At 70.2% G+C, this 56,536-nt stretch carries 52 protein-coding genes, 1 rRNA gene and 1 pseudogene (1 of these 54 cut by a window edge); 31 read left to right on the plus strand and 23 right to left on the minus strand.

All coding sequences use genetic code 11. The features are described 5' to 3' along the window. Together rrf and lysX are read left to right on the plus strand one after the other, a co-directional pair. A 5S ribosomal RNA gene (gene rrf, locus HJ588_RS11870) occupies nt 1-115 on the plus strand; the annotation flags it as partial. A 123-nt stretch (nt 116-238) separates the two neighbouring features. After that, nucleotides 239-3,700, plus strand: a complete 3,462-nt coding sequence (lysX, locus tag HJ588_RS11875; protein ID WP_171155829.1) for a bifunctional lysylphosphatidylglycerol synthetase/lysine--tRNA ligase LysX — start codon at nt 239-241, stop codon at nt 3,698-3,700. On the opposite strand, the gene HJ588_RS11880 is transcribed toward lysX, so the two are convergent. Then, nucleotides 3,701-4,189 (minus strand): phosphoribosyltransferase, encoded by a 489-nt coding sequence (locus HJ588_RS11880; RefSeq protein ID WP_171155831.1) that lies wholly within the window; start codon nt 4,187-4,189, stop codon nt 3,701-3,703. 61 nt (nt 4,190-4,250) lie between these two features. Here HJ588_RS11880 and HJ588_RS19035 point away from each other — a divergent pair, with 61 nt between their 5' ends. After that, nucleotides 4,251-4,757: a P-loop nucleotide/nucleoside kinase family protein gene (locus tag HJ588_RS19035; RefSeq protein WP_212755879.1), complete on the plus strand. Its 507-nt coding sequence runs from the start codon at nt 4,251-4,253 to the stop codon at nt 4,755-4,757. Continuing rightward, nucleotides 4,754-5,656: an amidohydrolase family protein gene (locus HJ588_RS11885; RefSeq protein WP_343036696.1), complete on the plus strand. Its 903-nt coding sequence runs from the start codon at nt 4,754-4,756 to the stop codon at nt 5,654-5,656. The genes HJ588_RS19035 and HJ588_RS11885 overlap by 4 nt, the downstream gene beginning before the upstream one ends. Here HJ588_RS11885 and HJ588_RS11890 read toward each other — a convergent pair. The 3 genes from HJ588_RS11890 to HJ588_RS11900 form a co-directional block, all read right to left on the minus strand. After that, the gene (locus HJ588_RS11890) at nt 5,637-7,622 is read right to left on the minus strand and encodes a thioredoxin domain-containing protein (RefSeq protein WP_171155833.1); all 1,986 of its coding nucleotides are present in this window, start codon (nt 7,620-7,622) and stop codon (nt 5,637-5,639) included. The two genes, HJ588_RS11885 and HJ588_RS11890, sit on opposite strands and share 20 nt — an antisense overlap. A gap of 79 nt (nt 7,623-7,701) precedes the next feature. Further along, nucleotides 7,702-8,688 (minus strand): hypothetical protein, encoded by a 987-nt coding sequence (locus HJ588_RS19780; protein ID WP_171155835.1) that lies wholly within the window; start codon nt 8,686-8,688, stop codon nt 7,702-7,704. Nucleotides 8,689-8,769: 81 nt separating this feature from the next. Further along, nucleotides 8,770-9,984 (minus strand): MFS transporter, encoded by a 1,215-nt coding sequence (locus HJ588_RS11900; RefSeq protein ID WP_171155837.1) that lies wholly within the window; start codon nt 9,982-9,984, stop codon nt 8,770-8,772. A gap of 166 nt (nt 9,985-10,150) precedes the next feature. Here HJ588_RS11900 and HJ588_RS11905 point away from each other — a divergent pair, with 166 nt between their 5' ends. The 3 genes from HJ588_RS11905 (at nt 10,151) to HJ588_RS11915 (ending at nt 11,919) form a co-directional block, all read left to right on the plus strand. Beyond that, nucleotides 10,151-10,603, plus strand: a complete 453-nt coding sequence (locus HJ588_RS11905) for a MarR family winged helix-turn-helix transcriptional regulator (protein WP_171155839.1) — start codon at nt 10,151-10,153, stop codon at nt 10,601-10,603. 106 nt (nt 10,604-10,709) lie between these two features. Continuing rightward, nucleotides 10,710-11,321, plus strand: a complete 612-nt coding sequence (locus HJ588_RS11910; protein WP_171155841.1) for a ClpP family protease — start codon at nt 10,710-10,712, stop codon at nt 11,319-11,321. A gap of 1 nt (nt 11,322) precedes the next feature. Beyond that, on the plus strand, nt 11,323-11,919 hold the full coding sequence (locus HJ588_RS11915) for a ClpP family protease (RefSeq protein WP_171155843.1): 597 nt from the start codon (nt 11,323-11,325) through the stop codon (nt 11,917-11,919). On the opposite strand, the gene HJ588_RS11920 is transcribed toward HJ588_RS11915, so the two are convergent. Both HJ588_RS11920 and HJ588_RS11925 read right to left on the minus strand, forming a co-directional pair. Then, nucleotides 11,916-12,230 (minus strand): helix-turn-helix domain-containing protein, encoded by a 315-nt coding sequence (locus tag HJ588_RS11920; protein WP_171155846.1) that lies wholly within the window; start codon nt 12,228-12,230, stop codon nt 11,916-11,918. The genes HJ588_RS11915 and HJ588_RS11920 overlap by 4 nt on opposite strands. 272 nt (nt 12,231-12,502) lie before the next feature. Beyond that, on the minus strand, nt 12,503-13,774 hold the full coding sequence (locus HJ588_RS11925; protein WP_343036697.1) for an MFS transporter: 1,272 nt from the start codon (nt 13,772-13,774) through the stop codon (nt 12,503-12,505). A gap of 93 nt (nt 13,775-13,867) precedes the next feature. Between HJ588_RS11925 and HJ588_RS11930 the strand changes: the two genes are divergently transcribed. Further along, nucleotides 13,868-14,950, plus strand: coding sequence for a LacI family DNA-binding transcriptional regulator (locus HJ588_RS11930; protein ID WP_212755882.1), 1,083 nt, complete (start codon nt 13,868-13,870; stop codon nt 14,948-14,950). Nucleotides 14,951-15,043: 93 nt separating this feature from the next. On the opposite strand, the gene HJ588_RS11935 is transcribed toward HJ588_RS11930, so the two are convergent. The 4 genes from HJ588_RS11935 to HJ588_RS11950 form a co-directional block, all read right to left on the minus strand. Next, complete coding sequence (locus tag HJ588_RS11935; RefSeq protein ID WP_171155848.1) at nt 15,044-16,018, minus strand: alpha/beta hydrolase; 975 nt, start codon at nt 16,016-16,018, stop codon at nt 15,044-15,046. Nucleotides 16,019-16,121: 103 nt separating this feature from the next. Then, nucleotides 16,122-19,532 carry an error-prone DNA polymerase gene (locus HJ588_RS11940; protein ID WP_171155850.1) on the minus strand — a complete coding sequence of 1,137 codons (3,411 nt, stop codon included), beginning with the start codon at nt 19,530-19,532 and terminating at the stop codon, nt 16,122-16,124. Nucleotides 19,533-19,547: 15 nt separating this feature from the next. Then, the gene (locus tag HJ588_RS11945; RefSeq protein ID WP_171155852.1) at nt 19,548-21,134 is read right to left on the minus strand and encodes a DNA polymerase Y family protein; all 1,587 of its coding nucleotides are present in this window, start codon (nt 21,132-21,134) and stop codon (nt 19,548-19,550) included. After that, nucleotides 21,131-21,739 carry a hypothetical protein gene (locus HJ588_RS11950; protein WP_171155854.1) on the minus strand — a complete coding sequence of 203 codons (609 nt, stop codon included), beginning with the start codon at nt 21,737-21,739 and terminating at the stop codon, nt 21,131-21,133. The genes HJ588_RS11945 and HJ588_RS11950 overlap by 4 nt, the downstream gene beginning before the upstream one ends. Before the next feature lie 44 nt (nt 21,740-21,783). Here HJ588_RS11950 and HJ588_RS11955 point away from each other — a divergent pair, with 44 nt between their 5' ends. Continuing rightward, a complete protein-coding gene (locus HJ588_RS11955) occupies nt 21,784-22,593 on the plus strand; it encodes an alpha/beta fold hydrolase (protein WP_171155856.1) in 810 nt (269 codons plus the stop codon). Between the two features lie 59 nt (nt 22,594-22,652). Here HJ588_RS11955 and HJ588_RS11960 read toward each other — a convergent pair whose 3' ends face one another. Then, a complete protein-coding gene (locus tag HJ588_RS11960; RefSeq protein WP_171155858.1) occupies nt 22,653-23,171 on the minus strand; it encodes a ferritin in 519 nt (172 codons plus the stop codon). A 563-nt stretch (nt 23,172-23,734) separates the two neighbouring features. Between HJ588_RS11960 and HJ588_RS19460 the strand changes: the two genes are divergently transcribed. Beyond that, a complete protein-coding gene (locus HJ588_RS19460; RefSeq protein WP_343036754.1) occupies nt 23,735-24,838 on the plus strand; it encodes an HNH endonuclease signature motif containing protein in 1,104 nt (367 codons plus the stop codon). A gap of 40 nt (nt 24,839-24,878) precedes the next feature. Here the strand turns inward: HJ588_RS19460 and HJ588_RS11970 are convergent, their stop codons facing one another. The 3 genes from HJ588_RS11970 to msrA form a co-directional block, all read right to left on the minus strand. Further along, nucleotides 24,879-25,178: a GNAT family N-acetyltransferase gene (locus HJ588_RS11970; protein WP_343036698.1), complete on the minus strand. Its 300-nt coding sequence runs from the start codon at nt 25,176-25,178 to the stop codon at nt 24,879-24,881. A 36-nt stretch (nt 25,179-25,214) separates the two neighbouring features. Further along, the gene (locus HJ588_RS11975) at nt 25,215-26,180 is read right to left on the minus strand and encodes a zinc-binding dehydrogenase (RefSeq protein WP_171155864.1); all 966 of its coding nucleotides are present in this window, start codon (nt 26,178-26,180) and stop codon (nt 25,215-25,217) included. Between the two features lie 98 nt (nt 26,181-26,278). Then, complete coding sequence (msrA, locus tag HJ588_RS11980; RefSeq protein WP_171155866.1) at nt 26,279-26,983, minus strand: peptide-methionine (S)-S-oxide reductase MsrA; 705 nt, start codon at nt 26,981-26,983, stop codon at nt 26,279-26,281. A 245-nt stretch (nt 26,984-27,228) separates the two neighbouring features. Here msrA and HJ588_RS20195 point away from each other — a divergent pair. The 3 genes and pseudogenes from HJ588_RS20195 to HJ588_RS11990 form a co-directional block, all read left to right on the plus strand. Then, a pseudogene (locus HJ588_RS20195) lies at nt 27,229-27,441 on the plus strand (GNAT family N-acetyltransferase); the annotation flags it as partial. A gap of 247 nt (nt 27,442-27,688) precedes the next feature. Continuing rightward, nucleotides 27,689-27,958, plus strand: a complete 270-nt coding sequence (locus HJ588_RS19470; protein WP_246242413.1) for a hypothetical protein — start codon at nt 27,689-27,691, stop codon at nt 27,956-27,958. 139 nt (nt 27,959-28,097) lie between these two features. Beyond that, the gene (locus HJ588_RS11990; protein ID WP_212755885.1) at nt 28,098-28,886 is read left to right on the plus strand and encodes a hypothetical protein; all 789 of its coding nucleotides are present in this window, start codon (nt 28,098-28,100) and stop codon (nt 28,884-28,886) included. Between the two features lie 27 nt (nt 28,887-28,913). Here HJ588_RS11990 and HJ588_RS11995 read toward each other — a convergent pair whose 3' ends face one another. After that, nucleotides 28,914-30,104, minus strand: a complete 1,191-nt coding sequence (locus tag HJ588_RS11995) for a hypothetical protein (RefSeq protein ID WP_171155870.1) — start codon at nt 30,102-30,104, stop codon at nt 28,914-28,916. Between the two features lie 194 nt (nt 30,105-30,298). Between HJ588_RS11995 and HJ588_RS12000 the strand changes: the two genes are divergently transcribed. From HJ588_RS12000 to HJ588_RS12025, 6 genes are all read left to right on the plus strand, one after another. Next, complete coding sequence (locus tag HJ588_RS12000; protein ID WP_171155873.1) at nt 30,299-33,343, plus strand: glycine--tRNA ligase; 3,045 nt, start codon at nt 30,299-30,301, stop codon at nt 33,341-33,343. Nucleotides 33,344-33,364: 21 nt separating this feature from the next. Beyond that, nucleotides 33,365-34,324: a hypothetical protein gene (locus tag HJ588_RS12005; protein ID WP_171155875.1), complete on the plus strand. Its 960-nt coding sequence runs from the start codon at nt 33,365-33,367 to the stop codon at nt 34,322-34,324. Between the two features lie 10 nt (nt 34,325-34,334). Next, entirely contained in the window at nt 34,335-35,498 is a 1,164-nt protein-coding gene (locus HJ588_RS12010; protein WP_171155877.1) for a cystathionine gamma-synthase, read from the plus strand. A 12-nt stretch (nt 35,499-35,510) separates the two neighbouring features. Continuing rightward, on the plus strand, nt 35,511-35,813 hold the full coding sequence (locus HJ588_RS12015; protein WP_171155879.1) for a hypothetical protein: 303 nt from the start codon (nt 35,511-35,513) through the stop codon (nt 35,811-35,813). 155 nt (nt 35,814-35,968) lie between these two features. Continuing rightward, nucleotides 35,969-37,006 (plus strand): ATP-binding cassette domain-containing protein, encoded by a 1,038-nt coding sequence (locus HJ588_RS12020; protein ID WP_171155881.1) that lies wholly within the window; start codon nt 35,969-35,971, stop codon nt 37,004-37,006. Further along, on the plus strand, nt 37,003-37,875 hold the full coding sequence (locus HJ588_RS12025; protein ID WP_171155884.1) for an ABC transporter permease: 873 nt from the start codon (nt 37,003-37,005) through the stop codon (nt 37,873-37,875). The genes HJ588_RS12020 and HJ588_RS12025 overlap by 4 nt, the downstream gene beginning before the upstream one ends. Before the next feature lie 84 nt (nt 37,876-37,959). On the opposite strand, the gene greA is transcribed toward HJ588_RS12025, so the two are convergent. Further along, nucleotides 37,960-38,454, minus strand: a complete 495-nt coding sequence (greA, locus tag HJ588_RS12030; protein WP_171155886.1) for a transcription elongation factor GreA — start codon at nt 38,452-38,454, stop codon at nt 37,960-37,962. A 146-nt stretch (nt 38,455-38,600) separates the two neighbouring features. Beyond that, on the minus strand, nt 38,601-38,963 hold the full coding sequence (locus tag HJ588_RS12035; protein WP_171155888.1) for a DUF4307 domain-containing protein: 363 nt from the start codon (nt 38,961-38,963) through the stop codon (nt 38,601-38,603). 92 nt (nt 38,964-39,055) lie between these two features. On the opposite strand from HJ588_RS12035, the gene mca reads away from it, so the two are divergent. Further along, complete coding sequence (gene mca, locus HJ588_RS12040) at nt 39,056-40,012, plus strand: mycothiol conjugate amidase Mca (protein WP_343036699.1); 957 nt, start codon at nt 39,056-39,058, stop codon at nt 40,010-40,012. Next, nucleotides 40,005-40,265 (plus strand): hypothetical protein, encoded by a 261-nt coding sequence (locus HJ588_RS12045; protein WP_171155820.1) that lies wholly within the window; start codon nt 40,005-40,007, stop codon nt 40,263-40,265. The genes mca and HJ588_RS12045 overlap by 8 nt, the downstream gene beginning before the upstream one ends. A gap of 13 nt (nt 40,266-40,278) precedes the next feature. On the opposite strand, the gene trhA is transcribed toward HJ588_RS12045, so the two are convergent. Further along, nucleotides 40,279-40,986 (minus strand): PAQR family membrane homeostasis protein TrhA, encoded by a 708-nt coding sequence (gene trhA, locus HJ588_RS12050; protein ID WP_171155891.1) that lies wholly within the window; start codon nt 40,984-40,986, stop codon nt 40,279-40,281. 115 nt (nt 40,987-41,101) lie between these two features. Between trhA and HJ588_RS12055 the strand changes: the two genes are divergently transcribed. Beyond that, the gene (locus HJ588_RS12055) at nt 41,102-41,863 is read left to right on the plus strand and encodes an isoprenyl transferase (protein ID WP_171155893.1); all 762 of its coding nucleotides are present in this window, start codon (nt 41,102-41,104) and stop codon (nt 41,861-41,863) included. Between the two features lie 5 nt (nt 41,864-41,868). Here the strand turns inward: HJ588_RS12055 and HJ588_RS12060 are convergent, their stop codons facing one another. From HJ588_RS12060 to HJ588_RS12065, 3 genes are all read right to left on the minus strand, one after another. Beyond that, entirely contained in the window at nt 41,869-42,750 is an 882-nt protein-coding gene (locus HJ588_RS12060) for a formate/nitrite transporter family protein (protein WP_171155895.1), read from the minus strand. A gap of 144 nt (nt 42,751-42,894) precedes the next feature. Next, on the minus strand, nt 42,895-43,017 hold the full coding sequence (locus HJ588_RS19785) for a hypothetical protein (RefSeq protein WP_281358897.1): 123 nt from the start codon (nt 43,015-43,017) through the stop codon (nt 42,895-42,897). Nucleotides 43,018-43,050: 33 nt separating this feature from the next. Beyond that, a complete protein-coding gene (locus HJ588_RS12065; RefSeq protein ID WP_343036700.1) occupies nt 43,051-44,181 on the minus strand; it encodes a S66 peptidase family protein in 1,131 nt (376 codons plus the stop codon). 481 nt (nt 44,182-44,662) lie between these two features. Here HJ588_RS12065 and phoH2 point away from each other — a divergent pair, with 481 nt between their 5' ends. The 3 genes from phoH2 (at nt 44,663) to HJ588_RS12080 (ending at nt 48,596) form a co-directional block, all read left to right on the plus strand. Then, nucleotides 44,663-45,895 carry an RNA 5'-3' helicase PhoH2 gene (gene phoH2 / locus HJ588_RS12070; protein ID WP_246242479.1) on the plus strand — a complete coding sequence of 411 codons (1,233 nt, stop codon included), beginning with the start codon at nt 44,663-44,665 and terminating at the stop codon, nt 45,893-45,895. A gap of 321 nt (nt 45,896-46,216) precedes the next feature. Continuing rightward, nucleotides 46,217-47,101, plus strand: coding sequence for an aggregation-promoting factor C-terminal-like domain-containing protein (locus HJ588_RS19040; protein ID WP_212755891.1), 885 nt, complete (start codon nt 46,217-46,219; stop codon nt 47,099-47,101). Between the two features lie 97 nt (nt 47,102-47,198). Further along, nucleotides 47,199-48,596: a GntT/GntP/DsdX family permease gene (locus HJ588_RS12080; RefSeq protein WP_171155899.1), complete on the plus strand. Its 1,398-nt coding sequence runs from the start codon at nt 47,199-47,201 to the stop codon at nt 48,594-48,596. Between the two features lie 89 nt (nt 48,597-48,685). On the opposite strand, the gene HJ588_RS12085 is transcribed toward HJ588_RS12080, so the two are convergent. Beyond that, on the minus strand, nt 48,686-49,006 hold the full coding sequence (locus HJ588_RS12085) for a putative quinol monooxygenase (protein WP_171155901.1): 321 nt from the start codon (nt 49,004-49,006) through the stop codon (nt 48,686-48,688). A gap of 134 nt (nt 49,007-49,140) precedes the next feature. On the opposite strand from HJ588_RS12085, the gene HJ588_RS12090 reads away from it, so the two are divergent. Next, nucleotides 49,141-49,593, plus strand: coding sequence for a hypothetical protein (locus tag HJ588_RS12090; RefSeq protein ID WP_171155903.1), 453 nt, complete (start codon nt 49,141-49,143; stop codon nt 49,591-49,593). 4 nt (nt 49,594-49,597) lie between these two features. Here HJ588_RS12090 and coaA read toward each other — a convergent pair whose 3' ends face one another. Further along, the gene (gene coaA, locus HJ588_RS12095) at nt 49,598-50,560 is read right to left on the minus strand and encodes a type I pantothenate kinase (RefSeq protein WP_171155905.1); all 963 of its coding nucleotides are present in this window, start codon (nt 50,558-50,560) and stop codon (nt 49,598-49,600) included. 80 nt (nt 50,561-50,640) lie between these two features. Here coaA and glmS point away from each other — a divergent pair, with 80 nt between their 5' ends. The 5 genes in view from glmS to HJ588_RS12120 are tightly spaced (at most 10 nt apart) and all read left to right on the plus strand, a layout consistent with a single transcriptional unit that may run on beyond the window. Continuing rightward, nucleotides 50,641-52,494, plus strand: a complete 1,854-nt coding sequence (gene glmS / locus HJ588_RS12100; RefSeq protein ID WP_171155907.1) for a glutamine--fructose-6-phosphate transaminase (isomerizing) — start codon at nt 50,641-50,643, stop codon at nt 52,492-52,494. 10 nt (nt 52,495-52,504) lie between these two features. Then, the gene (locus HJ588_RS12105; protein WP_171155909.1) at nt 52,505-52,870 is read left to right on the plus strand and encodes a holo-ACP synthase; all 366 of its coding nucleotides are present in this window, start codon (nt 52,505-52,507) and stop codon (nt 52,868-52,870) included. Then, on the plus strand, nt 52,867-54,360 hold the full coding sequence (locus HJ588_RS12110) for an NAD(P)H-hydrate epimerase (RefSeq protein WP_171155911.1): 1,494 nt from the start codon (nt 52,867-52,869) through the stop codon (nt 54,358-54,360). Before HJ588_RS12105 ends, HJ588_RS12110 begins: the two co-directional genes overlap by 4 nt. A gap of 5 nt (nt 54,361-54,365) precedes the next feature. Next, nucleotides 54,366-55,550: an alanine racemase gene (alr, locus tag HJ588_RS12115; protein ID WP_171155914.1), complete on the plus strand. Its 1,185-nt coding sequence runs from the start codon at nt 54,366-54,368 to the stop codon at nt 55,548-55,550. Beyond that, nucleotides 55,547-56,536: the 5' portion of an alpha/beta fold hydrolase gene (locus HJ588_RS12120; RefSeq protein ID WP_171155916.1), read on the plus strand. The gene runs 102 nt beyond the window's last position; only the first 990 of its 1,092 coding nucleotides appear in the window; it begins with the start codon at nt 55,547-55,549; the stop codon falls past the right edge of the window. Before alr ends, HJ588_RS12120 begins: the two co-directional genes overlap by 4 nt.

Consider the following 56,536-nt stretch of genomic DNA (forward strand, 5'->3'; position numbering starts at 1 on the left):
GGCGGTTATAGCGAAGTGGGAAACGCCCGGTCACATCCCGAACCCGGAAGCTAAGCCCTTCAGCGCCGATGGTACTGCACTCGGTAGGGTGTGGGAGAGTAGGACACCGCCGAACATACATTTGAAGCAAAGGCCCGCCTGATTGCATCAGGCGGGCCTTTGTCATGTTCAGCCTCTTGTCATCGCACCCCCAGCGAGTGCGCGTATGAGATGGTTACCCTCCAGGTGACGCCGCGTCATGGAGGCCGCGGTCCATGATCCGGGGGAGAAGGCTGCATTGGACAAGGGAACGTTGCCGAAGCTACCGCAGCTGTTCAAGGGCACCATCAACGCGTATGGCGGCCCGCGTCGCGACCGGGTGCCGGTGCCGTGGCGAGAGCAGGTCGCCCGGTGGATCGGCCGCGTCTACCTGTTCGCCGCGATCTGGTCGCTGATCAGCGTCCCGCTGCGACACAACATCGTCGTGGAGATCGTCGCCGACCTGCTCGGCCTGGTGAACGTCCCGTCTGAGCCGAGCCTCTTCATCGTCTGCCTGCTGTTCGTGCTCGCCGGCGCGGTGCGACGCAGGCTCCGCGCCGGCTTCACCATGGTCGTGATCCTCATGGGGATCAGCGTCCTGGTCAGCCTGGCCGTGATGCTGAGCGCGATCTTCCGCCAGGAATGGCTGCAGGACACCCAGTTGCGCGGTTTCGAACGCGACTACTACTCCTTCATCACCAGCGTCCCGGTCACCGCGGTCTTCTTCGCGATCGGCTTGGCAGTCCTCGTCGTCGTGGCGCGCTCGCGCAGTGCGTTCCCGGCGCGTCTCGCCGAAGGCAGCCGCCTGGCCGCGGTGCTGGTGCTGGTGGCCGGCCTCGCCACGTCGTTCGCCATCACCTTCGCACTCGCGGCCACCGCGCCGAAGGAACTCGTCGGCACCCGGGAGATCGGCCGCTTCGCGCTCCGCTCGACCTTCGGCATCGCGAGCGACTCCACCAGCCCCGGCATGCACGGTCACGTCGGCTACGCCTGGATCTACGGGCTCGCCGGCATCATGTCGACCATTGCGCTGCTGCTTGCCAGCCTGGTCTTCCTGCGGTCCGGGCGTGGACGACAGTTCCAGAGCGCCGACGAGGAGCTCGCCGTACGCCGGCTGATCCTGCTGCACGGCGAGAACGACTCGCTCGGTTACTTCGCGACCCGCCGCGACAAGAGCGTCGTCTTCTCCCCGGACGGCGCCGCGGCCGTGACCTATCGCAACGAGGGCAGCGTCAGCGTCGCCAGCGCCGACCCGATCGGGCGGGCGAGCTCGTGGCAGCCGGCGATCCAGGCGTGGCTGCAGCAATGCCGCGAACACGGTCTCTACGCCGCGGTGCTGTCCAGCTCCGAGCGCGGGACCCGGGAGTATGTCGAGGCCGGCCTCAAGGCGTTCGCCCTCGGCGACGAGGCGATCATCGACACCGAGTCGTTCTCGCTGCGCGGTCGCACCATGCGCCCGGTGCGCCAGGCGGTGACGCGCGTGAGCCGCGCCGGCTACAGCACGCGCGTGCGGCGACACAGCGAGCTGTCACCGCAGGAGCTGCAGGAGATCTCGCAGCTGGCCGAGCAGTGGCGCGGGGAGGAGACCGAGCGCGGCTTCTCCATGGCGCTCAACCGGCTGGGCGACCCGGCCGACGGGCGCTGCGTGATCATCACCGCGCACGACGCGACCGGCGCCATACGCGGGTTCCTGTCGTTCGTGCCGTGGGGGGTGCGTGGCATCTCCCTGGACCTGATGCGTCGGGACCGGGACGCCGAGAACGGCCTCAACGAATACATGGTGGCCCAGCTGATCGAGGCGGGCGCCGAGCACGGCATCCGGCGAATCTCGTTGAACTTCGCGGTCTTCCGCGAGGTGTTCAGCAGCGCCGACCAGGTCGGCGCCGGGCCGATCACCCGCATCAACGACGCCGCACTGTCCTTCGCGTCCCGCTTCTTCCAGCTCGAGACGCTCTACCGCTCCAACGACAAGTACAAGCCGACGTGGGTGCCGCGGCTGCTGTGCTACGACCCCGCGCTGACCGTGCCTCGCGCCGGTCTGGCCATGGGCATCGCCGAGGGCTTCGTGCCGATGATCGGGCCGCGGATGCTGACCGGACCGCGCCCGTCCGACGTGCAGCCGCCGCGCCCGGAGCCCTGGTTCGTCGAGCGCGTCATCGAGCAGGAGGACGCGCTGCTGCTGCCCGCGCCGCCGGCGATTCACCTGTCCGAGCAGCAGAAGGTGCGACGCGGCAAGCTCGACCTGCTCGACGAGGCCGGCGTCGACGCCTACCCGGTGCAGGTTCCGCGCTCGGACCGGGTGCGCGACATCGTGCCGGCATACGCCGACCTCGCCCCCGACACGGTGACCGACGACGTCGTGTCGGTGACCGGCCGGGTGCGCGCGCTGCGGGACCTCGGCGGGGTCTGTTTCGCGGTCCTCGACGACGACGGGTCGATGATGCAGGTGATGGTCACCACCGCCGACTCGCCGGACGCCGCCCGGTGCCTCTGGCGCAAGGCGGTCGACCTCGGTGACCTGGTGAGCGTCACCGGTCCGGTCGCGACCTCGCGCAACGGCGAACTCTCGGTGCTGATGACCAGTTGGCAGATGGCGGCCAAGTGCCTTCGGCCGGTGCCCGACCTGCACGCGCACCTCAGTGACGACGTGCGCGCGCGCAACCGGTCGCTCGAGCTGCTCGTCGACGCGCACGCCCGCGGCATGCTGGCGCAGCGGTCCACCGCGGTCCGCACGATGCGGGATGCCTTCGTGGAGCACGGCTTCATGGAGGTCGAGACCCCGATGCTCCAGCCGATTCACGGTGGCGCGGCCGCCCGACCGTTCACCACCCACATCAACGCCTACAACATGGAGCTCTATCTGCGCATCGCACCCGAGCTCTACCTGAAACGGTTGGTGGTCGGCGGTTTTCAGCGGGTGTTCGAGCTCAACCGCAACTTCCGCAACGAAGGTGCCGACGCGACGCACAACCCAGAGTTCACCTCCTTGGAGGCTTACGCGGCCTACGGCGACTACAACACGATGCGCGTGCTCACCCGCGAGGTCTTCCTGCGCGTCGCCACCGCCATACATGGTCGACCGATTGCGTTGCGCCCCAACGGTGCTGGTGGGTATGACGAGGTCGACCTCTCACCGGAGTGGCCCGTGGTCACCGTGCACGACGCGGTGTCGAAGGCCGCGGGCGTGCAGCTCACCTCGTCGTCCAGCCGCGAGGAGGTGGCGCGGGTCTGCCGGCAGCACGACGTCGCCGTGCGACCGGAGCACTCGGCGGGCAAGTTGGTGATGGAGCTCTACGAGGCCTTGGTGGAGAAGCAGACGACGTTCCCGACGTTCTACTGCGACTTCCCGGTCGAGGTGTCGCCGCTCGCCCGGCGTCACCGCACCGACCCACGACTGGCCGAGCAGTGGGACCTTGTCGCGTTCGGCGCCGAAATGGGCACTGCTTACAGCGAACTCACCGACCCGGTTGATCAGCGACAGCGCTTCACCGAACAGTCGATGGCGGCCGCGGCAGGGGACGTCGAGGCGATGCAACTGGACGAGGCGTTCCTCTCGGCCCTGGAATACGCGATGCCACCGACCGGCGGCCTCGGCTTCGGCGTCGACCGGCTGGTGATGATGCTGACCGGACAGAACATCAAGGCGACGCTGGCATTCCCGTTCGTGCGCCCGCAGGGCTGATCACTCCGCGGGCGCCCCGAACGACGCGATCTGCGGCTTGCTCGACCACGGGAAGTCGATCCAGTCGTCGGTGCGCTTCCAGACGTAGTCGGACTTCACGATCGAGCGCGACTTCTCGTAGATCACCGCACACCGGGTCTCCTTGACGTGGCTGTGGCAGAAGTCGCGCACCAGGTCGAGAGTCCCGCCGGTGTCGGCCACGTCGTCGATGACCAGCACGGTCGCCCCCGACAGATCGACCGGCTGGGGGACCGGCGGCAGCATCACCGGCATCGGCAGGCGCTCGTCGACTCCCGTGTAGAACTCGACATTCATCACGTGCACGTTCTTGATGCCGAGTGCGTAGCTGATCGCCCCGGCGGGGATCAGACCGCCGCGCGCGATCGACATGATCAGGTCCGGCTGGTAGCCGTCGTCCGCGATTGCCTGCGCCAACTCGCGGCTGGCGTCGCCGAACATCTCCCAGGTGAGCACTTCCCGCTGCGTCATGCGGTCATTCTGGCCCAGCACGCCGGGGCACGGTGGACGGCAGGGTGGATAAGGTGCAGGAGTGCCGCAACTCGTCCTGCTCAACGGTCCGCCGGCCGTGGGCAAGTCGACCCTGGCGAGGCTGCGGGCCGACCGCGCACCGATGACGCTGAGTCTGGACCCCGACGAGTTGCGCGGCCTGCTCGGCGCCTCCGTGCGGCATACGCAGGACGGCATGCGCGCGGTGCGGGAGCTGGCCGTCGCGATGGCCGGCACCCACCTGCGCGCCGGGCACGACGTCTGGCTGCCGCAGCTGGTGCTCGACGAGAGCTTCCTCGACCGTCTGGCGCAGGTCGCCGAGGCCGCCGGCGCCGACTTCCGGGAGCTTCTGCTGATCGACAGCCTGCAGCACATCAGTCGCCGGGTCGCCGCGCGCCATCGGGATTTCGAGCCTACGGAGGATGAATTGTCCTGGTATCACACAGAATTCGTGCATCGGATCGGGCAACGTCCCGGAGTGCTGGTGCTGCAGTGCCAGGAGGGTGCCGCCGAGATCACCTATCGCGCGATCGATCAGGCGCTCACGTGACGACGCCCACGACGCCCGGCCCGCAGTCCGACGCCGAGATCCCCGCCTACCTCACGGCCTTGGGCGTGCCGGGCCTCGCCGACATCCACGTGCACTTCCTGCCCGAGCCGATGCTGGTCAAGGTGTGGCACTACTTCGACGAGGCCACCGAGCACTACGGCGCCCAGTGGCCGATCACCTACCGCTTCGACGAACCGACCCGGTTGGCGGTGCTGCGCGACCTCGGGGTGCGTGGGGTGCCGTCGCTCACCTATCCGCACAAGCCGGGGATGGCGCGCTGGCTCAACGACTGGTGCACGGACTTCGCCGCACGGGTCCCGGACGCGGTGCACAGTGCGACGCTCTATCCCGAGCCGGGCGTGGGTGACTACGTGCGGGAAGCCCTCGACGCGGGAGTGCGGCTCTTCAAGATGCACGTCCAGGTCGGTGCCTACCGCCCCGACGACGAGCTGCTCGACCCGGCCTGGGAGGCACTGGCCGCAGCAGGAGTGCCCGTCGTCATACACGCCGGATCTGCGCCGATCCCAGGGGAGTTCACCGGGTCCGAGCGTGTCGCGCGCGTGCTCGAGCGGCATCCGTCGCTGGCGCTGGTCATCGCCCACGCGGGCATGCCGGAATATCACGCGTTTGCGGACCTGGTCGAGCGCTTCGACAACGTGCACCTGGACACCACGATGGTGGCGACCGACTTCACCGAGCGCTTCGCGCCGCTGCCGGAGGGGTATGTCGAACGTCTCGGGCGGTTGCGCGACCGGGTGGTGCTGGGCTCGGACTACCCGAACATCCCCTATCCCTATGCGCACCAGCTCGATGCGCTCGCTCGGCTTGAGCTGGGGGACGACTGGATGCGAACAGTCCTGTGGGACAACGGCGCTCGGCTCATGCGTCTGAGCGGGTGAGCGCGGCGGCCAACTCCTCGGACGAGGTGACCGGCCGGTCGCAGACGAACCCGCGGCACACGTACGCGGCCGGATCGCCGTCGACGAGCGGACGCTCGGCGAGCAGCGGCTGCCCCGGGGCATCGGGTGGGCCGGCGACGACGACGGCGCCCGAGGCGGGTGTGCGCCACGCGGTGCGCCGCAGGCCGCGCGGGCCAGGGGTGTCGCCGACGACGGCCACCTGGAGCGGGCCGGACAGCGCTGCCTCCGCGACCGCCAGTGCCCAGCCGGCGAATCGCGGTGCGGCCGTGGTGACTTCGCCCATGGAGGCGACCGCTCGCTCGGCATGCTCGCGAGCAGAGGTGTCCCCGGTGAGGGCGCTGTAGGTGAGGAGGGCACCGGCCAGACTCGAGGTGCCCGACGGCTCGGCATTGTCACCCGCACCGCGGGGCGTGAGGAAAAGCTGCTCGCCGTCGGCGGCCGTGTCGCGGAATCCGCCATCGGGGGAGGCGAATTGGGCTTCGGCTGTCTGCAGCAGCTCGCCCGCCGCCCGGAGGTAGCGGACGTCGCCGGTTGCCTGGTGGAGTGCGAGCAGCCCCTCGGCCAGGTTGCCGTAGTCGTCCGCCACCCCCGCGGCCGCACCCACCTGGCCGTCGCGCGACGTGCGGCGGAGGCGACCGTCGACGAGATGCAGCGCGAGCACGTGGTCGGCGCACTGCTGTGCTGCGTCAACCCATTCCGGCACCCCGGGGATCATGCCGGCCTCGGCCAGCGCGGCGATCGCCAGGCCGTTCCACGAGGTGACGACCTTGTCGTCGCGCGCCGGCTGCGGGCGGGTGCGGCGACGAGCGAGCAGCTTGGCGCGGGTGTCCTGCCACCATCGGGCGTCCTCCGGGTCGTGCCGTAGCTGCAGCGTCGAGGCGCCCGCCTCGAAGGTGCCCGTCGGTGTGACGTCGAGCAGTCGTGCCGTCCGTCCGGCGTCGGGCTCGCCGAGTGCCTCGCGCAGCTGGTCCGGGGTCCACGCGTAGGTCAGCCCCTCGACGCCGTCGGCGTCGGCGTCGAGCGCTGACGCGAATGCGCCCTGTGGGGTGCGCAGGTCGCGCAGCATGAAGTCCGCGGTCTCCTGCGCAATGCGCTCGGCCAGCTCGGATTTCGTGACCCGCCACAGGTGCGCGTAGACGCGCAGCAGCTGGGCGTTGTCGTAGAGCATCTTCTCGAAGTGCGGCACGGTCCACGTCGCGTCGACGCTGTAGCGGGCGAACCCGCCGGCGAGCTGGTCGTACATGCCACCGCGGGCCATCGCCTCGCAGATCTGCTCGGCCATCCGCAGCGAAGTCGCGTCCCCGGTGCGCAGGTGATGCCGCAGCAGGAACTCCAGCACCATCGACGGCGGGAACTTGGGCGCGGTGCCGAACCCCGCGTTCGTCTCGTCATACTCCCCGGAGAGAGTGCGGACCGCGCGATCGGCCAGCTCGGCCGTCGCCGCCTCCTCCCGGCCCCGTCCGGTGGCCGCCGACAACTGCTGGGCGATGTGCGCCCCGGAGGCGAGCACCTGCTCCCGTTGCGTCTCCCAGGCGTGGCGACCTGCCGAAAGTAGTTGCAGGAACTGTGCTTTGGGCAAATAGGTGCCGGCGAAGAACGGTTTGCCGTCAGGGGTCAGCAGGCAGGTCATCGGCCAGCCACCGTTGCCCGTCATCGCGGTTGTGGCGGTCATGTATGCCGCGTCGACGTCCGGACGCTCCTCGCGGTCGACCTTGATCGGGACGTATGCCGCGTTGATCGCCGCAGCCACCTCGGGATCCTCGAACGACTCGTGCGCCATCACGTGACACCAGTGGCAGGCGGCGTAACCGACCGACAGCAGGATCGGCCGGTCCTCTTCGCGCGCTGTCGCGAGCGCTTCGGGCCCCCACTCCTGCCAGTCGACCGGATTGTCGGCGTGCTGGCGCAGGTAGGGGCTCAGGGCATCGGCGAGACGATTGGCCATGTCACGAGTCTGCCTTGTGCAGAATGCGAAGCGGCCGGCGCCTCGAGAGGCGCCGGCCGCTTGGTCGGTCAGTGGTCGGTCAGTAGGTGATCGTGATGGAGCCCGGGCCACCATCCGGCTTGCCGCCGTTGCCCGCTCCGACCGGACCCGCGGTGATCTGCACCGTCGGGCCGACGTAGCTGGAGCCGGCTGCGCCACCGCCACCCACGGTCACCGTGCTGCGGCCGGCCGCACCGCCGGACCCACCTCCGGCGTAGCCGCCGCCACCGCCGCCGGAGCCCGTGCCCACTGTTGTGGAGACGGCGGAGTTGATCGGCACTCCATTGGCGCCGTTGCCGCCGCCCTGGTTGCCGGTGCCCGCGCTGCCACCGGCAACGCCGGCCCGGGTGATGGCCGTGCCGGTGCCGGCGGAGGTCCCTCCGGCGCCGGCCGCACCCCCGGTCGCGCCGGTGGCGGCGCCACCACCGGGGCCGGTCGCGGACGTCGCGCCGTTGCTCGCGGTGGTCGTGCCGCCCGCGGCCGTGCCGCCCGCAGCGTTGCCGCCGGGTCCGCCGGTGATCTGGATGGTGGAGGTGCCGGTGACGCTGGCCGACCCGGTGCCGCCACCGCCGCCCGCGACGACGAGCGGGCTGGTGCCGATCAGGATGGCGCTGCCACCGCCGCCGCCGCGGCCGCGCGCGGTGGTGGACTGGCCGACACCGCCGGCGCCGCCGTTGCCGAAGCCCTGGCCGCCGGCGTTGCGATTGGCGCCGAGGCCGCCCGCGCCGACCACCAGCGTCAGGGCGGTGCCCGACGAGCTGGCGGGCATCGTGATGGTGCCGGAGTAGGTCGCGCCCTGTCCGCCGGGCACCGAGCTGACGCCGCCGCCCCCGCCGCCGGTCACCGTGAAGGTGACAGTGCGCACGGATGCCGGCACGAGGTGGGTCACCGTCTGGTAGCCGGTCCAGGTCTGGGAGAAGCCGTTGCTCGCGGCGCTGGCAGGTGCTGCCGATGCGACGGCGACCACCGGCGCCGCCCAAGCGGCCCCCTTGGCGATGGTGCGGCGGGATGGCAGGTCGTGCGGCATGCGGACGGCTTTCTGTCGTGTGTGGGGGAGCAGCTGACGGGTGCCGAGGGTCTCGATGACACCTGACCTATTTGGCCTAGATCAGCGCAATGTGGACGGTAGCACGTCGGCGTGACATCCGGTCAAGCCATCCGTATGACGCAGCTCACGTGCGCGACGCCGGGCGGCGGCCTGCGCCAGCACGAGCACGACGAGTGCGCCGGCGGTCATCGCCGCGCCCACCCAGATCGGTGAGGCGTAGCCGAGGCCCGCGGAGATCGTCAGGCCGCCGAGCCAGGCGCCGATGGCGTTGCCGACGTTGAAGGCCGCGATGTTCGAGCCCGACGCGAGGGTCGGCGCGTGATCGGCATACGACATGATCCGCATCTGCAGGGCGGGCACGGTTGCGAAGCCGAACAGGCCCATGAGCAGGAGCGAGACGATCGCCATCGGACGGGACGCGGCGGTCGCGGCGAACAGCACCATCGCTGCCGCCAGTGCGGTGAAGACGACATAGAGCGTCCGCGGGACGGACCGGTCGGCGGCCTTGCCGCCCACGGCATTGCCGACGAAAAGCCCTGCGCCGAAAAGGATCAGCAGCCACGGCACCGCCCCGGCGGGGAAGCCGGACAGGTCGGTGAGGGTGTAGGCGATGTAGGTGAACGCGCCGAACATGCCGCCGAAGCCGAGCACGGTCATGGCGAGGGACAGCCAGACCTGAGGCTCGCGGAACGCCCGCACCTCGGCCCGCAGGTCGGGTCGCTGGGTCGACGTCCCGGCCGGGACGAGCGCCGCGAGTCCGGCGAATGCGACGACGCCGATCACCGTGATCGCCCAGAACGTCGAGCGCCAGCCGAACTGCTGGCCGAGCAGGGTGCCGAGCGGCACGCCGAGGACGTTGGCGAGCGTCAGGCCGCCGAACATGATGGCGATCGCGCCGGCCTTCTTGGCCGGCTCGACCATCGACGCGGCGACGACCGAGTCGATGCCGAAGAAGGCGCCGTGACACAGTGCCGCGAGCACCCGGCCCGAGAGCAGCACGGCGTATGACGGGGCAAGCGCGGAGAGCAGGTTTCCGGCGATGAAGAGGATCATCAAGCCGAGCAGTGCGCGTTTACGCGGCACGCGGGTGAGGGCCGCGGTCATCAGCACCGCGCCGATGGCGACGGCCAGAGCGTAACCGGTGATCAGCCAGCCGGCGCTGGCCTCGGTGACGCCGAAATTGTCTGCGACGTCGGGCAATAGGCCGGCGATGACGAACTCGGTGAGGCCGATGCCGAAGCCGCCGAGCGCGAGTGCGATCAAGCCGATGGGCATGTTCGTGGTCACTTTCGTTGGGTGGGTGAGTGGGACGCCGCTCGTGTTGCGTAGGCAGGTATCCCGCGTGTGCAACTAAAACTAGTTGCACACGCGGGATATTGCAAACGCGGGTATAGTGGTGTGCAACACGTCGCCGTCGGGCGACCGGAGCCGGAGGACGGACATGGGCATTGCCGACGACGCGGTGGAGATCCGCGCGCAGGGCTGGCGCACCCTCGCTGCGCTGCACGGACTGATCGACCAGGCGCTCGAGCGGGCGTTGAGCGCCGAACACGGTTTGTCCGTCGTGGAATTCACCGTGCTCGATGCCCTTTCGCGCCAGGACGGTTGGCACATGCGCATGCAGCAGTTGGCACGCGCTGCGGCGCTCTCGAGCAGCGCGACGACCAGGCTGGTAACGCGGCTGGAGGATCGGGGTCTGCTGCAGCGGGTGCTGTGTGCCGACGACCGGCGCGGCATCTACACCGAGCTGACCCCCAAGGGTTCGGCCCTGCTCGCCGACGCCCGGCCGACCTACGACCGCACCCTGCACGACACGTTGGACGACGCGCGCGAGCGACCCGAGCTGGCCTGCCTGGTCGATGCGCTGGAGCAGCGACCGGCGAAGGCCGGCTGACGAGCTGCTGATCTGCGGCCGGTATGCCGCCGGCCTTGCTGCCGGGCTTGCTGCCCACGGCAGCAAAGGGTCGCCAATTGCGTTGTGCGGCAGTGATGCTGGCTGCATGACCGATGAACAGCCTCGTCCACCCCACCCACTCAGCCGGCAGGTCGCCGAGCACCTGCTCGAGCAACGCATCGTCGTGCTCGACACCGCGCTCGACGACGAGATCGGCACCCGGCTGATCTCCCAGCTCTTCCTGTTGTCCGCGGACGACGGTCGCGCCGACATCAGCCTCTGGATCAACTCACCCGGCGGTTCGGTGCCGGCAATGCTGGCGATCATGGACGTGATGCACGCGATCCCGAACGACGTGTCCACGCTCGCACTCGGAATTGCTTGCAGCGCAGGGCAATTCCTGTTGAGCGCCGGAGCGCCTGGCAAACGGTTTGCCCTGCCGCACTCGAAGATCCTGATGCACCAGGGCTCGGCGGGCATCGCCGGCACCGCGGTCGACATCGAGCTGCAGGCCGACGATCTGCGCCAGACCCGCGACACCGTGCTCGGCCTCATCGCCGAGCACACGGGACAGCCGGTGGCCCGGATCTTCGAAGACTCGTTGCGGGACCGCTGGTATACGGCGCGGCAGGCCGTCGACTACGGCTTCGTCGACCGGATCATCGACTCGGTCGACACCATTAAACCGCGCAAATCGCCTGTGGGACTGGGGGTTTGAGATGTCCACCTACACGATCCCCAACGTCATCTCGTCGTCGGCGCGCGGCGACCGCATCATGGACGTCTACAGCCACCTGCTGACCGAGCGGATCGTCTATCTCGGCACCGAGATCGACGACGGCGTCTCCAACGCGCTGATCGCGCAGATCCTGCATCTGGAGGCGACCGCGCCCGAACGCGAGATCAACCTCTACATCAACTCGCCGGGTGGCTCGCTCACCGCGACGTTCGCGATCTACGACGCGATGCGGTTTGTGCGGTCCCCGGTGGCGACCACCTGTGTGGGGCAGGCGTGCTCGACGGCGGCCATCCTGCTCGCGGCGGGCGAGTCCGGGCGGCGCAGTCTCCTGCCGCACTCGCGGGTGCTGCTGCACCAGCCGTCGGGCCGTGGTCAGGGCGCGGTGCCGGACCTGATCCTCGCCGCGGACGAGGTGATCCGAGTGCGGGCCGAGGCCGAGGAGATCTTGGCCCGGCATACAGGACAGACGCCGGAGGTGCTGCGCAAGGACACCGACCGGGACAGGATCTTCACCCCGCACGACGCGGTCGCCTACGGTCTGGCCGACCAGGTGGTCGCCTACCGCGAAGCCGACTAGGCGGCGAGCGCCACCGGCCCGCGCGGCATCGCGGCGAAGGTCTCCCGCCGCAGGTCGCGCACGGTCAGGTCGGTCACCTCGGTGAGCGTGCAGCCGAGCGCACCGGCGACGGCCGCGACGATCTCGGACGAGGGGTCCTTGCGGCCGCGCTCGATCTCCGAGAGGTATTGCGGCGAAATGCCAGCAATGGCAGCGGTGTCCGCCAGGGTCATGCGACGGTGGCGGCGCAGTTGGCGCAGGCGGGTGCCGAGCACCTCGCGCCAGAGAGGCTCCACCGGTCGGATCTGTCGCAGCTGCCGCACGTCACCCATCTCCCGACCGTATGACGGCAGCCCGCGGCCGCGCCGCAGTTTCTGCTGAGAGCAGAACCACCGCTCGCCGGACCCCCGCAGACCCCGGCGACCCGTTCGCCAGACCCCCGCCCCACTACCCGCTCGCCAGACTCCCGCACGACCCGCCACTGACGGCTTCCTCGCCGACCGACGCCTCGATCAGGCCGTCAGTCGCCGCGTGACGCGTCAGTCGCCGGTCGCCGGTCGCCGGTCGTCAGCGCGGCCCCAATAAGCGGCCTCAGCGCGCGGCCTCAGTGGGCGGCGTGGGAGCGGTCGGGTTCGCGCACCGAGGGCACGAGCAGCAGCGCCAGGGTGGCGGCCGCGCCGACGGCGAGCAGGGCGTGCAGCACACCGACGTGTTCGCCGAGGAAGCCGAGCAGCGGCGGTCCGGCGAGGAACGCGGTGTAGGCGATCGTGCTGACCACCGAGATGCGGGCGTGCGCCTGGGCCGGGTCGTCCGCCGCGGCGCTCATCCCGACCGGGAAGCCGAGCGAGACTCCGACGCCCCAGACGACGACCCCGGCATACGCGATCGGCGTGGAGCCGAAAACGACTGCGAGACAACCGACCACGGCGAGTGCGAAGGCGCAGCGCAGCACCGGCACCCGGCCGTGCCGGTCGAGAATGGCGGTGCCGGTGATACGACCGATCGTCATGAAGGTGAGGAAGGTGGCGAAGGCCAGCACACCGGCCCACTTGGGCACGTTGTGCCCCTCGACGAAGGCCACGGACAGCCAGTCGTTTGCGGTGCCCTCGGTGAACCCCGCTGCGAGCGTGACCACGCCGATGAGCAGGACGCGAGGGTCGAGCCACGCGGACAGGTGACTCGACTTCCCTGCGGGTTCGGTTGCGGAGTCTGGGTTTTCGGGCTTCTCAGAGCTCTCGGGCTCGGAGGTGACTTCACCGAGCGCGCGGAATCCGCCGGCCGCCCACGCCGTACCTGCGGCGAGCAGTGCCATGACGACGATCACGTGAAGCCAGACCGGCACGCGCAACGCGGTCAAGCCGGCGCCGAGCAGCGCGGCCGCGACAGTGCCGCCACTGAACATCGCGTGGAAGCGCGGCATGATCGAGCGGCCGAGGTGCTGCTCGACGACGGTGCCCTCGAGGTTCATCGCGACGTCCCAGATGCCGACACCCCAGCCCGCGACGAAGAGGCTGACCGCGGCGAGCCAGAGCTGGTGGGTGTCGATGCCGATCGCGGACAGCGAGTAGCCGAGCGTGGTGGCGGCCGAGCCGGCGAGCACCGTGCGCCGCGCACCGAAACGGCCGGTGATCCAGCCCGACATCGGCAGCCCGAGCACGCTGCCGAGCGCGCCGGCGAGCAGGAACAGGCCGAGCTGGCCGGCGGACAGGTGCAGCAGCGATTTGGTGTCGGGGATGCGCGAGGCGTAGGTGGCGAAGGCCGCGCCGTTGAGCGCGAAGACGATCATCACCGAGCGTGAGGCGCGGCGGACCGCGTCCGGGGCGGGGGAGCCCGGGCGGGTCGGTCGGTCGTTGCGCAGGTCGTCCACCGTTGCCACGGTGCTCCTCCCGGGGTGAGTGCGGAGCCTGCAGGGGGCTCCTGGATGTCGATCGAATCGATTCGATCGAATCGATTCGATAGTCTGCTGCACATGCCCTCACGTGGTCAAGCCGGAGCCGTCGCCCGAGTGACGTTGCGCGATGTCGCGCAGCTCGCCGGTGTCTCGATGTCGACCGCGTCCCTGGTCTTCAGCGGCAACAAGCCGGTCGCGCAGGACACCGCGGGCCGGGTGCGGGCGGCCGCCGAGCGACTCGGCTACACCGGGCCGCACCCGATGGCCTCCTCGTTGCGGCACGGCCGCAGCGGTGTGATCGCGGCGGTGGTCGAGCGGCGCATCCTGCACGCCTTCCGCGATCCGTATGTCGTCGCCGTGCTCGACGGCCTGTCCCAAGTCGTGGGGGAGATGGGCTCGGGGCTGCTGCTGTTGCCCGACGCGACGGAAGGACACGGCGACCCCGGCCCGCAGGTTTCCCGCATCGTCGCGGATGCCGCGGTCTTCATGCTGTGCGGGGACGAAAACAACGCATTGGCAACACAATTCGCCGCACGCGGGGTGCCAGTCGTCGGCACCGGTGCGCCCTGCGGCCCGGGCATCGTGCAGGTCGAGGTGCCCGAGCGGGACGCGTCCGCGCGGGTGGCTCGTCACCTGCGCGACCTGGGCCACCGCACGGTCGGGCACATCATGATGCCGCTCGCATGGGGCAACGAGACCGGCTTGCGCACGCTGGACACCGTGCGCCGCAGCCACTTTCCCGACACCCGGGAGCGCGCGCTGGGCGTGCGGGACGTCTTTGCCCGGGCTGCGCTCGTCGAGGCGGCGGAGGCCGATTTCGACTCCGGGTATGCCGCCGCCAACCTCCTGCTCGACCGCCCCGACCCGCCGACCGCGATCATCGCGCAGAGCGACCTGCTGGCCGCCGGCGCCGTGCAGGCGGCGAGCGATCGCGGCCTGCGAGTGCCCGAGGACCTCTCGGTCACCGGCTTCGACGGGGTGTCACTGCCGTGGTTTGGGCGGGAACTCACCACGATCGACCAGCGACCGCTCGAGAAGGGGCGCGCCGTCGGCGAGGTCGTGCGCGACCTGCTCGCCGGTGACGAGGTCGGCGATGTATCGTTCGAGGTGTCGCTGCGCGTCGGTGACACCACCGGCCCGGCACCCGATGGGCCTCGGTGACATCGGCTCCCCCCCCGGCGCCCGAGTGACGGCTCGTCCGGCGAGTGACGCCTCGTCACGGTCGTCACTCGCCGAGGGAGCCGTCAGTCGCGGTCAGACCGGGAGCTTGGCGGCCAGGAACCTCAGGTAGTCGTTCGAGGCCTCCTCGAACGGCGCGCCGAGGTAGATGTCGAAGTGACCGATGTCGTACTCCTTGACCGTGCCGTTGGGCGCCTTGGCGGCATACACGCGAGTCGGTCCGGGTGGGGCGACGGTGTCCTTGCTGCAGATCGCGAAGTAGGTCGGTGCCTCGATCGCGGAGGTGGCCCAGCCGGGGTAGTAGGCCGGGATCTGCACGGCCGCGCGGGCGCCGACCTTGTTGATCCAGGTGACGCCCGGCGGGACGAGCGCGTGGATGCCGTCCCAGACGTCGGGGGCGTTCATCAGGGCGACGTCGTTCGGATGGCCGGCGAGCGGGATGGTGACCATCTGGCCGACCGCGCTGGCCGCGATGTCTGCGGTGGCGAGTGCCCCGGCGCCGGCGATCGCCACCGGGCCGATGGTCGCCGTCGACGCGGCGCCATCGGTGAAGGGACACTGCGAAATCACTGCTGCGACACGGGGATCCGCCGCTGCGACCTTGAGGACATGGCCGCCGGAGAAGGACGTGCCGAAGATGCCGACCCGGTCCGGGTCGACGCCGGGCAGCTGCCGGGCCCAGGCGATCGCGGCGTGCCAGTCCTGCAACTGGCTGGGGATGTCGAGCAGCTGTCGCGGCCGGCCGGTGCTGCCCGCGAAGAAGCGGTAGTCGAACGCGACGACGACATAACCGGCGGCGACGAACTTGCGCGCATAGGCGTCCAGGCCCATCTCCTTGATGCAGCCGAGGCCGTGTGCGGTGACGATGACCGGCCGGCGGCTGCTCGTGTCGGCGGTCGGGCGGTAGAGCCAGCCGGACAGCCACTCACGATGGCTGGGGATCCATACATCGGCGCGCGGTGGTGCGGCGGCGCTCGCCGATGGTGCGAAGGCGACCGCGGCGCCGGTGGCGACGAGACCGGTGAGGAAGGTGCGACGGGTGGTGGCCATGAGCCCTCCAGAGATGTCTTGCCGGCTGTCAACGACGGTAGCGCTTCTGGTTACGGTCTCGTCAATAGCTGGGTGCCGAATCTGGCACCGCAGGCCGCGCGGGTCACTGGAAGTCACGCGATCTGACCTGCACGTGGATGGTGAGGTGTTCGAGCCGGTCGGCGACCAGGTTGATCACGCCGTCCTCCGAACGCTCCAGCACGCCGCGCACCACCATGGCCGGTGAGGACCGGGCGATGCGCCGGTAGCGGTGCCACACCCCGCGCGACACGATGACATTGAGGATGCCGGTCTCGTCCTCGAGGTTGACGAAGGTGATGCCGCCGGCCGTCGCCGGACGCTGGCGGTGCGTGACGACCCCACCCACGTGCACCCGCCGGCCGGTCTCGAAGTGCTGCAACTGGGTGATGGGCAGCACCCCACGGGCATCCAGGTCGGCTCGGGTATGACGCATCGGGTGGTCCTGCGGGCTGATGCCGGTCGCCTGCAGGTCGTGCACGAGCAGCTCGCCGATGCTCAACTCCGGCAGCAGCGGTGGCTGGTAGGGCACCCGCACCTCCAGTTGGTCGCCGCGGATCGACGCGGCCTCGGCCGACTGCCACAGCGCATCGCGCCGCGAACCGGAGATGCCGTCGAGCGCTCCGGACAGCGAAAGTGCCTCCATCTGCTCGGTGTTCAGCTCTGCCCGGCGCGCCAGGTCGGCCAGGTCGCGGAACGGCCCGGACGACTCACGCTGCTGCACGATGCGCTCCGCCGCGGCCTCGCCGAGCGCGGTGATGTCGGACAGCCCGAGCCGCACCGCACACGGCCAGTCGCGCCGGTGCTCCTGCCAGTCCTCCGGCGCGGCAGCATCGAAGTCGCCGACCTTGCCGGGATTGTCGTGCAGGCACTCCTCGCGGCCGCCTGCGGTCATCGATCCGTCGGGCTGCTCCGGCTCGAGATCGGCATACACGTTGGACCGGTGGATGTCGGGGGAGCGCACCGAGACGCCGTGCCGGCGCGCATCGCCGGTGAGCGTCTGCGGCGAGTAGAAACCCATCGGCTGGGAGCGCAGCAGACCGGCGAGAAACGCTGCGGGGTAATGCAATTTGAGCCATGAGCTGGCATAGACGAGCACCGCGAAACTGAGCGCGTGCGACTCGGCGAAACCGAAGTTGGCGAACGCCTCGATCTTGGTGTAGATCTCGTCGGCGAGCTCATCGGTGATGCCGTTGCGCGCCATACCGGCGTACAGCTTGTCGCGCAGCCGGTCGATGCGTTCGACGCCGCGCTTGGAGCCCATCGCCCGGCGCAGCAGGTCGGCGTCGGTCGAGCTGCAGTCGCCCACGGCGATCGCCATCTGCATCAGCTGCTCCTGGAAGAGCGGCACCCCGAGGGTGCGTTCGAGCACCGGCTTCACCAGCGGGTGCGGGTAGGTGATGTCCTCCTTGCCGGTGCGCCGCCGGATGTAGGGATGGACCGCGCCGCCCTGGATCGGGCCGGGCCGGATCAGCCCGATCTCGACCGCCAGGTCGTAGAAGCTGCGCGGCTTGAGCCGGGGGAGGGTGCCCATCTGCGCGCGGCTCTCGACCTGGAACACCCCGATCGAGTCGGCGCGGCACAGCATGTCGTAGACGCCGGGCTCCTCCTTGGGGATCGTCTCGATCCGCCAGCGCTCGCCGAGGTGCTGCTCGACCAGGTCGAAGGTGTGCTGCAGTGCGGCCAGCATGCCGAGCCCCAGCAGGTCGAACTTCACCAGCCCCATCCAGGCGCAATCGTCCTTATCCCATTGCAGGACAGTGCGATCCACCATGCGGGCGTGCTCGATCGGGCACACCTCACCCACCGGCCGGTCGGTGAGCACCATGCCGCCGGAGTGGATGCCGAGGTGGCGTGGATAGGTCAGCACCTGGCGCGCCAGATCGATGACCGGGGCGGGGATGTCGTGGTCCTGGCTGGAGATCTCCGCACCCCATCGCTCCACCTGCCGGGACCAGGCGTCCTGCTGCCCCTGGCTCGCGCCGAGCGCCTTGGCCATGTCACGCACGGCGTTCTTCGGGCGGTAGGTGACGACGTTGGCGACCTGGGCGGCGTTGCGTCTGCCATATCGCTGGTAGACGTGCTGGATGACCTCCTCGCGCCGGCGGGAGTCGAAGTCGACGTCGATGTCGGGTGCCTCCTCGCGCAGCTCGGACAGGAAGCGTTCGAAGGGCAGCTCGTAGTAGATGGGGTCGATCACGGTGATGCCGAGCACGTAACACACGGCCGAGGCCGCCGCCGAACCACGCCCCTGACACAGGATGCCCTGACTGCGGGCAAACTCGACGATCTCGTGGACGATCAGGAAATATCCCGGAAAGTCTTTTTTCTCAATGACATTCAGCTCTCGCTCGAGCCGGGCGTATGCCGCATGGTTGTCCGCCGGATAACGCTCCGGCGCACGCTGCATGGTGATCTCCCGCAGGTAGCTCATCGGGGTGTGCCCGTCGGGCACCTCCTGCCGAGGCAGTCGCGGCGAGGTCGCGCGCAGACTGAAGCCGAGCTCGTCGGCGAGCTCGACCGTGCGTTGCACCGCTCCGGGGAAGCGGCCGAACCGCGCCGCCATCTCGGCGCCGCTGCGCACGTGGGCGCCGGAGTGGCCCGGCAGCCAGCCGTCGAGCTCCTCCAGGCTGCGCCGGGCGCGCACCGCGGCGAGGGCCGTGGAGAGTGGATATTGCGTCGGGTTGGCGTAGTGCACGGCATTGGTGGCGACGACCTCTGCGCCGGCGGCAGCGGCCACCGCGGCAAGCTGATCGCACCGGCTGCTGTCGCCCGGGTCGCCATGGTCGGTCAGCTCGACGTAGACGTTGTCCTTGCCGAAAAGCTCCTGCAGTCGCCGTAGTTCGGCGATCGCCGCCTCGACACCGCGGGTGCGCAGGGCGTGCGGCACGCTGCCCTTCCGGCAACCGGTGAGCACCACCCAGTGGCCGGCCGCCTCCTCGGCGAGAGTGTGCAGGTCGTAGACCGGGCGACCCTTCTCGGCCGACTCGGCGAGCTGTGCCTCGGTGATCGCGCGGGCCAGCCGGCGGTAGCCCTCCTCGCGGCGGGCGAGCACGAGCAGGTGCGTGCCGTCGGGATCGGCCATGCCGTTCTGCGGAGCGGTCAGCCCGAGGGAGAGCTCTGCGCCGTACACCGTTGTCAGACCGTAGCTTTCGGCGGCCTCCGCCATGCGGACGATGCCGTAGAGGCCGTCATGGTCGGTGATCGCGAGCCCGTGCAGTCGCAGCCGGGCCGCCTCGGTCACCAGGTCCTCCGGTGCGGCGGCTCCGTCGAGGAAGCTGTAGTGCGAGTGCGCGTGCAACTCGGCGTAAGGCACGACGGGACCGGTGCCGACGTCGAGATCGGCCGGCCGGAAGGGCTTTCGCTTGCGGGAGAAGCCCGGGCCATCCCCACCGTCCGCTGCCCGCCCGCGCACCGTCCGGTCGTCGGGGCGTATGCCGTGGGACAGCGCCTGCTCCAGCTGCGACCAGGGGATGGCCGGGTTGTTCCACCCCATCAGCGCCGCGCCCGGTCAGTCATAGCGTGCCTCGATCCACCACGAATCGCCTTCGGTGAGTGCCAACCATGCCGTCGACTGGTTGTCGATGAGTTGAAACCTGTTGATGTCGCGCTGTTTTCGCCACCATCGCTGGCGCACCGGCCAAGGGCCGGCCCAGGCGGTGATGCGGCGCCGGCCGTCGTCGGGCAGGTGCAACCACCCCGGTGCGCCGCTGACCGCGCCGCGGTCGTCGACCGTGATCGGTGCGCCGTGCTCGGTGGTCACCTGCACCTGGCGGGCCTGGCTGAAGACCGTGGGTGGTGCCGGACCCGGCACCGTCCCCGGCCACGGTTGTTCGAGCCGGCGCTCGCGGGTGGTCGGCAGCGCGTCACCCCACGGTCGCAGCACCCGCCGCTCGTGCAGCAACCGGCCACCGGCGACCGCGCTGGTGAGGACGCCTTCGTGGCCCAGCCGGTGTTGCAGCCCGGTGAGGGCGTGCTCGACCTTCTCGTCCGGCCGATCGCCCCATAGTGCGGTCGCGTGATGCGCTGTGCTGTCGAGGGATTCGGGCATCACGTGCACCGAGAGCACCGCCGCGGGCAGCCCGTCGTCGTCGACGGTGACGGCGTCGGCGGCGAGGTCTTCCAGCTGCCAGCGCACCCGGTCGAGCACCTCGGCGCGGCCGAACTGCCACGGATGGCGCCACTGCTGCTCCAGCAGGGCGCCGGGCTCCACCTGCACGGTCACCCGAATCTCGGTGCAGATCAACGATGCCCGGGTCAGCGCTTCGACGAACTCGGTGGCGGCGGGCTCGCACCGGGCGACGATCTGCTCCAGGTGGGCGGCCGGCGGATCGAAGGTCACCGACATGCCGAGGTCGGGTGGCAGGGTGCGTGGGCTGAGAGTGGGTGAGTCCTCGCCGTGGGCGAGTTGGTGGGCGTGCAGTCCGGCGGCGCCGAAGCGTGCGTGCACCTGCTCGCGGGGGAGGTCGGCAAGATCTCGCAAAGTGCGAATGCCCATGCGCTGCAACAAGTTTGAAGTGCGCTTGTCGCACACGGTGGTCACCGGAAGGTTGGCGAGGAAGTCGGCGGAGGTGCCCGCCGGGACGAGTCGGATCGGGCGTTGCGGCCGGGTGGCGTAGGCCGCGTGCTCGGCGGTGAAGAAGCCGTCGGCGGCGCCCGCTCGCAGATCGACGGTCAGTCGCAGGTCGTGCTGTGCGTGGGACCGCACGTGGTCGAGCAGGGCACGGGCGGCGGACTCCTCGCCACCGTAGAACCGGGCGGCGCCCTTGGCACGAACGGCCGCCAGGCCGGGCCGGATCACCTGGACGTCGGGGATCTTCTCCTCGACGGCGTGCAGCATCGGCTCGAAGGCCCGGGCCTCGGCGAGCTGGTCGTGGGGCAGCACGATCAGCTCGGGGCAGCGATGTTGCGCCTGGCGGATGCGCAGCCCGGTCTCGACTCCTTCGACCGCAGCGGCGGCCGAACGGGCCACGACCAGACCGCGGTCGACCAGCGCCAGGGGTGCGTCGTGCGGGACGCCCTGGGTCAACTGCACCGCCAGCACCGGCCAGTCGGGGCACCACAGCATGAGCACCCGCAGTGGGTCGGGCCCGATCATGGCCGCACCGGCACCGCGAACTCGATCTGGCGCCGCCGATGACGTTCGGTGACCTCCAGTTGCACCCGCCAGGCACTGAGATGGCCGTGTCCCTGGTGCAGCCCGCGCCATTCGACGACCTGACCGGTCAGCTCCGCGGCCGCGCGCGGCCAGGGGCCGAGCACGACCAGGGTGCTGCCACTGGTCCGCAACCGGGCGAGCAGCCGGGACACCTCGCCGGGGGAGATGCGGTCGGGCGGGGCGGCGACGACCAGCGCGGTGACCTCGGCGAGCGCGGCGATCACCGTGGTCCAGTCGGCGGGGTCGAAACGCGGCACCAGAGCCAGGCGGTCGAGCTGCACACCCCACTCGGCGGCGGCCTCGACGCCCAGGTCGGGCACCCCGACGACCCCGCACCACGAGCCGGCGAGAGATGGTCCGGCAAGCAGGGCGAGCGCGGCCGTCATCGAGCCGCGCAGCGAGTAGACGGCGCCGCTGCGCAGCCCGTGGGGGAAGATGTCGGCGAACACCTCGTGCACCGGCACCCCCGCCGTGACCGGTGCGCTGTCATGGCGGGCGAGCAGTTTGGTCAGCTCGGCAACGGTGGTCTCGGAAGTGGTCGCCATACGAACTATGATCGAACGCATGTTCGAAGTAGTCAAATGCGAGAATGCCGATCGTGATCGAGGCCGGCGCATGGCAGACCTTCTCGCGGGCAGACGTCGAGCTGGCGTATGCCGACGTCGGTGACGGGCCCGACACGATCGTGCTGCTGCACGGTCTCGCGGGCACCGCGGAGGAGTGGTCCGGCACGATGCGGGCGCTCCGCGGCTCCCATCGGCTGGTCGCGCTCGACCAGCGTGGTCACGGCCGGTCGACCCGGCGGCCGCGCGAGGTCACCCGGGATGCGTATGTCGGCGACGTCGTGGCACTCATCGAGCGCATCGGCGCGCCGGTCACGCTGGTCGGGCAGTCGATGGGTGGCCACACGGCGATGCTGGTTGCAGCCGAAAACCCTGCACTGGTAAGCAAACTCGTCATGGTCGAGGCGGGTGTCGGCGGAGCGGAGGACGACGACCTCGACGGGCTGAGCCGATGGCTGCACGGCTGGCCGGTGCCCTTCGCCGACCGTGACGAGTTCGCCGACTTCTTCGACGGCACACCGTCCGCGGCGCAGGCGTGGGCCGACGGGCTCGAGATCGGCCCGGGCGGCCTGCTCCCGCGGTGGGATGCCGATGTGCTGGTGGAGGCGATCCGGCCGGTGCTGGTCATGCCGCGCTGGCGTGCGTGGGAGAAGGTCACGGCGCCGACGGAGTTGGTGGTGGCCGAGCGCAGTCTGCTGGATGCGGCGCAGGTGGAACGAATGGCCGCGACCCGGCCCGGCATACGAGTCAGGACCGTCGCGGGTGCCGGGCACGACCTGCATCTCGACCGGCCACTGGAATGGGTGAGCGCCCTGCGCGAGCTCCTCGCGACATAGCAAACGGGGCACTCACCGGAAAGGTGAATGCCCCGCTGGCACAGGCGGTTTCGGACCGGTCAGCCGGCGCCGTTCTCGGTGGTTGCCACCGGTCGCTGTGCCAGGTCCTCGTCCAGGCGCAGCAGGCCCGGGCCGTCACCCGCGATCAGCTTGACCCGGCCGATGATCTCGTCGACCGTGGCCTCCTCCTCGACCTGCTCGCTGACGAACCACAGCAGCAGCGGACGTGAGTCGAGGTCGCCGTCCTTCTCGCTCGCCGCGTAGAGACCGCGGATCGACTCCGAGACGCGGCGCTCGTGCGCCAGGGCGGCCTCGAAGACCTGCAGGACGTCCTTCGCCGACACCTTCGGCGCCGGGATCGCACCGATGACCGGGTGGTTGCCGCGGTCGCTCAGGTGGTCGATGAACTTGTTGGCGTGCACGATCTCCTCGTCCGCCTGGTGCCGCAGCCATGCGGCGATGCCCGGCAGATCGGCGTCCTCCATCTCGATGGCGAGCTGTCGGTAGACCATCGACGACTCGAACTCGAGGGTGATCTGCTCGTTGAACTTCTTCTCCAGGGCGGGCTTCATCTTCATGCCCCGAGCCTAAAGAGAAAGCCCGGTCGCGGCCAGGCATGTTTGCCTCACCTTGGCAAGGTGCGGCTTGCCTGTTGCCCTGGTGTTGCCCTGGTGTTGCTCGGTTGATGCTCTGTTGGTGCTCGGCTGTTGCTTGGTTATTGCTTGGTTGTTGCTCTGTTGCTGCCCCGTCAATGCGGCGGTCTTCGCGCTCGCCGAGGCGGTCGAGTGCCTGCGGTTGCAGCGGCCTGGTGGCCGGATCCGGTGGCTTGTCGGTGGGGGCACGTATGATATTGGCAACAACGAAAACCACTGCGGCGGAAGGAGATTCGGGTCATGTCTCTCGATTCTGCTGTGCCGCTGCCGGAGTGTCCGGATTTGCCGGAGGGTGGTGTTCGGGTGCCGGCTGAGCCGGGGCGTGGACCGGAGGTCTTGGCACAGTTGCAGGCGGTCGCGGCCTTGCTGGATGAGGTGCCGGAGGTGGTGCACCAGCTCGGCGACGGGCAGGTGGAGTCGTTGACCCAGGTGTTGTTGCGGTGCATGGGCGGTCGGCACAGGTTGCCGCGGTGGTCACTGCTGATGCGGTGGACCGTGGGACGGTTGCGGGCTCGACGGCTGCGAACACGACGCAGTGGGTATGCCGTCACGCCGAGGCGTCCGGGGTGCCGATCGAACCGGCCGAGGCGAAGTCGATCGCGGTGGTGGCCGAGGAGTGCCGGGAACGCAAGAACGCGGTCATCGCCGCCGCAGTCCGGCAGGGTTCGTGCACGGTGTCGACGGCGCGGGCCGCGCTGAGCAATGCGGACAAGGTGGCGCCGGTGATCCCGACCGCTGACCGGGGAGAAGTGCTCGCGTGGTTCCTGCAGTTGGATCCTGCGCTCGGAGCCAACGGTGTGCAGGCGTTGACCCGGAAGATCCTGGCGACCTATGCCACCGAAGCGTTGTCCGCGCAAGACGCGAAGCTCGAGCAGGTCGAAACGCTGACCTGGGGCACCACTGCTACCGGGATGACCCGGCTCGTCGCGGAGCTGGCGCCCGCGAATGCTGCGGTGTTGAAGGCGGCGATCACCGCCGGGTCCGCACCACGACCCGCCACCGCCGACACCGAGGGCGGCCGCAGCGAAGCCGTGCGGGATGAGCGCACCCCGGGCAAACGTCGGGCGGACGCGTTGATGGAGCTGATCAGTGCGGGCGCGAAGGTTGCTGCCGGTGTAGTGGCGCCCGTCGGGTCGGCGGCGACGATCCTGCTGACCATGGACCTCACGTCGCTGACCGACGGCATCGGCGCGGCGACCACCCCGGGCGGGGACGTCCTCGATGCCGGAGCCGCCCGGCGGGCAGCGTGTGATGCGGACCTGATCCCGGCGGTGTTGGGCGGTCCGAGTCAGCCGTTGGATGTGGGCCGGCGAGAACGCCTGGTCACCAAGGGTTTACGGGCAGCTGTCGTCATACGCGATGGCGGGTGCACGTTCCCTGGTTGTGATCGGCCGCCAGGTTTCTGCGAGGTTCATCATGTGATCCCGTGGTGGGCCGGCGGCGAAACCAGCCTCCCCAACTCCGCGATGCTCTGCTGCAGGCATCACCAGGAAGTCCACCGCCACGGGTTCATGGCACGAGTCGGCCCCGACGGCGTGACCTGGGACCTCACACCAGGCTGCATGCCCGGTCACACCCACGCCGCCGCGTGACGGCTTCAAGCTCGGCCGCCCGAGCCGTCCGGCGCCAGGGTCAGGGTTGCGTGAGTGACTGGTATTCGGGGTGCTTGTCGATCCACGCCTTGATGAATGGGCACGACGGTACGACGCGTCGCTCACCGGTCTCGCGCACGTCGTCGAGGGCGAAGCGCGCGATCGCGCCGCCGATGCCCTTGCCCTCGAACTTCGGGTCGACCTCGGTGTGCACGAAGGTGATCACGTCGTCCGAAAGCCGGTAGACCGCGAAGCCGGCGAGCACGCGGCCGACGTGTGCATCGTAACGATGCTGCGGCGCGTTGTCCGCCACGGTGATGTCGTCGTTCATGAGGTCCATCCTCGTCCGAGGCGCCGGCGCGCGGCCAGGAAATGGTCAGCGGGTGAGCACGAGCTTGCCGCCGGTGCGGCCGTCGATCATCGCCTCGAAGGCCTCCTTGGCCCGCTCCATCGGCAGTTCCTGCCCGATGGCCGGCTGCAGCCCGGCCGTGGCGCAGTAGGAGAGGAGGTCGGCGAACTCCGACCGGGTGCCCATCGTGGAGCCGAGCACCCGCAGCTGCAGGAAGAAGATGCGGGTCAGCTCGGCCGACTCCGGCTCGCCGGTGGTCGCGCCGCAGGTCACCACCGTGCCGCCGGGGATGAGCGACTTGATCGAGTGCGACCACGTCGCCTTGCCGACCGAGTCGAAGACGACCGGCACCCGCTCGGGCAGCCGAGCGCCCGGCTCGAACACCTCGTCGGCGCCGACTTCCTTTGCCAGTGCTCGCTTTTCGTCACTGGTGCCGGTGCACCACACTCGCATGCCGGCAGCCTTGCCGAGCGCGATCAGAGCGGTGGAGACGCCACCGCTCGCACCCTGCACGAGCATCGTCTGGCCGGGCCGGATGCCCGACTTGGTGAAGAGCATCCGGTATGCCGTGAGCCACGCCGTACCCAGGCACGCCGCCTGCGCGAAGCTCAGTCCCGCGGGCTTGGGCAGCGCGTTGGCGGCCGGCACGACCACCTGGTCGGCGAACGTGCCCTGGTGCTGCTCGGTGAGCAGGGTGCGCTTGGGGTCGAGCGTCTGGTCGTCGGTCCAGCCGGGCTGGTTGACGACCGGGTAGATGACGACCTCGGTGCCGTCGTCGAGGGTGCCGGCGGCGTCCATGCCGAGCGTCATCGGGAACTGCTCGGGCTTGATGCCGACCCCGCGCAGCGTCCACACGTCGTGCAGGTTGAGGCTGGCGGCCTTCACGTTGACCGTGACCCAGCCGTCGGGCACTTCCGGCTCCGGGCGTTCGCCGACCACGAGGCCCTCCAGTGGCGCGTCCTTGTGGGGCTGGTCGGCGTACACGGCGAACATGGCTCTCCTCACGGGAAGGTGGCGGCTCCGTGCGCCACCTTAACCAGGCACCAACCCAGCGTGTCGGGCAGCGCGACCGCTGCACACCCGGTGAGACCTCAGCTCGGCGGCAGCACGTCCGACTGGGCGGGCAGCTGGTCCTGACGCACCAGGCCGACCGGGCAGGTCATCCCGTTGGGGCCGTGGTTGCAGTAGCCGCCGGGGTTCTTGTGGAGGTACTGCTGGTGGTAGTCCTCGGCGTAGTAGAACGGTCCGGCCTTCGAGGCAGGCTCGATCTCGGTCGAGATCTCGCCGAAACCGTTGTCGGTCAACACCTTCTGGAACGCGTCGCGGGTGGCGATCGCGGCCTGCTCCTGCTCCGGGGTGGTCCAGTAGATCGCCGAGCGGTATTGCGTGCCGACGTCGTTGCCCTGTCGGTTGGCGGTGGTCGGGTCGTGGTTCTCCCAGAACGCCTTGAGCAACAGCTCGGCCGACGTCTTGGCCGGGTCGTAGGCGACCAGCACCGCCTCGGTGTGACCGGTGCGGCCGGTGCAGGTCTCCTCGTAGGTCGGGTTCTCGGTGTAACCGCCCATGTAACCGGCAGCCGTGGTCACCACGCCCGGCTGCTGCCAGAAGATCCGCTCGGCGCCCCAGAAGCAGCCCATCGCGACATACAGCACCTGGGTGCCCTCGGGCCACGGCCCGTGCATCGACGTGCCGAGCACCTCGTGCCGGTCGGGAATGCCGGGCAGCGGCTGCTTGCGGCCGGGCAGCGCCTCGTCGGGGGACACCATCGTGGTCTTGCGGCCGAGGAAGAAGTTCATGTCATGGGAAACGCCCGAAGCTGCCGAACCCTTCCCGCACCGCCGCGAAAACCGCTCGCCACCGCGGAGCGCCTCGGCCAGAATGCGGCGGCGTGGAACCCCTGCGCATCGTGCCCGTCGACGGCCGCTCCGACGACCCGGCCGCCCGCGACCTCTTCGACCGGTGGGTCGACGCGCAACGGGTGTCGATGGCGTCCCTGCACACCGGGACCGACCCGAGCTGGTCGGCGAGCGAACTGCGCACAATGCGGCGCACCCGCACCGACATCGGGTATGCCGACAGAGTCGCGCTCCGCAGGGACACGGTGGTGGGGATGCTGGCCATCGCGATGCCCCTGCACGACAACCAGGACAACGCGCTGGTGATGCTGCATGTCCCACCCGAGCACCGCGGCAGCGGAGTCGGCAGCGCGCTGGCCGACGAAGCGGAAAGCATTGCGCGGCAAGCACATCGGACGATTCTCCAGACCTCCACCGAGTATGACGCAGGCTTCGACGACATCGGCCGGTCCTTCGCCGAACGACGCGGGTTCGCGATCGTGCAGACGATGCTCGGCAGCACGATGGCGCTGCCGGGCGACCGCGATCAGCTCGGTCGCGACGCAGCGGCCGCAGGCCGGGAGGACGCCGCGGCGTACGGGCTGGAGGTGTCGTGGGACGGCATCCCGGAGGAGTGGCTGGCCGACCGGTTACACCCGGCTCGAGGTGTCCAGTCAGACACCCGAACGCGCCTACCAACAGGACACTTTGGTGGTCCGCGAGGCTCGTGGGCACACGCTCGGGTTGCGCATGAAGGCGACCGCGGCGCTCGCCATGATGGACGAGCTGCCCGCGGTCACCCAGATCCGCACCTGGAACGCCGACGACAACGCACCCATGCTCGCGGTCAACCGCAGGCTGGGCTACCGCACCGACGGCGTGCTGCGGGTGTGGGAGCGGCGCCTCGCCCCTGAACGAGGCGCCGCAACCACGTGAGATCCGGCCGGGATCCATCGGGGATGCATCGGGATCGGCCGGAAGACTGCACTTCACTCCTGCAGACGCGCCGCCGCCGGCTCACGTTGTGTGGTCCGGATGGGGCCGCCACCCCATGTGCTGACGTAGGTTTGGCGGTATGCAGGGGGACACCGCCGCACGCAGTGAGCTCCGCGTCGACTTCGCCGGCGAGATCGCCGCGGTCACGCCGGGCGAGACCCTGCGCGTCGGCCGCGAGGGTGACCTCGTGCTCGACGACAACCCCTACCTGCACCGGCTCTTCCTGCAGTTCGTCCACCGCGACGGCATGTGGTGGATCTGCAACATGGGCAACCGGATTCCGGCGTCGCTGACCGACGAGCAGGGCCTGATGCGCAGCACCCTCGCTGCCGGTGCGGCACTGCCGCTCGTCTTCCCGGCGACCGTGGTGACCTTCTCCGCCGGGCGCACCACCTACGAGCTGCTCGTCGAGGCAGACCAGGCCAGTTACGTCACCCCGTCACACCGGGTCTCCGTCGACGGTCGCACCACGCTGGCCCCGACCACGTTCACCGAGTCGCAGCGGCTCGCGATCCTCGCGCTCGCCGAGCCGGTGCTCCGGCGAGCAGGCCTGGGCGCGTGGGAGATTCCGGCCGCCGTCGACGCCGCCGCCCGGCTCGGCTGGACCCCCACCCGGTTCGGCCGCAAGATCGACAACGTCTGCGACAAACTGAGCCGCGCCGGGGTGCAGGGCCTGCACGGTGGAGCCGGTCAGGCCGCGACCAACCGGCGCATGCAGCTGGTGGAGTATGCCGTGTCCACCTTCCTGGTGACGCCGGACGACCTGCCGCTGCTGGACCGGGAGGCTGCCGCCAATCGTCATACGGGACAAGGGAATGCGCCGGCGACCCGAGGCAACGAGCAACGGCCCGGGCCGCCTCGCAGGTGAGGCGGCCCGGGCCCGTCGGGCGGATCGTCAGCGACCGGCGACGACGAGCGTCGTGACCACGCCACCGCGCACGGTGATCTGCGCGGTCTTGTCGACCGCGAAGGCACCGACTCCTGCCGGCTTCACGTAGGGGCTCGCGGTGAACGTGTCCGCCGCGCCCGCGACCTGGCCGCTGTAGATCAGCCCGAAGACCCAGCTCGGTGCGGTGACGCCGGTGACCCCGGCGCCGGTCGTCGCGAGCATGGTGATGTTCGCCTGCTCGGCCAGGCCCAGCCGCAGCGAGTTGCCACCGGCCGGCGACTGCACCGTGAGCTGCTCGCCGCCGGCCTCGGCGCCGGTGATGCGCACCGCCCAGGTGCCGTCGACCGGCGCGCCCGCCGGAAGCGGCGGCGCCGACACGGTGCCGGGCGTCACGGTGCGGGCGTGGAAGACGTTGTCGGCGACCAGGCGCAGCCGGGATCCGTCGGCGCGGTAGGTGCGCAGGAATCGGTGCTGCAGCACCGGCGCCACCCGGGCGTTGTCCGACCCCCAGAGCGAGTCGACGACCAGACGGCCGCCGGTGAAGCGCATGGACATCTCCAGGCCGGTCGACCAGGTCGCCGGCGCAGTCACCAGCCGCATGACCCCGTCGGTCTCCACCCAGCGGGCCCAGCCGGCTGCCCCGCGCCCGAAGGCGAACGCCTGGCCGGTGGAGTCGCCGGTGAAGCCGCCGTCGACCAGGAACGTCGCGTGATCCGCGCCGGGCAGCAGCGCGCCGGTCAGCTTCGGTGCGGGGCAGCTGGTCGCGCAGAACACCTCCGGTATGACGGCAGTCCCGTCCTGGTGCCACGCGCCCGCCGACCACGTCCAGAAGGTCAGCCGCTTCGGCGCTTGGGTCGCGGCCTCCCAGCCGGAGCCGACGCGCACCACCGACAGGACCTGCGCGCCGGAGACCGACCGCAGGGCCGCCGTGACACCCGATGTCGTGGCCGGTGCGGTTGGTGCGGTCGGTGCGGCCTCGGGCGTCTTCGCAGCCGCCGCCGGTGCCTGCGCGGCGGCCGCCTTCGCCGACGGCAGCGGCGCGGTCGTGCTCGTGCCCGAGCTCGAGCTCGTGCCCGTCATCGACGCGTGCTGGGCGCCGCCTGCCGTCATACCTCCTTGCGGCCCGCAGGCGGTGAGGCCGAGCACGGCGAGCGTGCCGGCGGCGGCGAGTGCGAACGATCCGCGGTTGAGCTTCATGGTGGTTTCCCCCGATGGGTCGGGCGCCGGAGCGCCAGGTGTGTGGTCAACACCGGGAAGACGCCCGAATCCGCCTGTGGTTGCTCGCAATCGGTCACGACGCGATCAACGGCCCATAAATACGGCCCAGTCGTAGACGACCGACGGACGAGGCGTAGGACCGCGGCCGGTCGCCCGGTCGATAGCCTGGGTCGGTGCTGACCGTGCAAGACGCCCTCATCCGCCTGCAGAAGTTCTGGACCGACCGTGGCTGCATGGTCGTGCAGCCCTACAACACCGAGGTCGGTGCGGGCACGATGAACCCCGCGACCCTGATGCGGGTGCTCGGCCCTGAGCCGTGGCGGGTGGCGTATGTCGAGCCGTCCGTCCGCCCGGACGACAGCCGCTACGGCGAGAACCCCAACCGGCTGCAGACGCACACGCAGTTCCAGGTGATCCTCAAGCCCGACCCGGGCAACCCGCAGGAGCTCTACCTGGAGTCGCTCGAGGCGCTCGACATCGACATCCACGCCCACGACATCCGCTTCGTGGAGGACAACTGGGCGCAGCCGGCGATCGGCGCCTGGGGGCTCGGCTGGGAGGTCTGGCTGGACGGCATGGAGATCACCCAGTTCACCTACTTCCAGCAGGTGGGCGGGCAGAACCTCGACCCGGTGTCGGTCGAGCTCACCTACGGCATCGAGCGCATCATGATGGCGCAGCAGGGCGTCTCGCACTTCAAGGACCTGCAGTACGCCCCCGGCATCACGTATGGCGAGGCCTTCGGCCAGCAGGAGTACGAGATGTCCCGCTACTACCTGGACGACGCCGACGTCCAGACCAACCAGGACTTCTTCGACCGCTACGTCGCGGAGTCGAAGCGACTCATCGAGGCGCGGCTGCCGATCCCGGCATACACCTATGTGCTGAAGTCGTCGCACGCGTTCAACGTGCTGGACGCCCGCGGCGCGATCTCGACCACCGAGCGGGCCAAGGCGTTCTCGACCATGCGCGGTCTCGCCCGCGACGTGTCCAAGCTGTGGGTCGAGCGGCGCGGCGAGCTCGACTTCCCGCTGATGAAGGCCGACAGCGCCAAGGTGCTCGCCGGAGCCGCGGTGCGCCACCCGGCCGACGAGCCCGAGGACGTCGACGTCACCGCGCTGCCCGACACGGCCCAGACGCTGGCCGTCGAGATCGGGGTCGAGGAGCTGCCGCCGCACGTCGTGGACCAGGCGATCGACTTCGTCCGCACCGCGCTCACCGAGAAGCTCGACGGCAGCCGCCTCACCCACGGCGCGATCGAGGTGACCGGCACCCCGCGCCGCATCGTCGCGGTCGTAGCCGACGTCGCCCCGCACGAGCCCGACGCCGAGACGCTGCGCAAGGGACCCAAGGTCGCCGCGGCGTATGACGAGAGCGGCGCACTGACCAAGGCCGCGCAGGGCTTCGCCCGCGGCCAGCAGGTCGACGTCTCGAGCCTCGTGCGCGCTGACTTCGACGGCGCCGAGCACGTCGCGGTGCGCGTCACCGAGCAGGGCCGGGACGTGCTCACGGTCACCGGGCAGATCGTCGCCGAGGTGATCGAGTCGCTGCGCGCCGACAAGAACATGCGGTGGAACGACCCGCAGTTGTCCTACAGCCGGCCGATCCGCTGGGTGGTCGCACTCTGGGGCGAGACGGTCGTCCCGGTCCGTGCCTCCGAGCTGCACGCCGGGCGCACCACCTACGTGCACCGCACCGACGCCGAGCCGCTCGTGCGGGTGGCGAAGGCCGACGACCTGACCCGCGTGCTCGACACCCACGGCATCGTGCTCGACCCGAAGGTGCGACGGCAGCAGGTCGTCGACCAGTCGCAGGCGCTCGCCGAATCCGTCGGCGGCACCATCGATTTCGAGGGCGAGTCCGACCTGGTCGACGAGATCACCAACCTGGTCGAGCAGCCGCACGCGATCCTCGGCGGCTACGGCACGAAGTACCTTGAGCTGCCCGAGCAGATCCTCACGACCGTCATGCGCAAACACCAGCGCTACCTGCCGGTGCGCGACGCCGACGGCAAGCTGCTGCCGCACTTCGTCACCGTCGCCAACGGCGACTGCGACGAGGAGCTGGTCCGGCTCGGCAACGAGACCGTCGTGCGGGCCCGCTACGAGGACGCCGCCTTCTTCTACGACGCCGACAAGCAGCTGCCGCTCGCCGATCTGCGCGCCGGCATCGACAAGCTGACCTTCGAGAACCGCCTCGGCTCGATGGCGCAGCGCTCCGACCGCATCAACGATGTCGCCCGCGAACTCGCTTCTGTCATCGGCCTTTCCGGTGAGCACCGCAAGACGTTGGAGCGGGCCGGCGAGCTGGCGAAGTTCGACCTGTCGTCGCAGATGGTCATCGAGCTGTCCTCGCTCGCCGGTGTGATGGCCCGCGACTACGCGGCGCAGGCGGGGGAGACCCCGCAGGTCGCCGACGCGCTGTGGGAGATGGAGCTGCCGCGTTCGGCGGGAGACGCCCTGCCGTACTCGCTGCCGGGGGCGCTGCTGTCGCTGGCAGACCGCTTCGACCTGCTGACCGCGATGTTCGCGATCGGTGCCAAGCCGACCGGGTCGTCCGACCCCTACGCGCTGCGTCGTGCCGCGCTCGGCCTGGTGTCGGTGCTGCGGTCGCAGCCGAGCTTCGGCAAGCTCACCGTCGACCTCGGGCTGTCGGTCGCCGCCCAGCGGTTGCGCAAGCAGGGCATCGACGTCAGTGACGAATCTATCGCATCGGCAAAGGAATTCGTGATCGGCCGGTTCGAGCAGGCACTTCGGGACGAGGGGGTCTCGGTCGACAGCATCGCCGCCGTGGCGCCGCTCGCGGCCGCACCCGGTGTCGCGGTGCAGGCGCTCGCCGACATCGACGCCGCGGCGCGCGCCGACGACCGGTTCCCGGCGCTGGTGGGGGCGGTGCAGCGCATCACCCGGATCGTGCCGCCGGAGACGCCTGCGTCATACGACCGGGCGCTGTTGGCGAGTGATGCCGAGGATGCCCTCGCCGTCTATGTCGACGAGCTGCCCGATCACGCGAACGACGGCCTGCCGCAATGGGTCCCGGACGCGTTGCCGCTGGTCGCGCCGCTGGCGAAGTTCTTCGACGACGTGATGGTGATGGCCGACGACCCGCAGCTGCGCGCGACCCGGCTCGGCCTGCTGCAAACCATCGTCGAGCGTGCGCCGCGCGGCATAGACTGGCGGGCGCTCAACACCGCGCTCGGAAGAGACCGCGTGAGCTGACGCACCACTGGAGGTCGCCGCATGCCCACCGATGTCGACGCATGGTTGCTGGCCGGGGACCCGGCGATCCGGTGGCAGACGATGGCTGACCTCGTCGACGCCAGCCCCGACGAAGTCACCGCCGAGCGCGCCGAGGTGGCCCGATCAGGCTGGGGCGCAAGGCTGCTCGCGCTGCATGACGACCAGGGCTGGGCAGGTGGTGCCTGCTTCCCGAGCCGCGAGACGTGGACCCCGCCGCCCGAGGTCGTCGGTGACCCCGAGGGCCAGCCGTGGACCGCGACGCTGCCCACCCTTCGGCTGCTGCAAGCGCTCGGCGTCGAGCCGGGCGACCCGGCGGTGCAGGAGGCGGTGACGGCCGTGCGGGAGCGCGGGCGGTGGGAGTATGCCGGCGAGCCGTTCTTCGAGGGCGAGGTCGAGCCCTGCATCAACGGCGGCGCGGTCGCGGTCGGCGCCTACTTCGGGCAGGACGTCGACGGCATCGTGCGGCGACTGCTCGGCGAGCAACTGGCCGACGGCGGCTGGAACTGCGAGGCCGAGAACGGCTCGACCCGGTCGTCCTTCCACACGACGATCTGTGTGCTCGAAGGATTGCTCGCCTACGAGCGAGCCGGCGGCGCCATACCGATAGCGGACGCGCGGAGTCGCGGCAACGAATATCTGTTGCAGCGCAACCTGTTTCGGCGCGCCTCGACCGGTGAGGTCGCCGACGATGCGTTCCTGGAGTTCTCCTTCCCGCCGCAGTGGCACTACGACGTGCTGCGTGCCCTCGACTACTTCCGCGACGCCGGAGGGCCGCCCGACCCGCGTATGGCGCAGGCCGTCGAGCACGTGCGCGCGAAGCAGCAACCGGACGGTACCTGGCCGCTGGAGAACACCCACCCCGGACTGATGCACTTCGCGCTCGAGGACGGCGACGGCGAGCCCAGCCGGTGGAACACGCTCCGGGCGCTGCGCGTGCTGCGCTGGTACGACGCTGCTTAGACTTCGGCGTATGACGGGATTCTCGACCAAGGCCATCCACGCAGGGCAGGAGCCCGACCCGACCACCGGCGCGGTGGTGCCGGCGATCTATCAGACCTCGACCTACAAGCAGGACGGCGTCGGCGGCATGCGCGGCGGCTACGAATACTCCCGTTCGGCCAACCCGACCCGCACCGCACTCGAGGAGTGCATCGCCGCATTGGAAGGCGGCGCAAAGGGATTCGCGTTCGCGTCGGGGCTCGCGGCCGAAGACGCGATCATGCGCGGGCTGCTCAAGCCGGGCGACCACATGATCATCCCGACCGACGCCTACGGCGGCACCTTCCGCCTCGTCGACAAGGTGCAGAAGGCATGGGGCGTCGACTACAGCCTGGCCAAGGTGTCCCAGCCCGACGCCATCCGCGGTGAGATCCGCCCGGGCGTCACCAAGCTGATCTGGCTGGAGACCCCGACCAACCCGCTGCTCGGCATCGCCGACATCGCGGCCGTCGCGCAGATCGCGCACGAGGCCGGTGCCCTGCTGGTCGTGGACAACACGTTCGCCTCGGCATACCTGCAGCAGCCGCTCAGCCTCGGCGCGGACATCGTGCTGCACTCGACCACCAAATACAGCGGCGGTCACTCCGACGTCGTCGGCGGCGCGGTCGTGGTCGCCGAGCAGATCGGCGTCCCGGAGTTTGCCGACGCGGCCGACCGCATCGGCTTCCACCAGAACTCCATGGGCGCGATCGCCGGGCCGTTCGACTCCTGGATCGTGCTGCGCGGGCTGAAAACCCTTGCGGTGCGGATGGAACGGCACTGCGACAACGCCGAGCAGATCGTGAAGTTCCTGCAGTCCCGCGACGACGTCACACACATCTATTACCCCGGGCTCGACAGCCACCCGGGCCACGACGTCGCCGCCAAGCAGATGCGTCGCTTCGGCGGCATGGTGAGCTTCCAGGTCGCCGGCGGCGAACAGCGCGCGGTCGACGTCATCGGACGCACGAAACTGTGGACTCTCGGCGAGTCGCTCGGCGGAGTCGAGTCACTCATCGAGCACCCTGGTCGCATGACCCACGCGAGCGTCGCCGGCACCGAGCTTGAGGTGCCCGCCGACCTCATCCGCCTGTCGGTCGGCATCGAGGACGCCGACGACCTGATCGCCGACCTGCGTCAGGCACTCGACGGCTGAGGCTTTCTGCTCATGGTGGTCGAGATCGTGCTGGCGGTGCTGTGCCTGATCGGCGCGACGTTCCTCATCGCGCAGACCGTCGTGCAACGCCGGATCTGGCGCCGCCACCAAAACGACGTGGCGATCATGCGGCAGTGGCAGGAGGAGACCGCCGGCGCGCCATACGACCAGTTGGGGAGTGGGCCGCCGCCGGTGACCTCCCCGTATGCCGTCGCCGCGCGCCCCCTGCCGCCGCGCCCGGGTGCGGGCCGGCTCATCTGGGTCGGCGTGCTCGTCGCGATCGCCCTGATCCTGCTGCTCGCCGCCTCCGCCTGACGGGCCGCACACCCTTCTCCGTCGACTGTTGACGCCGTCGCGACATACGCGATATAACGTGTCTAACGCGATATGTCGCGATTAATTATCCGGACGACGATTGTCCGTAGTGGGTGACAGGCTGGACGCCACCCGGGGAGCAGAGGAGCCGCGCAATGACAGATGCCGTGACAGCCGACGGGCTGGTGAAGCATTACAAGGAGGTCAAGGCCGTCGACGGGGTGTCGCTGCGGGTGCCCGAGGGCAGCGTGCTCGGCGTCCTCGGACCCAACGGGGCGGGCAAGACCACGACCGTGCGCATGCTGACGACGCTCATCCGGCCCGACGCCGGCGCGGCGACCGTCGCCGGCGCCGACGTGCTGCGCGACCCGCAGGAGGTGCGCCGTCGCATCGGCGTCTCCGGGCAGTATGCCGCGGTCGACGAGCACCTCACCGGCCGCGAGAACCTCGAGATGGTCGCCCGGCTCTATCACCTCCCTCGGGGGGAGGCGAAGGCCCGGGCGCGGGAGCTCCTCGCGCAGTTCCGGCTGGAGGACGCCGCCAACCGCCCCACCAAGACCTACTCCGGCGGCATGCGACGCCGGCTCGACCTGGCCGGCGCGCTGGTCGCGCGGCCACCGGTCATCTTCCTCGACGAGCCGACCACCGGCCTCGACCCGCGCAGCCGCGGCGACATGTGGGAGGTCATCAACGACCTGGTGTCACACGGCACGTCGGTGCTGCTCACCACGCAATATCTCGAGGAGGCCGACCGTCTCGCGGACAACATCGTGGTGATCGACCACGGTCGCATCATCGCCGAGGGCACCGCCGACCAGCTCAAGGCGCAGGTCGGCGGGGAGCGGCTGGAGATCACCGTCGCCGACGCCGCGCTGCTCGACGAAGCGGGCGACATCCTCGCCGGGGTTGGCGACGGCGCGGTCGAGACCGACCGGCACAGCAGGCGGCTGATCGTGCCGGTGAGCGGTGGCACCCAGTCGCTGCTCGCCGCCGTACGCCGGTTCGACGAGGCGTCGATCACCGTGCAGGACATCGGGATTCGGCGTCCGACGCTGGACGACGCGTTCCTCTCGCTGACCGGTCACCGGGCCGAGCAGCCGGACGACGCCGACAGCGCGGACGGCAAGAACAGCAAGAACAAGAACGGTAAGGACGACAAGAACGACGAGCAATTGGAGGCGGTGTCGCGATGACCGCACCTCAGATCAGTCAGCCGGGCGGGCTCGGCGGCTTCGTCTCCGACGGGCTGACCGTGGCCAAGCGCAACCTGATCAAGATCCGGCGGGTGCCGGACCTGCTGATCTTCACCACACTGCAGCCGATCATGTTCGTGCTGCTCTTCGGCTACGTCTTCGGGTCGCTCGCCGGGTCCGGTGCCTCGGTGCAGGCGGGCTACCGCGAGTTCATGATGGCCGGCATCTTCACCCAGACGATCATCTTCGGGGCGACGATCACCGGCTACATGATGGCCGAGGACATGCAGAAGGGCGTGATCGACCGCTTCCGCACCCTGCCGATGCACCCGAGCTCGGTGCTGTTCGGCCGCACGCTGACCGACGTGCTCAACAACGTCATCGTGCTGGTCGTCATGTCGCTGACCGGGCTGATCATAGGCTGGCGGATCCACGGCGGCGCGGCGAAGGCGCTGTGGGCCTACGTGCTGATGCTGTTGTTCGCCTACGCGCTGTCGTGGCTGTTCGCCTTCGTGGGCCTGCGGGTGCGGTCGCCGGAGGTGGTCAACAACGCCTCGTTCATGGTGATCTTCCCGGTGACCTTCATCGCCAACACGTTCGTGCCGTCGCAGAACATGCCGTCGGTGCTCAAGGCGATCGCCGGCTGGAACCCGGTCTCCACCATCACCCAGTCGGCCCGCGAGAATTTCGGCAATCTCTATGCGCTGAAAGGCAACCCGCAGCCGACGCACGCTCAGGTCGACAAGCAGACGGCCTACACGTGGGCGTTGCAGCACCCGGATCTCTACACGCTGATCTGGACGGTGGTGCTGCTCGCGATCTTCGTGCCGCTCGCGACCTCCGCCTACAAGAAGGCCGTCGCCAAGTAGGCCCCGTCATACGGGACGAAAGGGCGCCCGCACCGATGACGGTGCGGGCGCCCTTGTCGTCGCAGGGTCGGGCTGCTCGAAGTGTCAGCCGGTGTAGGCCGTCGCGGCGAGCACCTTGACCTCGATGGTCTTGCCGTTGGGCGCCTCGTAGGACACAGTGTCGCCGACCTTCGCGCCGTTGATCGCCTCGCCGAGCGGCGAGCGCTCGCTGTAGACGTCGAGGTCGGAGTCGCCCGCGATCTCCCGGCTGCCGAGCAGGAACTTCTCCTCGTCGCCGAACATGTCGACGGTCACGACCATGCCCGGGCTCACGACGCCCTCGGTCGAGCTGCTCTGCCCCACGGTGGCGTTGCGCAGGAGCTCCTCGAGCTGGCGGATGCGGGCCTCCATCTTGCCCTGCTCCTCCTTGGCCGCGTGGTAGCCGCCGTTCTCCTTGAGGTCACCCTCTTGGCGCGCCTCTTCGATCTTGGCAGCGATCTCGGTGCGGCCCTCGCCGGAGAGATGGTCGAGCTCCGCCTTCAGGCGGTCGTACGCCTCCTGGGTGAGGAAGCTGGCCGAGGTGTCGGCAGCGTTGGTCACGATGTCTCCTTGATGGCAGGGTCTTGCGTCAAACAAGTGGGTCCGGGGCGTTCCGCAGTGCGTGCGGAAACCGCTCCCAGACCCGGGGTGTAAACATCAACCATAGCACCCGGACCCCGTCCGGCCACGAATCGTCGGGGTCTGCCTCAGCGGTAGGAGCACTCGTCGACGATGCCGGTCACGGCCTTGGCGACCGTCGGGATCGTGCGGGTGTATTCGGTCGTGTCGAAGGTGTGCGCGGGCAGGTCGACGGTCAGCACGCCGACCCGGGAGTGGTTGATGTCCTGCGCCTCCAGGGTGCAGCGCACCGGCTTGCCGTCCTGGTTGTTGACGTAGAACGTCACGCGCACGCTGCGGTCGTTGACGACCGTGAACGGCCCGTTGTTCCAGCTCAGCCCCTTGCTGGCCGAGACGCCCCACCAGACGGCGAGCGCGGACATCACCAGCACCCCGACGATGCCGATCGCCCACCACTTGCGGTGCTCGGGCGCGGGTCGGGGGATCGCCATGAGGTGAGAGGATAGGTGGCGATGCCGAGAGCCTGCGGCCCGCCCCCGACCGGGCGCCGCGGCCCGAGATCTTTTCGAGGAGTTTGCGGACAGTGACTGACGGCCTGCGTCTGATGGCGGTTCATGCCCACCCGGATGACGAGTCCAGCAAGGGTGCGGCGACGATGGCGCGCTACGTCGCCGAGGGTCACCCGGTGATGGTGGTGAGCTGCACCGGCGGCGAACGTGGCGACATACTCAACCCCCGGCTGCAGGGCAACGCCGACATCGAGCGCGATCTGCCGCAGGTGCGTCGAGCCGAGATGGCCAAGGCGCAGGAGATCCTCGGGGTCGAGCACACCTGGCTCGGATTCGTCGATTCCGGTCTGCCGGAAGGGGATCCGCTGCCTCCGCTGCCCGAGGGCTGCTTCGCGCTCGAGCCGCTGGACATCACCACCGAGGCGCTGGTGCGGGTGATCCGGCAGTTCCGCCCGCACGTCATCACCACGTATGACGAGAACGGCGGCTACCCGCACCCGGACCACATCATGACCCACGTGGTGACGGTCGCCGCGTTCGAGGCGGCGGGCGATCCCGAGGCGTTCCCGCACGCCGGCGCACCGTGGCAGCCGCTGAAGCTTTACTACGACCGTGGCTTCTCCCGGGCGAAGATGACCGCCTTCCACGAGGCGCTGCTCGCGGCCGGCAAGGAGTCGCCATACGCGGAGTGGATGAAGCGCTGGGACGACCGGCCCGAGGGCCGGGTGACCACGCGCATCGAGTCGGCGAAGTACTTCGCGGTGCGCGAGCAGGCGCTGCTCGCGCACGCCACGCAGATCGACCCGGACGGCACGTTCTTCTCGCTGTCGGCGAGCGAACAGGGCGAGATCTGGCCGACCGAGGAGTTCGACCTGGCGCGTTCCTACGTGCCGCTCGCCGAGGGGGAGGACGACCTGTTCGCCGGGCTGCCGACCGATGTCACGGCCGCCGATGCCATGGCGACCAGCGACCTCGGCGACCCGGTGCTGGACGACGTCAAGCCGCGTGCGGCGGAGGTGGAGCATGCCTGACGGTGGCAACGAGAGCGTTCTCTACACGGCCGGCATCTGGGGATTCCTGGTGCTGTTCGGGCTGGCGCTGGCGTGCTGGCTGCTCTTCCGGAGCATGAACAAGCACCTGCGGGGCGTCACCTGGCGCGAGGAGGACCGCCGTGCCGCGGCGGACGCGACCCGCGCGCGCAGCGTGCAGACGCTGCGGCTGCCCGACGAGCCGAAGCAGGGGAAGGCGAACGACGCACCGCCCCACACCCGCGACGAGTCCTGACGCCTCTCGGCGGTCAGGCAGCGGAGGCGTGGCCGTAGATCGCGAGCGACGCGGCGACGTAGTGCGTCACGAACGCCACGACGGTGAACGAGTGGAAGATCTCGTGGAAGCCGAACCACCGCGGTGACGGGTCGGGGCGCCTGGTGCCGTAGACGATCGCGCCGAGCGTGTAGAGGCCGCCGCCGACCGCGATCAGCGTGACCACCGCGGGGCCGCCGGAGCGCAGCAACGGGCCGAAGTAGAAGATCGCCACCCAGCCGAGCGCGACGTAGACCGGCGTGTAGAGCCAGCGCGGCGCGCCGACCCAGAACACCCGGAAGAGCACGCCGAGCGCCGCGCCGCCCCAGACGAGCGCGAGCAGGGTGATCGCCTGCGAGCGGTCGAGGAGGGTCAGCGCGAACGGGGTGTAGGTGCCGGCGATGATCAGGAAGATGTTCGAGTGGTCCATCCGCTTGAGCACGGCCTGCACCCGCGGGCTCCAGTGGCCGCGGTGGTAGACCGCGGAGGTGCCGAAGAGCAGCGCCGCGGTGACCGCGAAGACGGCCGCGCCGATGCGCCCGCGGGCGGTCGGCGCCAGTGCGATCAGCACGATGCCGGCGGCGACCGCGAGCGGCGTCATACCGGCGTGCAGCCAGCCGCGCAGCTTGGGTTTGACCAGGCGCACCAGGTCGGTGGCCTCCTGCTGCAGCTGCTGCGCAGCGCTTCGTGTCGACTCGATCATGTCCTCCAGGATAAGTTACGCAAACGTAGGTTGTCATCCTCACGCGGTATGACGAACGTCTCGGCATACCCTTGAGTTCGTCCAACACATCGGATCTCGTGACCGGGGGTGCTCCATGCGGGTGAGCGATCTGCTCTACAGCGCATACGAACGGCACGTCCGGCGTTCACTGCCCGAGCAGAACCTCCCGCGGCACGTCGGCGTCATGCTGGACGGCAACCGCCGGTGGGCCAAGCGCCGCGGCGCGGCGACCGAGCACGGGCACCAGGCCGGCGCCGACAACATCAAGCCGCTGCTCGGCTGGTGCGAGGAGGCCGGTGTCGAGGTGGTCACGCTGTGGCTGCTCTCCACCGACAACCTCAACCGGTCCGCCCGTGAGCTGACCCCGCTGCTCGGCATCATCGAGGACGCAGTGAAAGGCCTTGCCGTCGAAGGGCGTTGGCGACTGCACCCGGTGGGTGCGCTCGACCTGCTGCCCGCGCAGACGGCGCAGGTGCTCAAGGAGGCCGCGGACTCCACGGCCGGAGTCGACGGCATGATCGTCAACATCGCGGTCGGCTACGGCGGGCGCCGCGAGATCGCCGACGCGGTGCGCTCCATGCTGCAGGAGCACGCCGCGCGCGGCACCTCCATCGAGGAGCTCGCCGAGGTGCTCGACGTCGAGCACATCGCCGACCACCTCTACACCAAGGGCCAGCCCGACCCGGACCTGGTGATCCGCACCTCGGGCGAGCAGCGACTCGGCGGCTTCCTGCTGTGGCAGAGCGCACACTCGGAGTTCTACTTCTGCGAGGCCTACTGGCCCGACTTCCGGCGGGTCGACTTCCTGCGCGCCCTGCGGGCGTATGCCGTCCGCGACCGCCGGCTCGGCAAATAGCCGGGTCAGTCCCTGGCCTTCCTGCCTTCGCCGGCCTCCATGGCCTCGCTGGCCCCAGGTGCCTGCACCACCGGATCAGGACGCGGCCGCAGATAGGTGTACCAATAGGCACCTGCGACGAATACGCCTGCGCCCACTGCATTTCCGAGGAACGCGAAGACGATGTTCCAGGTGACGTCGCCCCAGGTGAGTCCGGGGGAGTCGACGAACATGCCGAGCGGCAGGAAGAACATGTTGGCCACGACGTGGTCGAAACCGAGCGCGACGAATGCCGTGATCGGGAAGATGATGCCGGCGATCTTGCCGACGACGTCGTGCGCGGCGAGGGCGAGCCACACGCCGAGGCAGACCAGCCAGTTGCAGCCGATCGCGCGCAGGAAGACCTGCAGGTGGGTCTCGGTGATGCCCTTGCCGGTGACGATGCCGACCAGGCGGGTGTGGTCCATCGCGGCCGGGGTGCCGGCCTTGGCCAGCGCGTCACCGATCACGCCGGTCTTGTAGGCCAGCACGTAGGCCACGAAGAGCGAGCCGGCGAGGTTGGCCACGAACAGCACGCCCCAGTTGAGGAGGAGCTGCTGGATGGTGATGCGGCGTTCGAGCAGTGCGAGCGGCAGCAGCATCATGTTGCCGGTCAGCAGTTCGGCGCCGCCGATGACGACCAGGATCAGGCCGAGGCTGAAGACGAGGCCGGTGACGAGAGTGGTGAGGCCGCCCCAGGTCTTGGGGTCGAGGCCGGCGGAGCCGACGATGGCGAGTAGACCACCGAACGCGATGTAGGCGCCGGCGAGGAAACCGCCGACCGCCATCGACCCGATCGGCAGGTTCGCCTTCGCGACGCCGGATTCGACCGCGGCTTTGGCGGTCTGTGCCGGGGTGTTGTAGCTCATAGGTCGGCAAGCTATCACCCAGTTGCCACTTCCCGGGCCCAGGTTGCGCCGAAAAGGACTGTCAGCGCGCGGTTTTCACGCCTCGCCGAGCCCACGCCGGCGTCGGCATCAGCCCTTGGGGTGAGGTGCGACCGAGTCACACCGTCACTCGTCGCGCTGTGCCTCTTCGTCGCGCTCGCGGTCGGCCTGGGACAGGTCGCTGGTGGCGACCGATCGCTCGCCGATGGTGGTGCCCTCCTCGGTCAGCTGACCGGCCTCGGAGGCCACGCTTCGCCCGGGCCGCGAGCGCGGTCAGTGCGGTCAGTGCGGACTCGACGGCGAGGAAGGCATCGTCGGGCCGAAATACGCTGTGATCGTGTGGGTTTCGCCGTCGACAGTGACTGCGCCGCCATACGGCATCAGCCACTGGGGTGAGGTGTGACCGAAGTCCACGTCGAGCGCCACGACCAGCTGCGGGTTGTATTCGGCCACCGCACGCAGCACCGCCTCGCGCTGTTCGGCGCGCAGTCGCGCCGTGTCCTCGGCGGCGACCGGGTGGTCGTGGTCGCCCACCGGCGGACGGCCCCAGAGGAGGGCGGCCGCGGCGGTGAGCAGCCCGCGCTCGCCGAGGTTGCGCAGCATCCGGTAGTTCTCGGCCGGGGGTTTCGGCTCCTCGTGCGCCTCCAGCATCAGGACCATGCCGTCATACGCCGCAGTGGGGTGCACGAAGCGACCCGCGGCCAGCGTCCATTCGATGATCTCGAGGCAGCCGCCCCAGGTGGGCGCGGTGATCTTCCGGGCCGGCCCGCTCCAGGTCCACCTCTCGGCGGGCTGGGCGGGCGCCGGCTCGGTGAGGGCTCGCGGGTCGTCCCACCGCAGTCCGTAGTCGCGGCTCCGGGCGGGCTCACGCAGCGTGACGTCGCCGCCGAACAGCGCCGCCCGCAGCGACTCCAGGTGGATGCCGTCCGGCACCGGCCCGAGGTGCACCTGGGTCGAGCCGCCGTGGATGCCCGGAATGCCTTGATACCAAAGGTAATTGAGCACGTTGGTGTTGTCGCTGTAGCCGAGGAAACGCTTCGGGTTGGCCCTGACGACGTCGGTGTCCAGGTGCGGCAGGACGGTGATCTGGTCGTCCCCGCCGATCGTCGAGAGGATTGCGCGGATGGCGGGATCGCCGAAGGCGGCATTGAGGTCGTCGGCCCGTTGCCGCGGTGTGCTGTCGGCGCGCGTCGTCGGGTATTCGACCGGCTCCAGGTGGAAGTCCTCGCGCAGCCGCCGCATCGCCCGCTCGTGTATGGCGGGGAAGTGCGCCGGAGCGGCCCAGCTCGGGGAGAGCACGGCCACCCGGTCGCCGGGCCTCACGGGCGGCGGCAGCACGGGGGTGATCACCTCCGCACCCCACCAGGTGGGGCCGTGGCGGGCAACCGAATTGGTGGTGGCGGCCTGTCCCACCTGCTGCCGCACCTGACGCCGACGTGCCGCCGCGCGGGCCGCGACAGCGCGCCGGCCTGAGGCGGAAGTGACAGCAGTGACGGGTGTTGTCGGGCGGGTCCACGGGCCGTTTCTGAACGGACGACGAACGGCCGATCAACCCTCGGCGCGTCGCGCGTCGAGGTGCGTCATACGGGGCCGGCGTGGTCGTAGTGTCGGCCGTGACACGCCGCGACCGACGCGACGTGTTCGGGAGGCCCACCACATGGAGCGATCGTTGCTCCGGAAGGAGGGCCGGCACCGGCTCCTCCGCGAAGGGGCCCGGTCCCGGCACCTCGTCCGAGAGTAGGTCACGCGGCGCGACGCGCCCCGTGGCGAGGAGATCGATATGGCCAGCAGCTCCCAGTCCTCCGGTTCGACGTCGTCCACCCGCTCGCGCGCCCACGCGGGGCCCCGCACCTACGTGCTCGACACGTCGGTGCTGCTGTCGGATCCGCGCGCGATGACCCGCTTCGCAGAGCACGAAGTGGTGCTGCCGGTGGTCGTGGTCACCGAGTTGGAAGCCAAACGGCACCACCCGGAGCTCGGCTACTTCGCCCGCAGCGCGCTGCGGCTGCTCGACGACCTGCGGGTGACGCACGGCCGGCTCGACGCGCCGGTGCCGGTCGGTGACCAAGGAACGCTCCGGGTCGAGCTCAACCACACCGACCCGCAGTCGCTGCCCGCCGGATTCCGCCTGGGGGACAACGACACTCGCATCCTCGCGGTCGCGCGCAACCTCGCCAACGAAGGCAGCGAGGTCACCGTGGTCAGCAAGGACCTGCCGATGCGGGTCAAGGCGTCCGCGGTGGGGCTCAATGCCGAGGAGTATCGCGCCGAGCTCGCAGTCGACTCCGGGTGGACCGGCATCACCGAGCTGTATGTCGCGACGAATCAGCTCGACGCGCTCTTCGACGACGGCCGGCTCGAGCTTCCCGAGGCCGCCGAGTTGCCGTGCAACACCGGCGTCGTACTCCTCGGACCGAACGGCAGCGCGCTCGGCCGCGTGGTGCCGGACAAGTCGGTGCGGCTGGTGCGCGGGGACCGTGACGCGTTTGGTTTGCACGGGCGCTCGGCCGAGCAGCGCATCGCGCTCGACATGCTCCTCGACCCCGACGTCGGGATCATCAGCCTCGGCGGCCGCGCCGGCACCGGAAAGTCGGCGCTCGCGATGTGCGCCGGACTGGAGGCGGTCATGGAGCGGCGGCAGCACCGCAAGGTGATCGTCTTCCGCCCGCTCTACGCGGTGGGCGGTCAGGAGCTCGGCTACCTGCCCGGCACCGAGAACGAGAAGATGGGCCCGTGGGCGCAGGCGGTCTTCGACACCCTCGGCGCACTGGTGTCGCGTGAGGTGATGGAAGAGGTCGTCGACCGCGAACTGCTCGAGGTGCTGCCGCTGACCCACATCCGCGGGCGCTCGCTGCACGACGCGTTCGTGATCGTCGACGAGGCGCAGTCGCTGGAGCGCAACGTCCTGCTCACCGTGCTGTCCCGCATCGGGCAGAACTCCCGCGTCGTGCTCACCCACGACGTGGCGCAGCGCGACAACCTGCGCGTCGGCCGGCACGACGGCGTCGCCGCGGTGATCGAGAAGCTCAAGGGCCACCCGCTCTTCGGGCACGTCACGCTGCACCGCAGCGAGCGGAGCCCGATCGCCGCACTGGTCACCGACCTGCTGGAGGCGCCGGACGCCTAGGCCGGCTGGTCGGCCGGTTCGCCCGCTATTCGCGGCTCGGGCCCCCGGGGTGGACGAGAGTCTCCACGGGGGCCCGAGTCGTCACCAACCCCGCCCGACACGCCCGACACGCCGCGTGATCGGTGGGTTTTCGCAGCATGAGCTTGGAATCTTGACGACTGTAGGGCACGCTGTGCCACATGTCTCATTTCGGTAACGGCGGGGCAGTGGTCCCGTCGCAGGGCCGATGCGAGATGCTCTCCACGTGACGCGCTCGTCACCCGCGGCCTCCGGGCCCTCGTGCGGCGCGTCCTGTCATGTCTTCCCCCGAAAGGCTGCTCCATGTCTCGTCCTGTCGGACGTCACCGTGCCCGTCGCGACACCGGTATCCGTGCGCTCCGCCGGCCCGCCGTAGCCGCGACCGCGGCGATCTCGGCGGTCTCGGTGTCGGCGGCGACCTACGCCTCGGCCACGACCAACGTCGCCGGACCGGCGCAGGCCGACCTGCAGGTGGGCGCTCGCACCGGCGGTGCCGGCGCGGTGCAGGCCGCCGACTCCGGCCTGGTCGCCGACGCCCAGGCACAGGCGAGTGCCGCGCAGCAGGCGGTCCGGGCCCGGGCGGCCGCCGACGCCAAGGCGCGCTCTGCAGCGGCCGGTCGCGCCACCAAGGCCGCCCAACTCCGCACGCAGGCGGACTCCGGCGCCGCCGCGGCCCGCAAGGCGGCCGCGGACAAGAAGGCGGCCGAGGCGAAGAAGGCGGCCGACGCCAAGAAGGCCGCAGCTGCCAAGAAGGCGGCGGACGCCAAGCAGGCCGCGGATGCCAAGAAGGCGGCCGAGCGCTCCAAGACCACCACCTCGCGCGACGCGCAGCGCCCCGCCGCTCCGACTCCGTCGCAGTCGCCGGCCGCGAGCACCCCGACCTACGGCGGCAGCCCGCAGGCGATCGCGTCGTCGATGCTCTCCTCCTACGGCTGGGGCCAGGGTCAGATGGGCTGCCTGGTCAGCCTCTGGAACCGCGAGTCCGGCTGGCGGGTCGGCGCGACCAACCCGTCCTCCGGTGCCTACGGCATCCCGCAGTCGCTGCCGGCCGGCAAGATGGCGAGCGCCGGGGCCGACTGGCGCTCCAACCCCGCCACCCAGATCCGCTGGGGCCTGGGTTACATCCAGGCCACCTACGGTTCGCCCTGCGGTGCCTGGGGCCATTCCCAGGCGACCGGCTGGTACTGACCCGCCCGATCGGTCCTGACCGACCGTCTCGCGCGCACACGTAAAGGATCCGGTGGCCCTGCCACCGGATCCTTTTGCGTGGCAGTAGGTTTGACCGGTGCACGCACTCATCGGCGCCGACCCCGCGCCACACATCTCCAGCGCCGGCAACGGCCAGCTCATCACCGCCGCGCTCGTCGGCATCGGCGTCGTGGTCGTGCTGATCACGGTCGCCAAACTGCACCCCTTCCTCGCGCTGCTGCTCGGCTCGGCTGCCCTCGCCCTGGTCGCCTGGGTGCCCGGCGAGGACGCGATCAAGAGCTTCACCACCGGCTTCGGCAGCACGTCCGGCTCGGTCGGATTGCTCATCGCGCTCGGCGCGATGCTCGGTCAGATCCTGGCCGACTCCGGCGGCGCCGACCGGGTGGTGGCGACCATCACCGACCGCTTCTCCGGCTCCGCCCTGCCGTGGGGTATGGCGCTGATCGCGGCCATCATCGGCCTGCCGATGTTCTTCGAGATCGGCGTCGTCATCCTGGTGCCGATCGTCATCCTGGTGGCCCGGCGCACCGGGCAGCCGCTGATGCGGGTCGGCATACCGGCGCTTGCCGGGCTGTCGATCCTGCACGGCCTGGTGCCGCCGCACCCGGGACCGGAGACCGCGATCGCCAGCCTGCACGCCGACCAGGGCCGCACGCTGATCTTCGGGCTGATCGTCGCGGTGCCGACGCTCGTCATCGCCGGCCCGCTGCTCGGCCGCGTCATCACCCGGTGGGTGCCGCTGCATGCGCCGGCCACCAGCGGCGCCGCGCCCAGCCTCGCCAAGGAGCCGGACCCGCAGCGCAAGCTGCCGCCGTTTGGCCAGGCCGTGATCGTGGTGCTGCTGCCCGTGCTGCTGATGCTGCCCGCCGCGATCGTCAACCTGTGGGCTTCCGAGGACAACGTCGCGCGCAAGATCCTCGACGTGCTCGGCACGCCCTCGGTCGCGCTGCTGATCGGCGTCGTCGTCGCCTACTTCGTGCTGGGCCTCGGCACCGGGATGACCCGCAAGCAGACCAGCGACTCGCTCGGTGCCGGCCTGCCGGACATCGCCGGCATCATGCTGATCGTCGCCGCCGGCGGCGGCTTCAAGCAGCTGCTGGTCGACGCCGGCGTCGGCAACGTCATCGCCGACTGGGCCAAGGGCGCCAACATCTCGGTGCTGCTGCTCGGCTGGCTGGTCGCCGTCGGCATCCGGCTCGCGACCGGCTCGGCGACAGTCGCCACCGTCACCGCCGCCGGCATCGTCGGCGGCCTCGCCGAGACGCTCACCCCGGCCCACCTCGCCCTGCTGGTGCTGGCGATCGGCTGTGGCTCGCTGTTCTTCAGCCACGTCAACGACGCCGGCTTCTGGTTGGTGAAGGAGTACTTCGGCCTCACCGTCGGTCAGACGATCAGGTCGTGGTCGGTGATGGAGACGGTGATCTCGGTGGTCGGCTTCGGCTTCGTGATGCTGCTCAGCGTCATCGTCACCTGAGCCCCGCGAAGTCCTCTGCTCGCTCCACCACCTCGTCAAGGCCCCGGGTCTGCCGCCCGGGGCCTTGCCGCATTCAGTTGACGGCGCATTCAGTTGACCGCGAACTCGCCCAACGCGTCCCACTCGTCCGGCTGACCCTGAATGTTGCGGACCTGCGGGGTTTCGGCGGCATACTGCGGCAGCTCCGCCTGCGCCTTCTTGAAGTGCTCGGAGGTGACGTGCGCCTCGGCGGCGTCGTCGTCGAATGCCTCGACGAGCACGTATTCGTTGGGGTCATCCAGGCTGCGCGACCACTCGAAGAACCTGTTGCCCGGCTCCGCGCGCGTCGCCTCGGTGAAGTCACGGCTCAGCTGCGGCCACTGGTCGGCATACTCCGGCTTGATCTGCCACTTGACGACGATGAGGATCATCGGCACCACTCCTTCGCATCGATGGGTCGTATGACGCGACTCTCTCAGGCCACGGCCCCCGCGGGGCACACGGGCACCGGCGTCTTCGACCCGTCCGCGTCGCGTCGGCGGCCCGCGCCGGTTACCTTGGGCGCATGCTCGTGCACAAGCGCCTGTTCGCCGCCGCCTACTGGATCGTGGCCGTGGTGCTCGTCGCCGTCGCCGGGGCGCTCGGTGCCCAATGGGGCAACGACCAGGCGCCGACCTTCACCGACGAGACCAGCGGCTCGGTGCCGGCCAACGGGGTCTCGCACCTGCTCTACCAGGTGTTCGGCGGGGTCCTCGCCGCGCTCGCGGTGCTCGCGGTCTGTGCCGGGATCTGGCTGCTGATGTGGGCCCGCGCGCGCAAGGCGCAGCCGGTCGACGAGGACGACTACGACGACGAGGACACCATGTCGGTGGACGACGTGGAGCAGCTCTTCGACGAGGACGGCGAGGACGGCGAGGACGCCGAGCACGCCGGGAGCGACGAGCACGCCGCGGACGGGAGCCACGGCGAGGTCGAGGACGAGTTTCGGGCCGACGAGGAGCCGTCCCGCTCGCGCTGAGCGCTCAGACCTTCCGCAACCGCACGCGGGTCACGTTGTGATCCGGGCCCTTCGTCAGCACCAGCGTCGCCCGGCTGCGGGTGGGTGCGACGTTCTGCTGCAGGTTGGGGGCGTTGATGCTGTCCCAGATCTGGCCGGCGCGCTCGACGGCCTGCTCGTCGGTCAGGCTCGCGTAGCGGTGGAAGTAGGAGTTGGGGTCGGCGAAGGCCGTCTTGCGCAACCGCAGGAAGCGCTCGATGTACCAGGTCTTGATGTGCTCCTCGCGGGCATCGACATACACCGAGAAGTCGAAGAAGTCGGAGACCGCGAGCGTGCCGCGCCGGTCCGACGACGGCATCGACGGCTGCAGCACGTTGAGGCCCTCGACGATCAGCACGTCGGGCTGGCGGAGCACGACCTGCTCGTCGGGGACGATGTCGTAGGTCAGGTGGGAGTAGACCGGGGCGCTGACCTCGGCGGCGCCCGACTTCACCGCGGCGAGAAAGCGGACCAGCTTGCGCCGGTCGTACGACTCCGGGAAACCCTTGCGTTCCAACAACTCCCGGCGTTCGAGCTCGGCGTTGGGGAAGAGGAACCCGTCGGTCGTGACCAGCTCGACCCGGGGTGTGCCGGGCCAGCGGGCGAGCAGCTCGCGCAGGATGCGGGCGGTGGTCGACTTGCCGACTGCGACCGAGCCGGCGATGCCGATGACGAAGGGCGTGCGCGCGGGGCGCTCGCCGAGGAAGTCGGTGGTCACCCGGTGCAGCCGGCCGGTGGCGCCGACGTAGATGTTGAGCAGCCGCGACAGCGGCAGGTAGATGTCCTCCACCTCCGGCATGTCGAGCCGGTCGCCGGTGCCGCGCAGCCGGCGCACGTCCTCGCCGGTCAGGCTCATGGGGTGGGAGTCGCGCAGTCCCGCCCAGGCGACGCGGTCGAACTCGACATACGGCGACGGCACCGACGAGTGGTTGCGGGACACCTGCGTCATTGAACCGCATGCCCCCTCGACACGCGCCGCCGCGGGGCGGTTTGGCGTCGGCCGCCCGGCATCCGGTTCAATTGACGCTTATGTGTGGAATCGTCGGGTATGTCGGCGCGCAGGACGGCGCCCGGGCCCTGGAAGTCGTCATGGAGGGCCTCGCCCGGTTGGAATACCGCGGCTATGACTCCGCCGGTGTGGCGCTCGTCGCCGACGGCGAGGTCGACGTCCGCAAGCGCGCCGGCAAGCTGGTCAACCTGGTGGCCGAGATCGAGCAGCACCCGCTGCCGCCGTCCCGCACCGGCATCGGCCACACCCGCTGGGCGACCCACGGCGGGCCGACCGACGAGAACGCCCACCCGCACCGTGGCGGCGCCGACGGCAAGCTGGCGCTGATCCACAACGGCATCATCGAGAACTTCCACCCGCTGAAGAACGAACTGCTCGACGCCGGCGTGCAGTTCGAGTCCGAGACCGACACTGAGGTCGTCGCCCAGCTGCTCGCCAAGGCGTATGACGGGGACCTCACCGAGGCGATGCGCACCGTCGTGGCCCGGCTCGAGGGCGCGTTCACGCTGCTCGCTGTGCACGCCGACCGGCCCGGCGTGGTCGTCGGCGCCCGCCGCAACAGCCCGCTCGTCGTCGGGCTCGGCGAGGGTGAGAACTTCCTCGGCTCCGACGTGGCGGCGTTCATCGGCTATACCCGCGAGGCGATGGAGCTCGAGCAGGACCAGATCGTGACGATCACCCCGGACGCTGTGGAGGTCATCGGTTTCGACGGAGAACCCGCCCAGGGCAAGACATTTCACGTCGACTGGGACGCCGCGGCCGCCGAGAAGGGCGGCTTCGACACCTTCATGGAGAAGGAGATCAACGAGCAGCCGCAGGCGGTCGCGGACACGCTGCTCGGCCGCACCGACGAGACCGGCGCGCTCACCCTCGACGAGCTGCGCATCTCCGAGGAGCAGCTGCGTGCCGTCGACCGCATCACGATCGTCGCGTGCGGCACCGCGGCATACGCCGGGATGGTGGCGAAGTATGCGATCGAGCGCTGGACCCGCATCCCGGTCGAGGTGAGCCTCGCGCACGAATTCCGTTATTGCGACCCGATCGCCGGCGAGCGCACGCTGGTCGTGTCGATCAGCCAGTCCGGCGAGACGATGGACACGCTGATGGCGGTCAAGCACGCCCGTGAGCTCGGCGCGCTCACCGTGTCGATCTGCAACACGCACGGCTCGACGATCCCGCGCGAGTCCGACGCGGTGCTCTACACGCATGCCGGCCCGGAGATCGCGGTCGCCTCGACCAAGGCGTTCCTCGCCCAGATCACCGCCTGCTACCTGCTCGGCCTCTACCTGACCCAGCTGCGTGGCGAGACGTATGCCGACGACGCCCGCGCCGTGCTCGCCGAGCTCCAGGAGGTGCCGGACCGCATCACCGAGCTGCTCGGCAACCTGGAGCGGGTGCGCGAGATCGCCCGCTTCATGGCCGACACCCGGTCGGTGCTCTTCCTCGGCCGGCACGTGGGCTTCCCGGTCGCGATGGAGGGCGCTCTGAAGCTGAAGGAGCTGGCCTACATCCACGCCGAGGGCTTCGCCGCCGGTGAGCTGAAGCACGGGCCGATCGCGCTGATCGAGCCGGGACAACCGGTCTTCATCGTGGTGCCCGGTCCGGACACTCCGCACGGGCTGCACGGCAAGGTCGTCTCCAACATCCAGGAGATCCGGGCGCGCGGCGCGCGCACTCTGGTGATCGCGCAGGAGGGCGACACCGCCGTCGAACCGTTCGCCGACGAGGTGATCCGGGTGCCGCGCACCTCACCGATGCTGCAGCCGCTGCTCACCACCGTGCCGCTGCAGGTCTTCGCGCTCGAGCTGTCGACGGCCAAGGGGCTGGACGTCGACCAACCGCGCAACCTGGCCAAATCGGTGACGGTGGAATAGGACTCGCGTCGTGGCGGTCGTCGGGGTGGGCATCGACGTGGTCGATGTCGCCCGGTTCATGGCCAAGCTGGAGGCGACTCCGGCGCTGCGGGAGCGGCTCTTCGCGCCGGCTGAGCGTGGGCTGCCGCCGAACTCGCTCGCGGGCCGCTTCGCCGCCAAGGAGGCGCTCGCGAAGGCGCTCGGCGCGCCGGTGGGGCTGCACTGGGTGGACGCGGTCGTCGTCAAGAACGCCGACGGCCAACCCTCCTGGCAACTCACCGGATCCGTCGCCGCACGGGTCGAGCAACTCGCCGTAGCCTCGTTGCACCTGTCGATCTCGCACGACGCGGGCATCGCGTCGGCGATCGTGGTTGCCGAGAGTGAGGAACGCCGATGATGCGGGCGTATGACGTGCCGGCCGTCCGGGCCGCGGAGGACGCCGTCCGGGCCGAGCTACCCGACGGGGAGCTCATGGCGAGGGCCGCGTCGGGCCTCGCCGACGTGGTGGCGGCCCGGCTCGAGGACGAGTCCGGACGGGTGGTCGTGCTCGCCGGGTCGGGGGACAACGGCGGCGACGCGCTCTTCGCGGCCGCGGCCCTCGCCGATGACGACGTCAACGTGCTCGCGGTGCTCGTCGGCCGCACGGCCCACCAGGACGGTCTCGCCGCGGCCCGGCGGGCAGGGGTCGTGGTCGCCGAATGGCGCGCGGGCACACCGGATCCGGCCGTTGCCGAGGCGCTTGCCGGTGCCGATCTGGTGATCGACGGCATCCTCGGCATCGGCGGCCGCCCCGGGCTGCCGGAGCACCTGCGGCAGCTGCCCGAGCTGATCGGCGACGAGGCGTTCGTGGTGTCCGTCGACCTGCCGTCGGGATGTGATCCCGAGGGACTGGTCCGCAGCGAGTCGGTATTCGCCGACGAGACGGTCACCTTCAGCCTGCTCAAGCCGGTGCACCTGATGCCGGTCACCGAGCCGGCCGTCGGCCTGCTGACCGTCGTCGACATCGGCGTGCCGGACCCGGACGCCTCCGGCCGGAACGACGTTGCGGTGCAACGAATCTCGCACTCCGACGTGGCGGGGCTCTGGCCGGTGCCGGCGCCCGACGACGACAAATACACCCGCGGGGTGCTGGGAGTCGTCGCCGGGGGAGAGCACTACACCGGGGCAGCGGTGTTGTCGGTGACCGCCGCCGTCACCGCAGGCGTCGGCATGGTCCGGTATGTCGGGCCGTCCGCGCCCACGGATCTGCTGCGGGCCGTGGTGCCCGAGGCGGTCTTCGGCGCGGGACGAGTGCAGGCCTGGGCGATCGGCTCCGGACTCGTCGTCGACGACGCGTCTCCCGAGCAGCTCCAGGTCGCCCGTGACGCGCTCGCGTCCGACCTGCCCGTGCTGCTCGACGCCGGCGGGCTCGACCTCATCGACGGGCCGCGCTCCGCGCCGACCCTGCTGACGCCGCACGCCGGCGAGTTGCTGCGGCTGGCAGGACGTCTCGGCATACGGGGTGAGAGTGGGGCGGAGCTGACCGCCGAGGACGTGCACCACGCGCCCACCGTGGTCGCGCGTCAGGTCGCCGACCGGCTCGACGCGACCGTGCTGCTGAAGGGCGCGGTGACCGCGGTCGTGCCGCCGTCGACATCCGGGGTGCCGGTGTTCACCCAGGCGGACGCGCCCTCGTGGCTCGCGACCGCCGGGGCCGGCGACGTCCTGGCCGGCATCTGCGGCGCGCTGCTCGCCGGCGGCCTCGCGCCGGCGCCGGCAGGGGCGCTCGCGGCCCTGGTGCACGGGGTCGCGGCTGATCAGGCAAACCCGGGCGGCCCGGTGCGGGCGCTGGACGTCGCGCACGCGGTGGGCCGTGCGGTCGCGCAACTCCTGCGGGTGCCAGACTGACCGGCGTGAGCCAGCAACCCAAGCAGTCCTCCGCCGCGCCGGCGCAGATCACGGTCGACCTCGACGCGATCGCGCACAACGTCTCGGTGCTGCAGTCGCTCGCCGGGGACGCCGTCGTGATGGCCGTGGTCAAGGGCGACGCCTACGGTCACGGGCTGGTGCCGAGCGCACGGGCGGCGCTGCGGGGCGGGGCACGGTGGCTGGGCGTGGCCCAGCTCGCGGAGGCGATCGCGCTGCGCGACGCGGGCATCACCGCGCCGCTGCTGACCTGGCTGCACGCTCCGGGCGTCGACTTCGGCGCGGCGGTGCGGCGGCAGATCGACATCGGGGTGCCGGCGATCTGGGAGCTCGACGCGGTCGCTGCCGCGGCGCGCGAGGCGGGTGAGACCGCACGGGTGCAGCTGAAGATCGACACCGGCCTCGGGCGCAACGGTGCCTATGGGCCCGACTGGCCCAAACTGGTCGACGCCGCGCAGCGACACGTCGCAGACGGAAGCATCAGTGTCACAGGGGTTTTCACCCACTTCGCCTTCGCCGACGCCCCACATCATCCGACGGTGCAGGCGCAGCAGGCGAAGTTTGCCGACGCCGTGGCCGACTGCGAACGTGCCGGCTTCGCCCTCGAGGTGCGGCACATGTCCAACTCCGCGGCGACGCTCACCACCCCCGAGGCAGCCTGGGACATGGTGCGCCCGGGCCTTGCGGTCTACGGCCTGTCACCCGTGCCCGACATCGGCGACCCGGCCCACTTCGGGCTGGTCCCGGCCATGACCATGAGCGCGGAAGTGACTGTCGCCAAACGAGTTCCGGCAGGACAAGGGGTGAGTTACGCGCACACCTACGTGACCGATCGCGAGACGACGCTGATCGACGTGCCGTGCGGCTACGCCGACGGAGTGCCGCGGTCGGCCTCGTCGCGCGGACCGGTGCAGATCGGCGGCCAGCGCTTCACCGTCGCCGGCCGGGTCTGCATGGACCAGCTCGTGGTCGACGTCGGCGACCTGGCGGTGCAGGCCGGTGACGAGGTGGTGCTCTTCGGCGACGGCACGAAAGGCCTTCCCACTGCTCAGGACTGGGCCGACGCCGCCGGCACCATCAGCTACGAGATCGTCACACGCATGAGCAGCCGGCTGCCGCGGGTCTACATCGGCGAGGGCGCCGCGGACATCGCCGCGGAGACTGCCGGATGAGTGCACGCCGCGGCCTCATCGGCCTCGGGGTCGGCATCGCCGCTGCCGGCGCCGCGACCGCAGCGGGCCTGGCGACGGACCGGGTGCTGCGCTCGCGGCGAGCGGAGACCGAGCCGCCGCCGGCCGCCGGCGTCGTCGGGGTCGTCGATGACGGCACCGACCACGGCATCGCGGTCATCGCCGAGGACGGGGTGCCGCTGCACGTCGAGATCGAGGAGCCGGCACATCCCGAAACTCCTTTGCTGACAGTCATTTTCACGCACGGTTACGCGCACAACCTCGACGTGTGGTCACGCCAGCGGCAGACCGTGCTCGACGCGGGCTGCCGCGTGGTGTTGTGGGACCTGCGAGGACACGGACGCTCCGAGGAGGGGACCGACTCGTCATACAGCATCGAGCAGCTGGGGCGTGATCTCGCGACGGTGATCGAGGGAGCCGTGCCGGAAGGGCCGATCGTGCTCGTCGGCCACTCGATGGGCGGTATGGCGATGATGGCCTTCGCCGAGCAGCATCCCGACCTGTTGCGCGATCGGGTGGTCGGGGTCGCGTTCATCAGCACCAGCGCCGGCGGCCTGAGCGAGGTCAACTACGGGCTCGGCAAGCAACTCGGGGCGATCGTGCACCGGCTCGGGCCGAGCGCGGTCACTCGCGTCGGCAGCAGGCAGGACGTCTTCGACAACGTGCGTGGCCTGGGCAAGCCGGTCGAATCCGTTCTGGTGCACCGATATTCGTTCGGCAAGCGGGTCCCGAGCGAGCTGGTGCGCCAGGTCGCCGAGATGATCTTCGCGACGCGCCTCCACGTGATCGGCACCTTCCTGCCCACGCTCATGGCGCACGACCGGCACGACGCGCTCGCGGCATTCACCGGGATCGAGACGCTGGTCATGCACGGCACGCGGGACCGGATGACCCCGATCGCGCACGCCGAGCAGCTCGCCCACGCGATCCCGGGCGCCGAGCTCGTGGTGGTCAAGCACGCGGGGCAC

It is taken from the genome of Flexivirga aerilata (assembly GCF_013002715.1).
Taxonomy (GTDB): Bacteria; Actinomycetota; Actinomycetes; order Actinomycetales; family Dermatophilaceae; genus Flexivirga; species Flexivirga aerilata.

Coding starts and splice junctions, on each gene's coding strand:
- lysX (WP_171155829.1), top strand. CDS start 239: ATGGAGGCCGCGGTCCATGATCCGGGGGAGAAGGCTGCATTGGACAAG.
- HJ588_RS11880 (WP_171155831.1), bottom strand. CDS start 4,189: ATGACGCAGCGGGAAGTGCTCACCTGGGAGATGTTCGGCGACGCCAGC.
- HJ588_RS11890 (WP_171155833.1), bottom strand. CDS start 7,622: ATGGCCAATCGTCTCGCCGATGCCCTGAGCCCCTACCTGCGCCAGCAC.
- HJ588_RS19780 (WP_171155835.1), bottom strand. CDS start 8,688: ATGCCGCACGACCTGCCATCCCGCCGCACCATCGCCAAGGGGGCCGCT.
- HJ588_RS11900 (WP_171155837.1), bottom strand. CDS start 9,984: ATGCCCATCGGCTTGATCGCACTCGCGCTCGGCGGCTTCGGCATCGGC.
- HJ588_RS11905 (WP_171155839.1), top strand. CDS start 10,151: ATGGGCATTGCCGACGACGCGGTGGAGATCCGCGCGCAGGGCTGGCGC.
- HJ588_RS11910 (WP_171155841.1), top strand. CDS start 10,710: ATGACCGATGAACAGCCTCGTCCACCCCACCCACTCAGCCGGCAGGTC.
- HJ588_RS11915 (WP_171155843.1), top strand. CDS start 11,323: ATGTCCACCTACACGATCCCCAACGTCATCTCGTCGTCGGCGCGCGGC.
- HJ588_RS11920 (WP_171155846.1), bottom strand. CDS start 12,230: ATGGGTGACGTGCGGCAGCTGCGACAGATCCGACCGGTGGAGCCTCTC.
- HJ588_RS11930 (WP_212755882.1), top strand. CDS start 13,868: ATGCCCTCACGTGGTCAAGCCGGAGCCGTCGCCCGAGTGACGTTGCGC.
- HJ588_RS11935 (WP_171155848.1), bottom strand. CDS start 16,018: ATGGCCACCACCCGTCGCACCTTCCTCACCGGTCTCGTCGCCACCGGC.
- HJ588_RS11940 (WP_171155850.1), bottom strand. CDS start 19,532: ATGGGGTGGAACAACCCGGCCATCCCCTGGTCGCAGCTGGAGCAGGCG.
- HJ588_RS11945 (WP_171155852.1), bottom strand. CDS start 21,134: ATGATCGGGCCCGACCCACTGCGGGTGCTCATGCTGTGGTGCCCCGAC.
- HJ588_RS11950 (WP_171155854.1), bottom strand. CDS start 21,739: ATGGCGACCACTTCCGAGACCACCGTTGCCGAGCTGACCAAACTGCTC.
- HJ588_RS11955 (WP_171155856.1), top strand. CDS start 21,784: ATGCCGATCGTGATCGAGGCCGGCGCATGGCAGACCTTCTCGCGGGCA.
- HJ588_RS11960 (WP_171155858.1), bottom strand. CDS start 23,171: ATGAAGATGAAGCCCGCCCTGGAGAAGAAGTTCAACGAGCAGATCACC.
- HJ588_RS11970 (WP_343036698.1), bottom strand. CDS start 25,178: ATGGACCTCATGAACGACGACATCACCGTGGCGGACAACGCGCCGCAG.
- HJ588_RS11975 (WP_171155864.1), bottom strand. CDS start 26,180: ATGTTCGCCGTGTACGCCGACCAGCCCCACAAGGACGCGCCACTGGAG.
- msrA (WP_171155866.1), bottom strand. CDS start 26,983: ATGAACTTCTTCCTCGGCCGCAAGACCACGATGGTGTCCCCCGACGAG.
- HJ588_RS11990 (WP_212755885.1), top strand. CDS start 28,098: ATGCAGGGGGACACCGCCGCACGCAGTGAGCTCCGCGTCGACTTCGCC.
- HJ588_RS11995 (WP_171155870.1), bottom strand. CDS start 30,104: ATGAAGCTCAACCGCGGATCGTTCGCACTCGCCGCCGCCGGCACGCTC.
- HJ588_RS12005 (WP_171155875.1), top strand. CDS start 33,365: ATGCCCACCGATGTCGACGCATGGTTGCTGGCCGGGGACCCGGCGATC.
- HJ588_RS12010 (WP_171155877.1), top strand. CDS start 34,335: ATGACGGGATTCTCGACCAAGGCCATCCACGCAGGGCAGGAGCCCGAC.
- HJ588_RS12015 (WP_171155879.1), top strand. CDS start 35,511: ATGGTGGTCGAGATCGTGCTGGCGGTGCTGTGCCTGATCGGCGCGACG.
- HJ588_RS12020 (WP_171155881.1), top strand. CDS start 35,969: ATGACAGATGCCGTGACAGCCGACGGGCTGGTGAAGCATTACAAGGAG.
- HJ588_RS12025 (WP_171155884.1), top strand. CDS start 37,003: ATGACCGCACCTCAGATCAGTCAGCCGGGCGGGCTCGGCGGCTTCGTC.
- HJ588_RS12035 (WP_171155888.1), bottom strand. CDS start 38,963: ATGGCGATCCCCCGACCCGCGCCCGAGCACCGCAAGTGGTGGGCGATC.
- HJ588_RS12045 (WP_171155820.1), top strand. CDS start 40,005: ATGCCTGACGGTGGCAACGAGAGCGTTCTCTACACGGCCGGCATCTGG.
- trhA (WP_171155891.1), bottom strand. CDS start 40,986: ATGATCGAGTCGACACGAAGCGCTGCGCAGCAGCTGCAGCAGGAGGCC.
- HJ588_RS12055 (WP_171155893.1), top strand. CDS start 41,102: ATGCGGGTGAGCGATCTGCTCTACAGCGCATACGAACGGCACGTCCGG.
- HJ588_RS12060 (WP_171155895.1), bottom strand. CDS start 42,750: ATGAGCTACAACACCCCGGCACAGACCGCCAAAGCCGCGGTCGAATCC.
- phoH2 (WP_246242479.1), top strand. CDS start 44,663: ATGACCCGCTTCGCAGAGCACGAAGTGGTGCTGCCGGTGGTCGTGGTC.
- HJ588_RS19040 (WP_212755891.1), top strand. CDS start 46,217: ATGTCTCGTCCTGTCGGACGTCACCGTGCCCGTCGCGACACCGGTATC.
- HJ588_RS12085 (WP_171155901.1), bottom strand. CDS start 49,006: ATGATCCTCATCGTCGTCAAGTGGCAGATCAAGCCGGAGTATGCCGAC.
- HJ588_RS12090 (WP_171155903.1), top strand. CDS start 49,141: ATGCTCGTGCACAAGCGCCTGTTCGCCGCCGCCTACTGGATCGTGGCC.
- coaA (WP_171155905.1), bottom strand. CDS start 50,560: ATGACGCAGGTGTCCCGCAACCACTCGTCGGTGCCGTCGCCGTATGTC.
- glmS (WP_171155907.1), top strand. CDS start 50,641: ATGTGTGGAATCGTCGGGTATGTCGGCGCGCAGGACGGCGCCCGGGCC.
- HJ588_RS12110 (WP_171155911.1), top strand. CDS start 52,867: ATGATGCGGGCGTATGACGTGCCGGCCGTCCGGGCCGCGGAGGACGCC.